Origin of the sequence: Streptomyces sp. NPDC018045, assembly GCF_044327445.1 — a bacterium.
Lineage (GTDB): Bacteria > Actinomycetota > Actinomycetes > Streptomycetales > Streptomycetaceae > Streptomyces.
Genome location: NZ_JBIRFL010000031.1, coordinates 1 through 54,769, shown reverse-complemented (window position 1 = coordinate 54,769; position 54,769 = coordinate 1). Strand labels below are relative to the sequence as shown.

The following is a 54,769-nucleotide window of genomic DNA, read 5'->3' as shown; positions in this document are numbered from 1 at the left end:
GTGACCGCGCGCAGGGCGGGGCTGTCGGTGCGTGTACCACCCATCACCAGGGCTCCTTCGGCGGTGAGCGCCTGGGCGACGGCCAGGCCGATGCCACGGCCGGCGCCCGTGACGACGGCCCGCTTGCCCTTCAGCTTCAGGTCCATGACGGCTCCTCATGGTGCTCGTGGGTTGGCTGTGCGGGCGGTCCCGCTGGGCGACGATGCCGGTCGATCGTTGTCACGGGCTCTCGACTGCGGCTTGAACGGGCGTGGGTCCCGGGGGTGTACGGGGCGAGCCGCGCGCGACCGGGTTTCGAGCCGCCGCGCCGAGGCTCGCCACCATGACGAACGCGGGTGCGGCGGCGCCGGGCGGCCGGGCGGCCGGTTCAGGCGATGGTGAGCCGGTTGGCGCCGGAGTCGAGCGTGATGTCGTAGCAGCCGGGTGTCGCCTCGAACGGTTCGGAGCTGCGCCAGTCGGCCTCGGTCCGGGTGCCGACCCATTCGCCGTCCAGCGAGAGGCCGGTGAAGCCGGTGTCGCCGCGCAGGGTGGCGCGTACGGAGGGCGGGCGCACGATCGTGGTCTTGCGGACGCCGCTGCCGAAGTGCACGGCCACGGTGCGGTCGGTGTGCGGGAGGACGAAGCGTGCCTGGCTGAGTCCACCGGTGACGCACAGCGAGAGCAGCGGCAGCCCCGTCAGGTCGGCCTCGATGTGCGCGGCCGGGCCGCGGACCTCGATGTGCCAGGCGACGAGCGGGCTGAGGGTGACGTGCGCCGTGCGCCGGGCCAGGTCGAAGGGGTGCACGGGGCCGCGCCGGCGGATGGTGATCGTGCCCTTGCCGTCGTCCTCGACCAGCGAGTCCCGGCCGCCGAACTCGGTGCTGCACGGCTCCGGGGTGGCACCGGCCGGGACATCGGCGACATCCAGCGTGAGGTGCTGGACCTGGGGGACGAAGACGAGACGGCCGGTGGGGGTGGTGCTGACCATCGAAAGCTCCTTTCACCGCACCAGACGTCCGTCTGGGCAAAAATCGTGTGAGTCGAACTTCTAGTCGCTAGATTCTCTAGCTACTTACGGGATCGACTGTACGGAGCGAATCGCTAGAATGTCAAGAGAAACCGGGGAGAGGATCCGACGTGACAACGGAGCAGGCGATCGGGCAGCAGCCCGAGCAAGCACCCGACACCGAGCGGCGCGAGCGGCTCATAGAGGAGTTCGGCCTGGTCATGCAGGAGTTCCAGCGCTCGGCCGACACCCTCGACCAGCAGGTCGCGGACCGGCTCGGGCTCAACCGCACCGACCTGCGCTGCCTCGACCTGCTCTTCGGCCCCGACCCCATGAGCCCCAGCGAACTCGCCACCGCCGCCGGCCTGACCACGGGCGGCGTCACCACGGCCATCGACCGCCTCGAACGCTCCGGCTACGCCACCCGCGCCCGCGACACGGCCGACCGGCGCCGGGTCATCGTGGAGCCCACCGAGAAGGGGTACGCGATGGTCGCCGAGATCTTCACGCCCATCGCGCGCGAAGGGGCGGAGTACCTGCGCGGGCTCGACGCGGACACCCTGGGCGAGATGGTCGCCTTCCTCCGCTTCGCCACACGCCAGCAGCGGGACCACGCGGCCCGCATGGCCAAGGGCGACTGAGAGCCGGGGCCCGGAGGGGCGGAGTCAGGTGGCCGGGGCTCCCCGCGCCACATGCGGACGCCCCGGCCCCGCGCCCCAGCCGGAGCCCCGGCCCACCCCGCGCGAAAGCCCCGGGCCCGTGAGCCCGGGGCCGGTCAGGGAGCCGGAGGTCAGTCCTCTTCCAGCCCTTCGACACGGATCGAGCGGGTCGGGCAGCTTCGCCGGGCGCGCAGGAGTTCGCGCCCGAGGTCGGCGGACGGGTGGGGATCGAGGACGACGACACAGCCGTCCTCGTCCTGGCCGAAGACCTGCGGAAGCCGGTTGACGCACAGGTTGCTGGTCACGCAGGTCTCGTTGTCCGCGACGACGGTCAGGCGCGCCTCGGGGTCCGGGGTGCCGGGCATGGCGGCCTCACCACTTCACGGGGATCTCGGCGTACCCGGCGAGGAAGCCGCCCTCGGGACGGACCAGTTGCTCGCCGGGGACGGCGAGGGTGAGGCCGGGGAAGCGGCGCAGCAGGCCGTCGGTGGCCTCCTGGAGTTCCATCCGGGCCAGGGCCGCGCCGGCGCAGAAGTGGATTCCGGCGCCGAACGTCAGATGGTGGTTGTCCTCGCGCCGGATGTCGAGGGTGGCCGGCTCGGTGAACACCTCCTCGTCCATGTTGCTCTCGACGGAGAGCAGGACGGTGCTGCCCCGGGGGACCACCGTGCCGTCGTCGAGGGCGATGTCCTCCAGGGCATAGCGCAGGGAGCCGAGCGAGGTGCCCATGATCTGGTAGCGGAGCAGTTCCTCGACGGCGGAGGGCACCAAGGACAGGTCCGCCTTCAGCTCGGCGGCGACCGCGGGCCGGTGCAGCAGGACGGCCGTACCGGTGCCGATCTGTGAGGCCGTGGTGACGTAACCGGCGATGAGCAGCGTCTTGACCCAGTGCTGGAGCTGGTAGTCGGTCAGCTTGCCGGGGTCCTCGGCGCTGACCTTGATCAGGTCGCTGATCAGGTCGTCGCCGGGCGCGGCCCGCTTGGCGGCGATCAGCTCGGACAGGTAGTCCCAGTACTGCACGCGGCAGCGCTCGACCTCCTCGGCCGGCAGCCGGCTCACGGACAGGTAACCGTCGATCAGCGAGCGGAACTTGGCGCGGTCCTGCGGCGGCACGCCCAGCATGTGGCAGATGACGAGGATGGGCAGCGGGAAGGCGAACTCCTCCATGAGTTCGGCCTCGTTCCTGCCGTCCGCCTCCATGGCGTCCAGCAGGTCGGCGGTGATCCGCCGGACCACGGGGCGCAGCGCCTCCAGCCTGCGGTGGCTGAAGGCGCGCATGACGATGCCGCGCTCGACGAGGTAGCGCGGCGGGTCGTTGTCGATCTCGGGGTCGGCGAAGAGGTCGTTGCCGGCGGAGATCCGGGACACCGGGTGCCGGGCCCAGTTGCGGCTGAGCCGCTCGTCGGCGTAGAGCCTGCGTACGTCCTTGTAGCGGGTGACCAGCACCGCCGGGTCTCCGCTGGGCAGGGCGATGTTCAGCAGCGGGCCCTCCCGCAGGGAATGCCAGTCCTGCGGGACATCAGGCGCGGGGGCCCACGGGAAGGGGTAGCTGACCGGGCACTTGGAGCTCACCTGACACCTCTCTCGGCTGCGGGGCTGTTGTCCGCAGTCTTGGAAAGGGCACTGGTGCCGGGCTCAACGCCCGGTGGAGCCGGGCCGCCCGGGGTACGGCGCGGGACGACCACGGATCGAGCGGTTCTCCATCCGCCGGTGCGAGATTCCGTTGCACACGGGGCCAGGGACAGGTCGGCGAAAGGGAGTACCGGTCATGACGGGCAGCGCTTCGGACCTCGGCACGGCGGCGGGCATCCTGCGTCTGGGCAACCGGTTCTGCGACGCCAAGGCGCTGCTCACCGCCGTACGCCTGGATCTCTTCACCGCCCTGGACGACGGACCGGCCACGGTGGAGGAGCTGCGCGTACGGCTCGGTCTGCACGGGCGGGGCCTCGGTGACTTCCTCGCCCTGCTCGCCGCCCTGGGCCTGCTGCGGCGGGAGGCGGACGGGCGCTACGGCAACACGGAGAGCGCCGCCCGTCACCTCGTCACCGGCCGCCCCAAAGCGGTCGGCGGCTTCCTGCACGGCGCCGACCTCAACCTCTACCCCGTCTACGGCAGGCTCACCGAGGCCCTGCGCACGGGGCGGCCCCAGGCGGCGGGCGACTACCTGGGGATGCTCCGGGACCCCGTCGCCACCGGCCACTTCGTCCGCATGATGGACGGGGTCACCGCGGGGCTGGGCGAGCCGGTCCTGGCGGCGCTGGACGGGGTGGAATTCGGCTCGGTGCTCGACGTGGGCGGCTGCCGCGGGCACCTGCTCGGCCAACTGCTGACCGCGCGGCCCGGCCTGCGGGGCCACCTCTTCGACCTGCCGCAACTGGAGCCGTTCTTCGACGCGTACATGGCCGAGACCGGCCACACGGAGCGGGCCGTCTTCCACGGCGGCGACTTCTTCCGGGACCCGCTGCCCCCGGCGGACGTCCTGATCTACGGTCACGTCCTGCACGACTGGGACCCGGACCGGCGGCAGCGGCTGCTGGACGCCGCGTACGAGGCGGTACGCCCGGGCGGCGCCCTGGTGATCTACGACCGGATGCTCGGCGAGCGGGCGGACGACACGGAGAACCTCGTCGCCTCCCTCAACATGCTGCTCCTGACCGAGGGCGGCGGGGAGTACACCCTCGCCGAGCTGACCGAGCAGGTGCGCGCCGCGGGCTTCGCCGCACCGGCCCACCGGCCGCTCGCCGACTTCGACACCCTCGCCGTCTGCCGCAGACCCTGACCCGGACCGCACCCGCGCGCCCCCTTCCGGCGCCGCGGACCACCGCACCGACACCTCAAGGAGACGTACGGATGAGCCGTTCCCTCACGGACCAGCCGACCTCGGCCGAGTACCTGCCCGTCATGTTCGGCTTCGCCCTCTTCCAGATCGGCGGGGCCGTCTCCCGGCTCGGCATCCCCGACGCGCTCGGCGACACGGCGAAGACCGCCGCCGAGCTGACCGGCCACACGGGCGCCGATCCCGACTTCCTGCACCGGCTGCTGCGGGCCGCCGTCCCGGTCGGGCTGCTGTCCCAGGACGGGCAGGGCCGCTTCGCGCTGACCCGGCTCGGCAGCATGTACCGGAGCGACTCGCCGCTGCACGGCGGCCCGCTGGACGCGATGCACGGCGCGCCCGAGGTCTGGCAGGCGTGGGGCGCGCTCGAACAGTGCGTACGGACCGGCCGGCCCGCCTTCGACCTGGTCCACGGGCGCGGGCTCTTCGAGCACCTGAGCCGGACGCCCGAGCACGCCGAGGTCTTCCACGCCGCGATGGCGGCCGGCAGCGCGGTGCAGGTGCCCGCCATCGTCGAGGGGGTGGACTTCACACGCTTCGGCCGGGTGACGGACGTCGGCGGCGGCAACGGCACGCACCTCGCCGGCATCCTGCGCGCCAACCCCGAGGTGCGCGGCACCGTCTTCGACACCCCCGACGGGGTCCTCGACGCGCCGCGCGTGCTCAAGGAAGCGGGTCTGGAGGACCGCTGCGACGTCGTCTCCGGGTCGTTCTTCGACGCGGTGCCCGCCGGGGCGGACGCGTATCTGCTCAAGAACATCCTGCACGACTGGGACAACGACTCCTGCCGCCGCATTCTCGGCGCCTGCCGGGAGGGGCTGGCGCCGGGCGGCCGGATCATCGTCTTCTCCTCGGTGCTCGCCGAGGGACGGCACGACGAGGATCCCGGGGACGCGCTGGGCGCCGCGCTGATGGACATCGAGATGATGGCGGTCACCACCGGGCGGGAGCGCACCCGCGGGGAGTTCGAGGAACTCTTCGCGGGCGCCGGGCTGAAGCTCGCCGGGCTCACCCCGCTGAAGTGCCCGTTCCTGTACCACGCGCTGGAGGCCGTACCGGTCTGACGTACGGCGGCGCGGAACACGGCGTGGTGGCCCGGGGGTTCGTCCCGCCGGGCCACCACGGAAACGGTTCTCGGCCGCGCCCGGCTCACAGCGGCACGTTGCCGTGCTTGCGCTCCGGAAGGTCGGCGTGCTTGCCGCGCAGCGCGGCCAGCGCGTCCACCAGCACCCGCCGTGTCTCGCCGGGGTCGATGACGTCGTCGACCAGGCCCCGCTCCGCGGCGTGGTAGGAGTGCATCAGTTCCGCCTGGTACTCCTTGACCAGGCGGGCCCGCGTCGCGTCCGGATCGGCGGCGGCCGCGATCTCGCGCCGGAAGATGACGTTGGCCGCGCCCTCCGCGCCCATGACCGCGATCTCGTTGGTCGGCCAGGCGAAGGACAGGTCGGCGCCGATCGAGCGGGAGTCCATCACGATGTACGCGCCGCCGTACGCCTTGCGCAGGACGACGGACACCCGGGGGACGGTGGCGTTGCAGTACGCGTACAGCAGCTTGGCGCCGTGCCGGATGACGCCGCCGTGCTCCTGGTCGAGGCCGGGCAGGAAGCCGGGTACGTCCACCAGGGTCACCAGGGGGATGTTGAACGCGTCGCAGGTGGAGACGTGGCGCGCGGCCTTCTCGGACGCGTTGATGTCCAGCACGCCGGCCAGCACGGCGGGCTGGTTGGCGACGAAGCCCACGGTCTGCCCCTCCAGGCGCGCCAGGCCGCAGACCACATTGCGCGCCCAGCCCTCGTGCACCTCGAAGAACTCGCCGTCGTCGACGATCTCCTCGATGACCGCCCGCATGTCGTAGGCCCGGGCGGGGTCGGCGGGGACGAGGTCGGTCAGCGCGTCGGTGCGGCGTCCGGGCGGGTCGGTGGCCGGTGCGGCGGGCGGCAGTTCGCGGTTGTTGGCGGGCAGCAGGGACAGCAGGAAGCGGACGTCTTCGAGGCAGTCGGCCTCGTCGTCGTAGGCGAAGCCGGCGACCCCGGAGACGCCCGCGTGCACTTCGGCGCCGCCCAGCCCGTCCTGGGTGATCTCTTCGCCGGTCACCGCCTTGACCACGTCCGGGCCGGTGAGGAACATCTGGGACGTGCCACGGACCATGAAGACGAAGTCGGTCAACGCGGGGCTGTAGGCCGCGCCGCCCGCGCACGGGCCGAGCATCACGCTGATCTGCGGGATGACGCCGGAGGCCCTGGTGTTGCGCCGGAAGATGCCGCCGTACCCGGCCAGGGCGGTGACGCCTTCCTGGATGCGGGCCCCCGCCCCGTCGTTGAGGCCGACGAGCGGGGCCCCGGCGGACAGCGCGAGGTCCATGATCTTGTGGATCTTCGCCGCGTGTGCCTCGCCCAGCGCGCCGCCGAAGACGCGGAAGTCGTGCGCGTAGGCGAAGACGGTCCGGCCGTGCACCCGGCCCCAGCCGGTCACCACCCCGTCCCCGTGCGGCCGGCGGCCCGCCATGTCGAACCCGGTGCTGCGGTGGCGGCGCAGTGGCTCGGTCTCCGTGAACGTCTCCGGGTCGAAGAGGAGGTCCAGCCGCTCCCGCACGGTGAGTTTGCCCTTGGCGTGCTGCCGCTCGGTGGCGCCGGGGTCCGGCCCCCGGCTCACCTCCGCCTTCAGACGGCGCAGTTCCGCGGTGGAGCGGCGCAGGTCGGGCGGGGGCGCGCCGGTGAGGAGTTCGTCGAAGGTCGTCATGGCGCGACCGTAGGAGCGGTGCCTCGAAGGAAGCTGAAGGCGGGCTGGACAACGTCTCGCGGGCCGGTCAGTCCGCGCCCACGGCGTGCAGGCCGGGTACCGCGTCGCCGCAGAGCACCGCCTGGTGGAGCTGCTGGAGGGACGGCGAGGGTTCCAGCCCCAGCTCGGCGACCAGGATGCCGCGCAGCCGCTGGTAGGCCTCCAGGGCGCGCCAGGATCCGCTCGAACGGTGCAGGGCGAGCATGAGCTGGGCACAGAACCGCTCGTGCATGGGATGACGTGCCGTCAGTACCCGTAGCTCCGGCACCAGTTCGGCGTGCCGTCCGAGGTGCAGGTCGGCGTCGATCCGGCACTCCAGGGCGGCCATGCGGCTCTCCTCCAGGCGCAGCGCCTCCAGTTCCAGGATGCTGCCGGCCCGTACGTCGACCAGCGCGGGCCCCTGCCAGAGGGCGAGGGCCCGGGAGAGCGACCGGGAGGCGGTGCGGTAGTCGGTGGCGTGGAAGGCCGCCCGGCCGTCGGCCACGAGCTGCTCGAACTCCTGGGCGTCGGTCCTTCCGGGCCGTACCCGCAGCAGATAGCCGCCGAAGCGGGTGACGAGCACGTCCTTGGCGTCGACGGCGGGGGTGCCGGCCAGCGCGGCGGTGATCTTCCGGCGGAGCTGGAGGATGTAGGTCTGAAGCGTGGTGGCGGCGCTGCGCGGTATCCGCTCCCCCCAGATCTCCGCCATCAGGGTCGGTACCGTGACGACGTGGTCGGCCTGCAGCGCCAGCATCGCCAGGATCTGCCGGGGCTTGGCCGCGCTGGGTACCACCGGGACGCCGTCCTCGTGTGCGGTCAGCGGGCCCAGTAACGTGATGTCCATTGCGCGCTCTCCCCTTCCGGTTCGCCTCGCACGGTCGCGGCCCGGGGAACGTCACCCGAAGCCTGCTGACGAGAGTGACAGCAGTGACGGCGGGCGCCCAGTGACCGGGGCACGAACCCGGACATGAAAATTTCACGGTCCCGCGATGGCGGCGCCGGCCCGCCGCGGACGCGCCGCGGCGGTCTCACCGGGCGGGGCCGGCCGTTCGGACCGGAGGCGGCCACGGGCGCGCGAACGGCCGGTGGCGGACCGGCGGGCCGGCGCTTCTCCGCCCTTTATCCGGCTGACCAAGTTTGCACAACCAAAGCACCATTACTCCTCATACTTTCAGTCATGTTCGCATCGCCCGAGTAACGTGTGCGCGGGACTCTGGTCCCGGCCATCTAACGAGGAGGCACCGCGTGGTTGACCCTTTTCGGCGTACGGCAATCGGAGTCGCCCCCCTCGATCTGGAAAGCGGCGACGGGAGACACCAGGCCCCTTCGGGCCAGGGGGTGGACGACCAGCCGATCCGTTCCGCCGCCGGGGGCGAAATTCCGGCCATCCACGTGGCAAGAATCATCACCATCATCGTGCTGTGCGGCTATACGGCCGTGCCCCTCCTCGAAGTTCTGCGGGACGACCCGCCGCTGGACCTTCTGCTAATGTGCCTCGGCTCGGCGTCGGCGCTCTTCTTCCTTCAACTGCTGCACAGTTCGCCGCGGGCCCGCCGCTGGACGGCGCCGTGGAAAACGCTGACGCTCACCGTCCAGTCCGTTCTGACGTTCCTTCCGTTTCTGTGGCTGGGCATCACCTGGGCGGGCATGGGCGGGATTCTCGGTTCCTCACTCCTGCTGATGCTGCCCGCGCCGCTGTCCTGGTTCCTCTTCGCGCTGGTGGCCGCGGTGATCGACGGTTATGCGTTCGCCCTCCGGCTCCCGGCCGTCACCGAGCTGTACACACCGCTCACCACCCTGCTCACCGGCCTCGTCCTGTACGGGCTGACCCGGCTGACCGACCTCGTGCACGAGGTCCATTCGGCGCGTACGGCGCTGGCCCGGATGGCGGTCGCCCAGGAACGGATGCGCTTCTCCCGGGACGTCCACGACCTGCTGGGCTACAGCCTGTCCGCGATCACGCTCAAGTGCGAACTGATCCACCGCCTGGTGGTGACCAACCCGGCCCGCGCCCAGGAAGAGGTGACCGCCGTGCTGGGGGTGTCGCGGCAGGCCCTCGCCGACGCCCGCCTGGTGGCCCGCAGTTACCGCGAGATGTCGCTGTCGGAGGAGGCCGAGTCGGCCGCGACGGTACTGGCCGCGGCGGACATCCGGGTCACCCTGGACATCTCCTGCGGCCGGCTGCACCCGGCCGTGGACACGGCGCTCGCGACCACCCTGCGCGAGGGGGTCACCAACGTCCTCCGGCACAGCAAGGCCCAGTCGTGCACGATCACGGCGGTCCGCAAGGACGACACCGTGTGGCTGACGCTCGTCAACGACGGCGTGGTGGACAAGGACCGGCCCCTCGGCCCCGGCGGCAGCGGCCTGAGCAACCTGGCCGCCCGGCTCGGCGCCATCGGGGGCCGCGTCACCTCGGGAACACGCCGGGACGGGCGGTTCCACCTGGAAGCACATAGTCCGGTCCGCCCCGGCGCGATATGCCCGGAGCACAGATAATCTTCACCGCACGACCGGAGGAGCCGCACGTTCGATCGGGGGAACATCCATGCTGTCGGTGAGGATTCTGCTTGCCGAGGACGTGCACATGATCCGGGGGGCGCTCGTCGCCCTGCTGGAGATGGAACCGGACCTCGAAGTGGTCGCCTCACTGGACCGCGGTGACACCATCGTGGAGACCGCGCTGCGCACCCGCCCCGACGTGGCCGTCATCGACATCGACCTGCCGGGCGCCGACGGCATCACCGCCGCCGCCGAACTGCACGAGCGGCTGCCCAGTTGCCGGGCGCTCATCCTCACCAGCCTCGGCCGTCCCGGCACGGTCCGCCGGGCGCTCACCGCGCATGTCGCCGGCTTCCTGCTGAAGGACGCCCCGCCCAGTCACCTCGCCCGGTCCGTCAGGTCGGTGGCCGCGGGAGAGCGGGTCGTCGACCCCCAACTGGCCCTGTCCGCCTGGGAGGCGACGGACTCGCCGCTGTCGCCACGGGAGACCGAGGTGCTCCGGCTGGCGGCCCGCGGCGCCGACGCGGCCGACATCGCCCGCTCCCTGTATCTGACCAGGGGGACCGTCAGCAACTACCTCACATCGATCGTCACGAAGCTCAACGCCCGCAACCGGATCGACGCCATCCGCGCGGCCGAGGAGGCCGGCTGGATCCCGTGACGGCCGCGGCGGCCGGGCCGTCACCACCTCCCCGCGCCCTCGGTGAGGGGCCGGACGTCCAGCGCGGAGAGCACCTCCGCCAGGTCCACCACGCCGGCCCCCGGCCCGTGGCACACCGGGAGGCAGCGCGGCCCGGCCGCCCCGCCGATCCGGCGCACGAACGGGGTGAGTACGGCCTGCGGCGCGATCTCGACCACGTGGGTCGGTGCCTCCAGGGAGAGCATCCACCGGACGGCCTCGGCGAACCGTACCGGTGACGTGACCAGCTCGGCCCAGTAGTCGGCGCTCAGCGGCGCCGCCCACCGGCGGCCGTACACCGTCGAGTAGTACCCCGTACGGGGCCGGTCGGAGAGGGATCCGGCCGCCCGCGCCCGCAGGTGGGGCACCGCCGGCGCCATGAGCGGCGAATGGTAGGCGTGCCCGGTGGCGAGGAGCCGGCCGGCCACGCCCTGCGCCGCCAAGGCGTCGCGTGCCCGGGCCAGGGCGTCGAACCGGCCGGAGAGCACGGTGGCCCGGGCCGCGTTGACCGCGCCGACGTACAGTCCGCGCTCCCCGGCGGCCCCCAGGGCCTCGCCGGGCTCCGCGCAGACGGCCAGCATGCCTCCGCCGGCCGGCAGCCTCCGGGTGCACGCGCCGCACAGCGCGGCGAGCCGCGCCGCCTCGGCCAGCGGGAGCGCCTCGGCGACCACGGCCGCCACCAGTTCCCCCACCCCGTGGCCGACCACCGCGACCGGCCGTACCCCGGCGTCCAGCAGGGTGCGGGCCAGGGCGTAGCCGACGGCGAACACCGCCGGCGGGGGCAGCGCCCCGCGGTGGCGGACCGGGCCGCCGTGGAGCAGGCCGACGACCGAGCGGCCGACGTGCGGCCGCAGCGCCTCGTCCGCCCGGGTCAGGGCCGTCCGGTACACGGCGGAGGCGTGGTGGAGGCCGGCCGCGGTGCCGGGGGGCCGGCCGCCCTGCCCGCCGATCACGAACGCCGGGCGGACGCGGCCCGCGTCCCGGCGGGCCCGGCGCGCGGTGAGCTGGTCCGCCAGGTCGCCGACGGAGGGGGACACCCAGATGTCCTCGGGGTCGATCAGCGGGCCGAAGCCCTCCTCGATCTCGCCGAACAGGCCCAGCAGCGCCACCGAGTCCAGTCCGCACTCCGTGAGCGGTGTCTGCGGGCCGATCTCCCGGGCCGCGTAGCCGGAGATGCGCCGGATGAGCCAGTGCAGCAGGTCCGGCTCGTACGGTTCGACGCGCGGTGGTGCCTCCACGTGTGCCCCCTTCGCTTCCCGTTCCCCGCCGGTCTCACCCGGCCAGGGCGGTGGGTCCGGTGGTGAGGTCGCCGTCGAGCCGCTGGTGCAGCGGGCGGATCCGGCCGCGCAGGAACAGTTCGCGCATCGCCGACCGCTCCACCTTGCCGCTGGTCGTGCGGCGCACCGTGCCCGGGCGGACCAGCAGCACTCCGCCGACCCGGACGTCGAACTCCTCGGTGAGACAGCGCTCGACCTGGGTGGCGAGGGATTCGAGGTTCACGTCGAAGCTGCTGCGGGTGCGCAGTTCCTGGACGACCACGACCCGCTCCCGCTCCCCCGGTACGCCGAACGCCGTGCCGGGCCCGAAGAGCGCGCTGACGCGCTGCACCGTGCGCTCGACGTCCTGCGGGTAGAGATTGCGTCCGGCCACGACGATGACGTCCTTGAGCCGTCCGGTGACGTAGAGCCGGCCGTCGCGCACCGCGCCGAGGTCCCCGGTGCGCAGGTAGCCGCCCTCGCCGTCCGCCGTGGCGGCCTGGAAGGTCCGGGCCGTCTGGCCCGGGTCGCGCCAGTAGCCGCGGGCCACTCCCCCGCCGCGCACCCAGATCTCGCCGATCCGCCCTTCCGGCAGTACGGCCCCGGTGTCCGGGGCGACGATCCGTACGTCGCAGCCGGCGGCGGCGCCGCAGGACGCCAGACGGCGGGTCGGCCGGCCCGGTGCCGGGTCGCGCCAGAGGTTGCGCTCCAGTGCCTCGGCGTCCACCGTGCACTCGGCGGCCGGCCCGGTGTCCCGGCCGCCGGAGACCAGCAGGGTGGCCTCGGCCAGCCCGTAGCACGCCGAGAAGGCCTCGGCGCGGAATCCGGCGGGGGCGAAGCGTTCGGTGAAGTCCCGCAGGGTTGCGGGGCGTACCGGTTCGCCGCCGGAGACGGCGGTCCGCCAGCCGCTCAGGTCGAGTTCCGCCGCCTGCTCGTCGGTGACCCGGCTGACGCACAGGTTGTAGGCGAAGTCGGGGGCGCCGCTGACGGTGATGCCGTACCGGTCGATGGCCTGCAGCCAGCGCACCGGATAGCGGACGAACGTTTCAGCGGGCAGCATCACCGAGGTGCTGCCCAGCCAGAGCGGGTGCAGCAACTGGCCGACCAGGCCCAGGTCGTGGTGGAGGGGCAGCCAGCCGCCCAGCCGGGTCCCCGGCTCGGTGCCCAGCGCCTCGCGCATCGCCCGCTGGTTGGCCAGCAGGTTGGCGTGGGTGACCACCACTCCGCGCGGACGGCCGGTGGAGCCCGAGGTGTACTGGAGGTAGGCGACCGTGTCGGGCGACAGCGAAGGCGGCCGCCAGGGGCCCGCCGCGGGCACCACGTCGGCGGGCAGACAGAGCGTTCCGCCGTGTCCGCACTCCGCCAGCATCCGCGACATCTCGGGGGCCAGCGCGGTGTCGGTGAGGGCCACACACGGCGCGGTGTCCCGGACGATCCCGGCGATGCGCTCCGTGTGGTGGGCCCGGCCGCCGCCCGGCGGGGCCGGCACGGCGACGGCCCCGGCGTACAGGCACGCCAGGAAGCTGACGGCGAACCGGTGGCGGGAGCCGTGCAGGAGCAGCACCCGCTCGCCCGCGGCGCCGTGGCTCTGCAGCCAGCCGGCGAGCCGGCGGGCGGAGCTGTCCAGGCTCCGGTAGGTGACCGTCTCCGGCCGCGGCTGCTGCGCGCCGTCCGGCAGCAGGAGCAGTGCCTCCCGGTCCGGTTCCGCCTCGGCCCGGGCCAGCATGACGTCGGTGAAGGTACGGTGTGCGGTCAATGCGTCCCCCTCGCGGGTGTTGCCTCGGTGCTGTCCTCGTACGCGGACCGGCCGTGCGGGAGCGTGTACGTTCCGCACGGGCCCGTGGCGCGGAGCGGGTCCCGCCGGCCGGTGGCACGACGGCAGCTCATGGCGCGGCCCAGGACACCGCGGACCGGCGCCGGGAGCCCGCCCGGCCCCAGGAGGCGCGGTGCGGGGCCCCGGCGGCGCGGGCGGCGCCCGGGTGGCCGGGCGGCACCCCGGCGGGCTGCCCCGGGGTGCCCAGCAACGCCAGCAACACGGCGGTCAGGGCGGCCAGTTCGGCGTCGTCCGGATGACCGCGGAGCACGGTGAAGAGCGCGCGTTCGGGCATGTCGCCAGTCTGTTCCCGGCAGCTCGAACACCGGTGGAACTCCGCCTGCGGAACGCTCGAACCGCCCCCCCGGCCGGCTGTGGCACGCGCCAGGCATGCCGTTCCCAGGTGCGTACGGGAGTCGCCCGCGGCGCTCTTCCATGATCGGTTCAGGTGTGCGTTGATGGTCACAGGGTGATGTTCCTGGCCAACGCCATCCACCAACTCTCCGGCCAAGTCACCCCTCACCCTGCCCGTCGATTGGTGACCGCATCCGAACAAGCCCACCCCGGCGTCCGCCGCGAGCCCTCGGGAGACGTCAAGAGCAACCGACACCGCACAGCCGCTCAGCAGGCGACTCCCGCAGTCCTCTCGCCACGGCTCCCGCGCCGAGGGACGAAGCCACACCCGTGTCAGGCCCCCGCACCGGCGATCCGCACCCGCTCGAAGGCGAGTCCGGAGGCCAGGGCGCGCAGTTGCCGGGTGCGGTCGAGGAAGCGGTCCCCCTGCGTCGCGGCGTCGCACGCCAGGGCGCTGTGCCACCAGATCAGGCCGAGGTAGGCGCGCGGTTCGAGGGTGCCCTGCAGCAGCAGGCAGCCCCCGCACCCGGGGTCGTACAGGAACCGGCCCGCCAGCGCGCCGAACCGCGTCTCGAAGGCGGCCGCCGGGCCGGAGAGCGTCACCCGCACCAGCAGCGCGTCCGCGGCCTCGGCTGCGCCGGGCACGTCCCCAAGGAGACCGGCCGCGACCGCCTGCCCGGCCTCGACGGCGGCCAGCCGGCCGAGCCGCGCGGAGACGGCATCCGTGGGGAACGCGCCGAACAGATGCTCCGGCGACCGCCAGAAAGCCAGGTGGAGGTAGCTGCCGGAGCGGTCCAGGGACCTCAGCACCACCTGGCTTTCGAGGCTCCGCAGCCGGCCCCAGGCCCGTACCTGCCGGGCGAGTTCGCTCTCGAACTCCGCCGCACCGCGCTCGTCCCCGAGCGTGAACCGCTGTACGGAAGCGATCTGCCGGCCCCGGTCTCCGCGTGAGCCGGCGAGGGGCGGCAGGCGTCCCTCGCCTGCTGGGACGTTCGGCGTCACTGCTCATCTTCCCTTCGCCATCTGGTGATCACCGCGGCCGGACGGCCCGGCGGCGGCTGCCCGGGCGGCCCCACCGCGAGAGTTCTTCGAGGTCAGGTCGAGCGCCGCTTGCCAGGCTGCCGCGCCCGAGCCGAGCCGAAGGGACCCGATGCCATGCCCCGTACCGACCGTTCCACCGGACCGCGACCGGCCGGCGTACTGCGCGGCCTGCTGCGTCCGGTGGTGCGCGCCCTCGTCGTGTTCGGCTGGATGTGGCTGCCGGGCGTACCGCCCCAGGAGCTGTCCGGCCCCACCTGGCCGTACGGGCCCGCCTGGCCGTACGGGCCCGAGGACCCGGTGCGGCCGGTGCGCGCCGGAAAGTCCAGCACGGCCGACTTGAGCGGCCCTTGACCGCCGCGGGAGGGCAGCGGGAGCGGCGGGAGCGGTGCGGCAGGGAGGGGAGGCGGAGACGATGACCGTGGTGACGAACGGTACCGGTCCGGGCCCGGCGGAGCAGGCCGACGGAGACCGGGCCGCCGAGGCCGCCGTGCGGGAGCGCGTCGCCCGGCTGGAGCGCGGTTTAGGGGAACCGGACGACCCGGGCAATCCGCTGGGTGCCGAGCAGTTCGTGCGGGCGGACGCCGAGCGGCGGCTGCTGCCGGCGGCCGAGGCGCTGCTCGACGGCTTCCGGCTCCACGCCGAGATCGTGCCGGAGGAGCTGGGCGGCAGGCTGCGGCGGCTGGACGTGCTGGCACGGGTGATGCGGGCGGTGTTCCGGCGGGACGCGGCGCTGGGCCTGTCCTGCGGGATGAGTTCGTACCTGGCGGCGGCGGTCGTGTGGTCCGGGGGCTCGGCACAGCAGCGGCGCCGCACGGCGGACCTGCTGCTCTCCGGCGGCCGTACGGTCTGCGCCTATCCGCAGCCGGCCGAGGGCAACGCCTTCCTGCACAACGGTTTCACCGTGACCCCGGACGGTGCCGGATACCTTCTCGGCGGCCGGAAGGAAGCGCTCAACAACGCCGCGCGGGCCGCGTCCCTGCTGCTCTTCGCGCGCGTGGACACGGCCGGGGAAAGCGGCCACCGCGCGTTCCTGATCGACGCCCCGCAGGCGGGCGCGGCCGGGTTCCGGCTGCTGGACCGGCGGTCCACCACGGGCGTCCGCGGCTGCCTCGTGCACGGCCTGGAGTTCGACCGGTACCGCGTGCCGGCGGACCGGTCGCTCGGCTCCGGGACGGAGCCGGCCGCGCGGGCCTTCCCCGTCATCCGCAGCACCGGCCCCTCGATGGCGCTGGGCTGCGCCGACACCGCGCTGCGCACGGCGGTCGCGTTCTCCCGCGCCCACCGTGCGCGCGGCCGGGCGGCACCGCGCGCGCCGCGCACCCGCCAGGCGCTGCTGGGCGCGTTCAGCGACCTGCTGCTGTGTGACGCGCTGGCGCTGGTGGCCACCCGGGCGGCGCATCTGCTGCCGCGGGAGAGCGCCACGCTGAGCGCGGTGGTGAAGTACCTCCTGCCCATGTTCCTCACCGAAACCGGCTACGACCTCTCCGCCGTCCTCGGCGCGGAGTCGTACGCGCGGCAGGGAGCGTTCGCCGTCTTCCAGAAGGCGCTGCGGGACCTGCCGATGATCGGCCTCGGCCCGGTGGGCAGCGAGGCGAGCCGGGCGGCCGTCGCGGCCCACCTGCTCCGGCTGCCCGCGCTGCGGCCCCCGGCCGGCGGGGCGGCCGGCGCCGCGCTCTTCCAGCCGTACGAACCGGGGCTGCCCGCACTGCGACCGTGCGAGCTGACCCTGCCCGCGAACGGGGACTCCCTGGTGGGCGGCCTGGAGGAGAGCGTCGAGCGGGCCCGCGCGGCAGGCGGCGGCGAACTGGAGCGGGCGCTCGCCGGCTACGCCACGGCGCTCGGCCGCGAGCTGGACCGGCTCCGGCACGACTGTTCCCCGCCGGGCCGCTCCGGCAACCGCCCGCAGCCGCGGGTGTACGCGCTGGTGGACCGGTACGCCCTGATCGCCGCGGGCGCCGCCTGCCTGGGCGTGTGGCGGCACCACACCGGTCCGGGCGGCGGTCCGCCGACCGGACCGGCCTGGGCGGTCATGGCACTGGCGCGGGTGCTGCGCAGACTCGACCCGGCGACGCCCCGGCCCCCGGCGTCCGGCGAGGAACTGCTGCTCACCGAGCTGCTGCACCGTTTCGACGACGCCCGCAGCTACGACCTGTACGCGACCGCGATCGGCCGATGACGAGGAGAAGGCGATGCCCCGCCCGGTCCGTACGCGCCCCCCGGTCTCCGTACGGCCCCGGGACGGGCTGCCCGGGGCCCCGGACGAGCCCGCGGGCCGCGCAGCACCCGCGGCCTGCGAAGCCTCCGACGCCGCCTGGCAGTCGGTGCGCCGCGAGATCCGCTCCACGGGCGCGTCGGTGGTCTACGCGACGGTCGCCGACTGGCTCCCCGCCGACCTCGGTGACAGGGGACTGGCGGCGGCTCTGGGGCGGGACCACGAGCGGCTCCAGCGGATGTCCAGACCCCGGGCCCGGAGCCGGTTCGTGGCGTCCCGGCTGCTGCTGAAGTCGGCGGCGGGCGCGGTCCTCGGCGCCGCGCCGGAGGAGCTGGACCTGGCGTACAAGCCCGGCGGACGCCCGTACCTGCGCGGCATCGAACAGCTCGACGTGAGCCTGAGCCACACCGGGGAACTCCTCGTGGTCGGGCTGACCCGGCACAGCCGGATCGGGGTGGACGTCGAACACTCCGACCGGCCGATGCTGGGCCTGGGCACCGAGCGCCGGGTGTGCACGCCGTACGAGCTGGCGGCGCTGCACCGGATGGCCGAGGACCGGCGCAACGGCGAGCTGGTGCGGCTGTGGACGCTGAAGGAGGCCTACAGCAAGGCGATCGGCCAGGGGCTGCGCCTGCGGTTCACCGAGTTCGGTTTCGGTGTCCGGGGCGGGCGGGTGCGGCTGCTGCGCCCGGACGGGTCGCCGGGGGTGGGCGCGGAGTGGGGTTTCCGTAGCTGGCGGGTGCCCGGCCGGTTCACGGTGAGCGCGGCCGTGCACGATCCGGGGTTCGGCGCCGGGCCGCTCTTCGACGGCGCGTCGACCGGTCCGCTGCCGCTTTCCGACCGCGGTTCCACCGCTTGTTGAGCGGCGTTCCAGGGGATGCGGTGACGCTCGTTCCGTCTCGCCTGCCGGCATCGCACGGAAAGGAGATACGGTGCGTCGTTTTCTCGCTGCGCGATGGCCCGACGACGGCTCGGCACACAAGCTGCTGTGCTTCCACCACGCCGGCGCGGGGGCCATGGCCTTCGCCGGGTGGCAGCAGCGGGTCGGGCCGGGCGTGACGGTACTGCCGGTCCGGTTGCCCGGCCGGGAGTCGCTGCGGCGCGAGGCTCCGGTCACCGACGCGACGGCGCTCGTCAGGGCCCTCGCGGAGGACCTGGGGCCGCTGCTGGACGGGCCGTACGCCTTCTACGGGCACAGCCTGGGGGCCCTGGTGGCCCACCGGTTCGCCCGGCACCTGCTCGACACCGGGCAGCGGGGGCCGGAGTTGCTGGCGGTCGGCGCCTGCCCGGCACCGCACCTGCCCCACCGGCTGCTGACGAGCGCGGCGGAGCCCGGTCCCACCGACGAGGAGCTGGTGGGCCTGCTCGTCGACGGCGCGAGCGTGCCCGAGGCGATGCTCGCCCGCCGCGGGTGGCTGCACGCGACGCTCGGCACGCTCCGGGCGGACCTGCGGCTGGCGGCCGCGCTGCGCGAGGCGGCGCCGGCCGCGCTGCCCTGTCCGGTGTGGGCGTTCGCAGGGGCGGACGACCCGCTGGTCGGCCGCGCGGAGGTCCGCGCGTGGCAACACTGCACGACCGCCCCGTTCCGCCTGAGGACCGTGCCCGGCGGACACTTCTTCGTCCGCGGCCGGGAGGCGCCGCGGGCGGTGGGAGAGGCGCTGCACACGGTCATGCCCGTGCCCCGCACCGGCTGAAGGGTTCGTTTACAGATAGGGGATCCGCGGATGGACATCAGCGTACTGGGGCCGTTCAGAGCGGTTCAGTCGGGAGTGTCGGTGACACCGACCGCCGTCAAGCCCCGCAAGGTGCTCGCCCTGCTCGCCCTGCAAGCCAACCAACTGGTCTCTACGTCCTCGCTGGTGGAGGAGGTCTGGGGGGAGTCGCCACCGCGCAGTGTGCAGACCACCCTGCAGACCTACATCCTCCAGTTGCGCACCCTCATCGCCGCTTCCCTGGGCGAGGACCGCGCGGGCCTGCCGAACGGCGCGAAGAGTGTCCTGGTCACCGAACCCGGCGGCTACCTCCTCGACACCCTGGGCGGACTGGTCGACGTCCAGGAGTACGAGGCGCTGGCCACGGCCGGCCACCGGGCGCTGGAACAGGGCGACTGGGGCGGTGCGGCCGGCTGCCTGGGCCGGGCGCTCGCGCTGTGGAACGGCCGCGCCCTGGTCGACGTGCAGTGCGGCCCGCTGCTGGAGGTGGAGGTGACGCGCCTGGAGGAGTCGCGGATGAGCGTCCTGCACGCGCGGATCGAGGCGGACCTGAGGCTGGGCCGCCACCATGAGGTCATCGGGGAGCTGTCCGGTCTCGCCGCCCGGCACCCGCTGCACGAGGGCGTCCACGGCCAGTTGATGGTGGCGCTGTACCGCGCGGGGCGCCGCGGCGACGCCCTCAACACCTACCGGCAGTTGCGCGCCGCGCTGGGCCAGCACCTCGGCCTCGACCCGTCGCCGGGCATCGAGGACCTCCAGCAGGCGGTGCTCGACTCCTCCCCACTGCTCGGCCTGGACGGCTCCCTGCCGCCCGGACGCCTGGTCCGGGCCGGCTGACCACGCCCCGGGCCCGGGCCGTCCTGGGCCCCTGTCCGGACTTCCCGTCACCATGCGCCCGGCCCTCGCCGGTACCTGCGAAAGGAATGTGGACGATGAACGAGATCACGCTGGCCGAACTCAACGAACTGCTGCTGGAGTGCGTCGGGGCGCCGGAGGAGGGCATGAGCCTCGACGGTGCCGACGCCCTCGACACGCCGTTCCTGGAGTTCGGTTACGACTCCCTGGCCCTGCTCCAGGTCACGGGGGTCATCGAGCGCCGCCACGGCATCGCGCTGAACGACGACGCGGTGGCCGAGGCCGAGACGCCCCGGCTGCTGCTGAACCTCATCAAGGAGGCACCGCGCGCCGGAGCGGCCCGATGACCGCCCCCGCCGCCCACTCCCCCGGCCCGCCCGCTCCCGGGGCCGGTTTCGGCGGCCGCCGTGTGGTGGTCACCGGCGGCACCCGTGGCATCGGCCGGGCGATCGCGCTGGCCTTCGCCCGGGCCGGTGCCCGCCTCGTCGTCGTGCACCGCGGTGCGGGCGAGGCGCCCCGGCGGCTGGCCGAGGAGCTGACCGCCCTCGCGGGCACGCCGCCCGTCCTGGTGCGGGCGGACGTCACGCAGGCGGCCGGTGCCCGGTCGGTGGCGGACGCGGTACGCGACCACCTCGGCGGCGTGGACGTGCTGGTCAACAACGTCGGGGTGGACGGCCACGCGAAGTTCGAGGACCTCGCCGAAGCGGAGTGGCACCGGGTGCTGGACCACAACACCACCTCCGTCTACCAGGTCACCCACGCGCTGGTGGGGCAGCTCTCGGAGGGCGCGTCGGTGGTCAACGTCGGCGCCTCCGTGGGGCTGCGCGGGCGGCCCCTGGGCGTGCACTACAGCGCCTCCAAGGCGGCGCTGGTCGGTTTCACCCGGGCGCTCGCCAAGGAGCTGGGCGGCCGGGGCGTGCGGGTCAACACCGTGGCCCCCGGCGTGACCGCGGCCGGGCCCGGGACGGGTCCGCCGCCCCCGGTCGCGGAGCGGATCGCCGCGCTGACGGCGCTCGGCCGGCTCGGCCGTCCCGAGGACGTGGCCGGCGCGGTCCTGTTTCTCGCCGGTGACGCGGCCGCGTACGTCACCGGTGTCACCCTCGACGTCGACGGAGGAATCTGATGCCCTACGCCGCCATCACTTATCGCGTCAAGCCGGGCCACGAGGAGGAGATCGCGGAGATCTTCGCGGGGTTCCAGCGGGTCGACCGGCCCGAGTTCGCCGGGGAGACCGGCGAGCAGGCCGGCCGGCTGCTGGGGACGGCCGTGTTCGTCAAGGACGACGTGCTGGTACGGGTCATCCACTACGAGGGTGACTTCGCGGCCGTCGGCCGGCACATGGCCGCGCAGAAGGGCGTGCACGTCCTGGAGGAGAAGCTGGCCCCGTTCCTGGCCGAGGACCGGGACACCCGCAGCGCGCAGGGCTTCGCCGCGTACTTCCGCGACGCGACGATGCGCTCGATCGCGCAACTGACCGTCGACACCCACCCCGCGACGACGCGGACGTCATGACCGGTGTGCTCGGCGTCGCGGCGCTGCTCGGCTGCGGCATCACGGCGGGGGTGCTGTTCGCCGTGGCGTTGAGTGTGCTGCCGGCGCTCTTCGCCATGGACACGGGCACCTACGTGTACGCGCACCGGCTGCTGGGCCGGAACTGGGATCCGACCATGCCGGCCATCGTGCTCGGCAGCGCGCTCGTCAACGGGGTGCTCGCCGCCCTGACGGACGGTGCGGCACGGGCCCTGTTCGTCCTCGCCGCCGTCCTGCTGGTGGGGGTGTCGGCCGTGTCCCACCTGTGCAACGTGCCCATCAACCGGCGGGTGAAGGCCGTCACCGACCCCGCCGCGCTGCCCGCCGACTGGCAGGATCCCCGGCCCCTGTGGCGCCGCTGGCACCTGCTGCGCACGGCGCTCGCCGTGCTCGCCCTGGCGGTGACGGCCGCCGCTGTCACGGCGGCCTGAACGGCGGCCCGGCCGGGCCCGCGACCCTCCCGCATCCGGTGCGCGGGAGGGCCGCGGGCGGCCGGGCGGCGGGCCGGTGGCCGCGCGTCTCACGGCGCCGGCGTGCCCTGCCCCCGGCCGGCCGGCTCCCGGTCCCGTGCGGAGATCTCGGCGACGGTCGTCAGCAGGCTGCGCCGGAAGGTGGCCACGAACCCTTCCACCGTGCCGGTGTCCCGGGGGCGGCTCAGGTATGGCTTGAGCTTGCGCTCCACCTCACGCACCCCGGGCTGGTCCGCCATGTGCCGGGCGACCGCGTCGAGGTCGCCGGTGTACTCGATGACGCGGACCAGGGTGTCGTCCCGCAGGAAGACCGCGGTGGCCAGGATGGTGCCGGCGGTGCGGCCCTGCGCGTCGGGGACGCTGCTGCCGCGTACCCGTCGGAAGTTGCCGAAGATCTCGGTGAGTTCCTTCTCGTACCCCGGCTTGACGTCGTACGTGATCGCTGCGAACGGCATGGGACGGCTCCTGACGGCTTCGGGCGGATGTCGTCCCAGTGCAGCCGGGCCGGCTCGCGGGCGCCTCAAGCAGCCGTCCAGCGGCGGCCGGAGCGCTGGAGGAGTCCTTGAGCGGCTCTCCAGACGCCGGTGCGACGGTCCCGTCCGACGCTGTCCGTGGCACATTCCGGGAGGTACGCCGTGCACCGCACCCTGATCGTCGCCCGCCTCAAGCCCGACAAGTCCGAGGACATCGCCCGGATCTTCGGCGAGTCCGACGCCACCGACCTGCCGCACCTGGTCGGTGTCTCGCGCCGCACCCTCTTCCGGTTCCACGGGCTCTACTTCCACCTCGTCGAGGCCGACCAGGACATCACGCCCAACCTCTACCGGGCCCGCAGCCACCCGCTCTACGAGGAGATCAACACGCGGCTGGCCACGTGCGTCGAGCCGTACGACCCGGACTGGAAGGAGCCCAAGGACGCGATGGCCGACCCCTTCTACGTCTGGACGAAGGACGAGGGGCGGATCCGGTGACCCCAGGGTGCCACCGGGACCGCAGCCCCCTTGCCGCCGGAAGGAAAGACTCATGACCACCGCCATCACCCGGACCGTCAAGGTCTCCACGGGCGAGGTCGCGCCCAACACCAAGCGCGGCGGCGACCTCCGCGTCACCCTCAGCCCCCGCACCGTCGGGTGCACCTCGGGCTTCGGGGGCGTGCTGACGCTGGAACCCGGTGACTTCGTCACCGAGCACTACCACCCGTATTCGGAGGAGTTCCTGCACGTCGTCGACGGCGAGCTGACGATGACGCTGGACGGCGAACCCATCGGGCTCGGCGCCGGGGACTCGCTGCTGGTGCCGATCGGCGTACGGCACCGGCTGGTCAACACCGGCCAGAGCAGCGCGCGGTGCGCCTTCCACCTGTCGCCGCTGGCGCCGCGGCCCGAGCTCGGGCACGTGGACACCGAGGAGGCCCAGCGTCCCGAGGAGGCCAACCCGGACGTGAGCGGGGCATCGTGAGACGACGGGCCGTCATCACCGGTATCGGCGCCGTGGTGCCGGGCGGGGTGGGCCGGGAGGCGTTCTGGAACCTGCTGTCCGAGGGGCGCACCGCCACCCGGCGCATCACCCTGTTCGACCCGGCCGCCTTCCGCTCCCAGGTCGCCGCCGAAGTCGACTTCGACCCGGCCGCCGCGGGCCTCGAACCGCGCCAGGTGCGCCGGATGGACCGCGCCGCCCAGTTCGCCGTGGTCTGCGCCCGTGAGGCGGTGCGGGACAGCGGCCTGGACCTCGCGGCGCTGCCGCCCGAGCGGCTCACGGTGAGCGTCGGCAGCGCGGTGGGGTGCACCATGGGGCTGGAGGAGGAGTACGTCGTCCTCAGCGACCGCGGCCGCAAGTGGCTGGTCGACCACGAGTACGGCGTACCGCATCTGTACGGCTACATGGTGCCGAGCACGCTGGCCGTCGAGGTCGCCCGGGAGGTCGGCGCCGAGGGGCCGGTCGCCCTGATCTCGACCGGCTGCACGTCCGGACTGGACTCCATCGCGCACGCCGTCCAACTGATCGAGGAGGGCAGCGCGGACGTGGCGCTGGCCGGCGCCACCGACGCCCCGCTGTCCCCGATCACCTCGGCCTGCTTCGACGCGATCAAGGCGACCTCACCGAACAACGCGGACCCCGCGCACGCCTCCCGGCCCTTCGACCGGGACCGGGACGGCTTCGTGCTCGCCGAGGGCTCGGCCGTGCTGGTGCTGGAGGAGCGGGCGGCCGCCGAGCGGCGCGGCGCCCGCGTCTACGGGGAGATCGCCGGCTTCGCGAGCCGCAGCAACGCCTACCACATGACCGGGCTGAAGCCCGACGGGCGGGAGATGGCGGAGGCGATCACGGTCGCCCTGGACCGGGCGCGCATCGACCCCGGCGCGGTGGACTACGTCAACGCGCACGGGTCGGGCACCAAACAGAACGACCGGCACGAGACGGCGGCGTTCAAGCGCAGCCTGGGGGCGCACGCCCACGACATCCCGGTGAGTTCCATCAAGTCCATGGTGGGCCACTCGCTCGGCGCGATCGGCTCGATCGAGGTGGCCGCCTGCGCGCTCGCCCTCGAACGGCAGGTCGTGCCGCCGACGGCCAACCTGCACCACGCGGACCCGCAGTGCGACCTGGACTACGTACCGCTCACCGCGCGTGAGCACGCGATGGACGTGGTGCTGAGCGTGGGCAGCGGCTTCGGCGGGTTCCAGACCGCGATGCTGCTGGCGCGCCCCGGCACCGCGGCCGCCGCGGCCGGAAGGACCGACACATGACCGGCAGCACACCCACCCGGGCCCCGGTGATCACCGGCATCGGTGTCGTCGCCCCGACGGGCATCGGCGTCAAGGACCACTGGGCGGCGACGCTGGCCGGCGCCTCGGCGATCGGCCGCACCACCCGCTTCGACGCGTCCGGCTACCCCGTTCGGCTCGCGGGTGAGATTCCCGGGTTCGACGCGCGGACCGCCGTACGGCCGAGCCGGCTGATCTCCCAGACCGACCACTGGACGCACCTGGCGCTCGCCGCCGCCGAGGAGGCGCTCGGGGACGCGGGCGTCGATCCGTCCGCACTGCCCGAGTACGAGATGGCCGTGGTGACCTCCTCGTCGTCGGGCGGCACGGAGTTCGGCCAGCGGGAGATGACGGCGCTGTACCGGCACGACCCGTCCTGGGTGGGTGCCTACCAGTCGATCGCCTGGTTCTACGCGGCCACCACCGGCCAGCTTTCCATCCGCCACGGTATGCGCGGCCCCTGCGGGGTGCTCGCGTGCGAGCAGGCCGGCGGCCTCGACGCCATCGCGCAGGCCCGGCGGCTGACCGGCCGGGGCGCGCGGCTGGTGCTCACCGGCGGCACCGACGCCTCGCTGTGCCCGTACGGCCTGACGGCGCAGTTGTCGACCGGGAAGCTGTCCACGGCCACCGATCCGGAGCGGGCCTACCTGCCGTTCGACGCCGGTGCGCGCGGATACGTGCCCGGTGAGGGCGGCGCCATCCTCGTCCTGGAGAGCGCCGGGGCCGCCGAGGACCGGGGCGCCCTGCCCGGGTACGGGCGGGTGCTCGGCCACGCCGCCGGGTTCGACCCGCCGGACGGGTCGGGGCGCCCCCGGGCGCTGCGCCGGGTCGTCGAACAGGCCCTGGGCGCCGCCCGGCTCACCCCGGGCGACATCGACGTGGTGTTCGCCGACGCGGCCGGGGTGCCCGCCGACGACCGCGCCGAGGCGGCGGCCGTCGCCGCCGTCTTCGGCCCGTGGGCGGTGCCGGTCACGGCGCCGAAGACGCTCACCGGCCGGCTCTACGGCGGTGGCGCCCCGCTCGACGTGGCGACGGCGCTGCTGTCGCTGCGCGACGGGGTCGTCCCGCCCACCGCCGGCACCCGGCGCCCCGCACCGGGACTGGAGATCGACCTGGTGACCGGCGCGCCACGGGAGCTGCCGCTGCGGCGGGCCCTGGTCCTGGCGCGCGGCCACGGGGGTTTCACCTCGGCCCTGGTACTGGGCCGTTGACCGGCACGACGACGTGAGGAGCACCCACCATGAGCGGACACACCGACAACCACATCGTCATCGACGCGCCGATGGGCCTGGTGTGGCGGATGACCAACGACGTGCCGGGCTGGCCCGGCCTGTTCAGCGAGTACGCCGCCGCCGAGGTGCTGGAGCGCGACGGCGACACCGTGCTGTTCCGTCTGACGATGCACCCGGACGAGAACGGCCGGGTCTGGAGCTGGGTGTCCCGGCGGACGGCCGACGCCGCCGCCCGGACCGTGCGCGCCGAGCGGGTGGAGACCGGCCCGTTCGCTTACATGAAGATCTTCTGGGAGTACACCCAGGAAACCGGCGGCGTCCGGATGCGCTGGGTGCAGGACTTCCGGATGAAGCCCGAAGCCCCGGTCACGGACGAGCAGATGACCGAGCGCCTCAACCGCAACACCCCGGTCCAGATGAACCTGATCAAGGAGAAGGTCGAGGCCGCCGCGCGCGCCCTCGTCCGCTGAGGGGCGTCGCGTGCTGGCCCTGCTCACCCCCCTGGTGCTGCTGCTCAACGGGCTGGCGGCCGGGGTGCTGTTCGGCACCCAGTTGGGCGGCTTCCCGTATCTGGCCTCCCTGCCCGTCGACCGGTACGTGCACGCCCACGCGTTCTTCGGCACCCGCTACGACCCGGCGATGCCGCTCTGCCTCGTCGGCACGGTCGGCTGCGACGCGGCGCTGGCCTTCCTGGCGCCGGAGCCCGCCGCGCGGGCGGCGTTCGCGGTGGCCGCCGTACTGGCCGTGGCCACGGCCGTCATCTCGGTCACGCGCAACGCCCCGGTCAACCGGTGGCTGCGCACCCTGGATCCGGACCGCCTGCCGGCGGACTTCGCGGACCCGCGCCGAAGCTGGGGGCGCTGGAACCGGCGGCGCAGCCTGCTGACCGTCGCCGCCCTGCTGGCGAACTGTGCCGGGCTGGGCGTGCTGCTCTGACCTCCGGCCGGACGCCGCTCCCCCCGTCCCCTCCCGTCCCGCCCCTGCTCGCATCCCACTCGGAGGAATCATGGAACTCGCACTGCGCGGCAAGAAGGCCCTGGTCACCGGCGGTACCCGGGGCATCGGCCGCGGGATCGTCCTGGCCCTGGCCCGGGCCGGTGTCGACGTCGTCACCTGCTACCGCACCGAGAGCGACTTCGTCGGCTCCCTGGAGGCCGAACTGAAGGCGATCGGCGGTGACCACCACGTGGTACGCGCCGACCTGACCCGCCCGTCCGACGTGGCCGAGCTGCTGGAGCGGGCCCGGGAGCGGTACGGGAAGCTCGACCTGCTCGTCAACAACGCCGGCGCGATCAGCCACGTCCCCTACGGTGAGCTGCCGCTGGAGGAGTGGGAGCGCATCCTCTCCACCAACATCACGGGCACCCACCTCGTCGTGCAGCACGCCCTGCCGCTGCTCGGCGCGGGCTCCTCGGTGGTCACCATCGGCTCCCGGGCCGTGGACGCGGGCGTGCCGCTGCGTGCCCACTACACGGCGACCAAGGCGGCCGTCGTGGGCCTGAACCGTTCCCTGGCGCGGGAGTTCGGGCCCCGGGGCATCCGGTTCAACGTGGTCGCCCTCGGGGTCATCGAGACCGAGAACTTCCACGCGCTGCCCGAGGAGCAGCGCACCCTCATGGCCGAACGGTACGGCGCGAAGACCGCCCTCGGCCGGCTCGGCAAGCCCGAGGAGGTCGCGGGCGCCGTGCTGTGGCTCGCCAGCGACCTGTCCCGTTATGTGACCGGCAACGTCATCGGCGTCGACGGGGGGATCTCCTGATGACCTTCCGGGTGATGCTGCGCATGGAGATCGAGCCGGGCCGCGAGGGCGACTTCGAGCGGGCGTGGCGCGCGGGCAGCGACGCGGTGACCGGGCATCCGGCCAGCCTCGGCCAGTCGCTGTCCCGGGCCACCACCGAGGACAGCACGTACTACATCGTCAGCGACTGGCTGGACGAGGCGCGGTTCCGGGAGTTCGAGGACAGCCCCGCGCATCTGGAGCACCGGGCGAAGCTCCATCCGTTCCGCCGCGGCGGCTCCTTCCACCCGATGGAGATGGTGGCGCACATCGAGGGCCGGGCGGTGGGCCGTGCCCGCTGAGGCCCGGGTCATCGTCTACCAGGCCGCGTACGACGAGCAGCAGCTCGCCGCGGTCCGGTCCGCCTATCACCAGGTCAGCGAGCGGATGGCGGGGGTGCCCGGGCTGCTCGGCAACGAGCTGCTGCGCAGCCCCGCGGACCCCACCGCGCTGGCGGTGATGAGCCGTTGGGAGTCCATGGCCGCCTTCCTGGCGTGGGAGGGGGGCGCGGACCACCGGCAGGACACCGCTCCGCTGCGCCCGTTCCGCGACACCCGGACCGCCGCCCCGTTCGCCGTGTACGAGGTCGACGCCGCGTACTGAGGCGCGCGCCGCCGTATCGAAGGAAAGGAGTGGTCATGGACCACCGACAACTGGCGTTCATCGGCCTCGGCGCCATGGGCGGCGGGATGGCGCACCGGCTGCTGGAGAGCGGATTCGAGCTGACGGTCTTCAACCGGACGGCCGGGAAGGCCGGGCCGCTGGTGCGGGCCGGGGCCCGGGCGGCGGACACCCCCGAGTCCGCCGCCGCGGGGCGCCGGGTCGTCCTGCTGAGCCTGAGCGACGAGACGGCCGTCGAGGAGGTGCTGTTCGGCCGGGTCGTGCCGGTCCTGGAGCCCGGGGCGCTCGTCGTCGACACCTCGACCGTCTCCCCCGGCTACGCCCGGGAGGCGGCCGGCCGGCTGGCCGGCCAGGGGCTGCGGCGCGTCGAGGCGTGCGTCGTGGGCAATCCGCTCCAGGCGCGCCAGGGGGAACTGCGGGTCTTCGGCGCCGGGGACGAGGCGGACCTGGCCGAGGTCCGGCCGGTGCTCGACGCGCTCGGGCGGGTGCTGCACCTCGGCGGCCCGGGCACCGCGACCAGCCTCAAGGTCGTTCTCAATCTGCTGCTCGGCGCCCAGGTCGCCTCGATGGCGGAGGCGGTCTCCTACGGGGTCGCCGCCGGCCTCGACCGGGACCGGGTCATCGCCACCATCGCGGAGTCCGGGTTCAGCTCCCTGGTGATGCGGTTCCGCGCGGACCTGATGCGGCGCGGCTCGTACGAACCGGCCTTCTTCCGCGCTGACCTGATGGCGAAGGACATCGGCATCGCCACCCGGTCCGCCCGCGAGAGCGGCCTCGCCCTGCCGGTGCTGGACACCGTGCGGGAGCGGTTCGCGTCCGTGGTCGCCGCGGGCGACGGCGCCAAGGACGCCTCCGTCATCGTCGACCACCCCGCGTAGGGCGGGCCTTCCGGATCACCCCGGCCCGCCGCGTACGGCCCGGCGCGTCTTCCCCGCGGAGACCGCCGGGCCGCGCGCGGCGGGCCGTTCCCGGCCCGCTCCCCGCCGGAGCGGGCGCACCCCGTCATGAAGGGAAACAGGCGAGTCATGCGCGTACTGTTCACGTCCTGGGCCTGGCCCTCACACCTGTATGCCCTCGTGCCGTTGGCCTCGGCCTTCCGGGCCGCCGGGCACGAGGTACTGGTCGCCGGCCCGCCCGCGCTGAAGCCGGAGACCGACCGCACCGGGCTGCCGGGCGCGGTGGTCGGTACGGACACCGACGCGGTCGGCCTGGTGCGGGGCTATGTGCTGCCGTCCGCGGCCGTCGGTCCGCCCGCGCGGCCCGCCGGGGAACCGCTGCCGGGCAACGGGCCGCGGGCCCTGCGGATGGTCGCGGCGCTCGCCGCGTCGATGACCGACGACCTGGTGGAGCTGGCCCGCGACTGGCGCGCGGACCTGGTGGTGTACGAGCCGACCGCCCTGGCCGGTCCGGTCGCCGCCGCGGCGGCCGGGGTGCCCGCGGTGCGGGTGCTGTACGGCACGGACCTGCTGGCACGCGCCCGTGCGCTGCTGCCGCAGGCCGTGGCGCCGTTCCTGGAGCGGTACGGCATCGAGGACTTCGACCCCCTGGGCACGCTGACCGTCGATCCGTGCCCGGACGCTCTGCAACTGCCCGTCGGGTACCGGCGGGCGCCGGTGCGCCACGTGCCGTACAACGGCTGCGGCGAGCCGCCCCGGCTGCCCCGGCCGGCCCCGGGCGTGCGCCGGGCCGTGGTGACCTGGGGGCACACCATGGCGCGCCTCGACGGCCGGCTCTTCCTCGGCGGCCGGGCGGCCGCGGCGCTGGCGGGCCCCGGCGTCGAGGTGGTGCTCGCGGTGTCGGCCCGGCAGCGGGGCCTGCTCGGCGCCGCCCTGCTCGACGGGTCGGCGGGCGTGCGCGTGGTGACGGACGTGCCGCTGCACGCGCTGGTGCCCTCGGCCGGCCTGGTGGTGGCCCACGGCGGGGCCGGCACGGTGCTGACCTCCTTGCGGGCGGGGGTGCCGCTGCTGCTCGTCCCGCAGTTGCCGGACCACGCGGGGCACGCGGAACGGGTGGCGGCGGTGGGCGCGGGCCGGGTGCTCACCCGGGACGAGGCGACCGCCGAGCGGCTCCGCGCCGAGGCGTACGCGCTGTTGGACGACGACGCCGCCCTGGCCGCCGCGCGCCGTATGAGCGCCGAGATGCTCGGCCGCCCGACGCCCGCGCGGGTCGCGGCGGAACTGGCCCGCACGCTGCCGGTCCGCGCGGCGGGGCGCCGCTGACCCGGCACCGCGCACGGCGAGGGCCGCCCACCGGTGTTCCGGCGGGCGGCCCTCGCGGGGTTCACAACACGGCTTCCGCCAGCGACTCCAGGTGGCGCGGGTCGGCGGAGCACGGCATCAGGACGAGTTCGTCGCAGCCGCTGTCCGCGTAGCTCTGGGCTAGGTCCACCAGCTCCTGCCGGTCGGTGACGGCCATGGAGGCGATGCGCTGGGCGAAGGGGCCCGCGAAGGCGTAGTAGTCACCGAGGTACGCCTGCGCCAGCTCCCGTGCGCCGGGCCCGAGCGCCGCGTAGGCCAGGGACACCAGCCGCGGCCGGCCGCTGCGCCCCTCCTCCCGCCACGCCTCGCGGGCCCGCGCGACCAGGTCACCGTACGCCGAGGCGGAACTGCCGCCGCAGAACCAGCCGTCGCCGAGGCGGGCGGCGCGCCGCATGGCCGCCGGTGAGTGGCCGCCGACCAGCAACTGGGGCTGCTCGGTGGTGAGTTCGGGGCCGATTCCGGGCACCTCGCCCTTGCCCTGCCAGATGTCGCGCAACTCGGCGAGCTGGGCGTCGAGCCGGCGCCCGCGGTCGTGGTAGGTGGCGTCGACGGCCTGGAAGTCGTCCTCCCGGCCGCCCGCGGCCACGCCCAGCACCAGCCGGCCGCCGGACAGCGCCGAGACGGTGGCCGCCTGCTTGGCGAGGAGCGCCGTCTGGGTCCGGTAGGGGGCGATGAGGATGCCGGTCGTCAGGCGTACGCGTTCGGTCACCGCGGCCGCGGCGGCCAGGGCTGTCAGCGGTTCGTAGTTGTCGTAGACGAGCCGGTCGATCACGCCGAGACTGGCGAATCCGGCTTCCTCGGCCCGGCGGGCCCAGTCCGCCAGCGCGGGGCCGTCCTTGTCCGGGACCGTGGTCGGCAGGCCCAACCCGAATTCCATACCTGATCAGCTCCTTGTGAGTGCGGTGGGGCACGGTGCGCCGGTCGGGGACGGGGGCCGGCACGGTCCGCCGTCCACGGACACCGCGCGCCCCGGGCCGTCGCCCGAGGGCCCGGCCGGGCCGGTCGGGGCCCGGGCGTGTGGCCACCTTGCAGGCGTTCTCTCAAAGGGCCGTCCAGTTCCGCTGGATCCCGACGGGCCCTCCAGGGATTCGCGAGCCGCCGTCCCCACAGTGGGCCGACACACCGTGCGAGAGGAGCGTGCCGATGGGCCGGAACGGAATGCGGGTCCTGGTGATCGGAGGGGGCGTCGGCGGTCTGTGCCTCGCACAGGGCCTGCGCGGGGCCGGGGTCGACGTCACGGTCCACGAACGGGACGGCGGCCCGGACGAACGGCGCCAGGGGTACCGGCTGAGGATCAGCCCGGAGGGCGAGGCGTCGCTGCGCGCCTGCCTGCCGCCGCCGTTGCAGGAACTGCTCGTGGCCACCGCGCACCGGCGCGGCGAGAACGGCCTCGACGCCTACGACGAGCGGCTCACCCCTCAGTGGACGCCGCGCTTCGACGATCCGCGGGGCGACCGCCCCGACAAGATCGACGCGGTCGACCGGGACGTGCTGCGGCGGGTCCTGCTGGCCGGGCTGGAGCCGTCGGTCCGGTACGGCAGGACCTTCACGCACTGCGAACGGCGGCCGGACGGCGGGGTGACGGCGTACTTCGCCGACGGCAGCACCGCCGAGGGGGACGTGCTGGTGGCGGCCGACGGGGCCAACTCGCAGGTGCGGGCGCAGCTCCTGCCCGACCGCCGGCCCGCCGACCTGGGCGTACGGACGGTGTTCTCGCGCATCACGCGCGCGGACGCGGTGCGCGCGGGGCTGCCGGAGCCGTTGCGGGACCGCTTCAGCTATGTGATCGGCACGGACGGCAGCCACCTCGGGCTGATGCCGATGTCGTTCCGGGACGGGGTGCGCGGGACGGCGGCCCGGCTGTGGCCGGGGCTGGAACTGCCGGATACCGAGGACTACTACATGGCGGTGCTGAACGTGCACCGCGAGGACCTGGGCATGGCGGACGAGGAGTTCTTCGCCCTGGACGGGCCCGGCCTGTGCGGCTTCGCGGCCCGCCGGACCGCCGCCTGGCACCCCGGGCTGCGCGGCGTCTTCCGGCACGCCCGCCCGGAACTCACCTTCGGTGTGGCCCTGCGGGCCCATCTGCCCGTGGTGCCCTGGGAGACCGGGCCGGTCGTCCCGCTGGGGGACGCGGTGCACACGATGCCGCCGTCCGGCGGGGTGGGCGCCAACAGCGCGGTACGGGACGCCGCGGCGCTGACCGAGGCGCTGGCCGCGGTGGACCGGGGCGAGCGGGGCCTCGCGGACGCCGTGGCGGCGTACCAGAAGGACATGGTGGAGTACGCGACCGAGGGCGTGGAGATGTCGCTGCGCATCGCACGCTGGTCCATCAAGAAGGTCGACGTGGGCGGGGACGGCACCGCAGGGTGAACGACCAGGGGCCCGGGGCCGGTTGTCCGGTCCCGGACCCTGCGCGTACGGGACCGGCCCGCACGGCCACGGGCCCGCGCGCCGCCGGCCCGCCCGGCTGCCCCGGCCGGGGGTGTCCGGGGCAGCCTGGAGAGCCGGCGGCGCGGGTGCCGCGGGATGCTCGGGTCAGCGACCGCCGGCGGTGTGGATGACCTCGCCGTTGATGTTGCCGTTGCCGTCCGAGCCGAGGAACACGATGAGGCGCGCGACCTCCGCCGCGGTGGTCAGCCGCCCGCTGGGGGTCTGCTCGGCGCTCTTCTCGATGACCGCCGGGTCCACACCGGCGAGCTGCTCGGTGATCGTGCCGCCCGGGGCCACGACGTTGACGAGTACGCCGTCGTGGTTCCACATCAGGCCCCGGGCGAAGCCGTGCAGCGCCGACTTGGCGGCACTGTAGATCTCGGAGCCGGGCATCCCGGCGGTCGCGGTGACCGAGGAGAGCAGCACGACCCGGCCCCAGCCGCGCTCGCGCATACCGCGCAGCGCCTGCCGGACGGTGCGGATGTGCCCCTCGACGTTGGCGCGCATCGTGCCGAACCACTCGTCGACCGGCAGGTCCTCCAACGGCGGCTGCCGGTCGGGGTCGACCCACTGCCAGGTCTGGGCGTTGGCGACGACCACGTCGATCCCGCCCCAGCGCTCCTCGGCGGCCCGGACGGCGGCGGTCACGGACTCCGGGTCGCCGAGGTCCAGGCGGACGGCGTGGGCGCGCTCCGCGCCGCCCAGCTCCTCCACCACGGCCTTCGCGGCGGACTCGCCGGTGTGGTACGTGACGACCACCCGGGCGCCCTCGTCGGCGAACGCCTTCGCGGCGGCCCTGCCGATGCCGCGGGTCGCCCCCGTCACCAGAACCCGCTTGTCCCGCAAGCCCAGATCCATCGTTCGCCTCTCTGCCTGTGTAGCTGACGTACCGTCAAGCGCCGTACGGACGGACGTGGTTCGCGGTCCGCCGAGCACCCCGACGGATTTAGCTTGACAGCCGAGTATCTAGATTGTCAAGGGATTAATTCCGCCGCTCCTCCGCGCAGCCCCTCCCCGCCTCTCACAACCAGGCCGTGCTCACATGCTCGTCACGGATCACGTACACGTCCCGTTCCAGCACGGAGTTGAGGATCGTGGCGGCCCGCACCGCCAGCAGGCTGAGGTTCGGATCGGCGATGCCGTGCCCGGTCCGGCTGCGGTTTTGCACGTAGAGCCGGTTGTGCTCGGCGTTCTTCCACCGCACCGAGTAGTCGGCCTCCAGCACCGGCCGGCCGGCCTCGTCCAGCTCCATCAGCGCGAGCAGTTCCGGGGCGAGCGGCAGGGCCGTCGCCTCGCGGCCGGTGGCGAGCACCACCAAGGGCGCGGCGTGCCGTTCCCGGCCGCCCCAGTCCCGCTCGCACCACAGCACGATCTGGTCGTCGCGTTCGCAGGCCCGCACCACGTCGCGGCCGGGCAGCAGCATGACCGGGTAGCGGCCCTCGCGCAGGTACATCTCGTGGTTGAGCTGGTAGACCTGCTGGATCGTGCTCAGCGAGATGCCGTCGCTGGTGAGCTGCTGCTCGGCCACGTACCGCTGCCGCACCTCCGCCGGCAGGCCGTGGAAGAACCTCAGGTACGCGGGGCGGAAGAAGTCGTTGGCCGAGGGCGAGTCGTCCATCGGCGCGAACCAGTTGCGCCGCCCGACCCACCGGATGTCCCGGAAGCCGTGCTGGATCAGCTCCAGCACGGACTCGGCGCCGGTCTGCCCGCCGCCGACGACCACCGCCGGCTGGTACGGCAGCACGGCGGCGCCGCGCAGCCGGGCGTGCAGCCGCTCGGCCAGTACGAGCCCTTCGGCGTCCAGCCCCGCGAAGCAGGCCGGCACGCGCGGCCGGGTGCCCAGGCCGAGGACGACGTGCTCCGCGGTGGCCATCGGGCCGTCGGGCCCCTCCAGCACGAACCGCCCGGCGGGGCCCGTACCGTCGAAGCCGACGCGCTCGACGGGGCTGCCGTACCGGACCGTCCCCAGCTCTGCGGCCGCCCAGGCGAGGTAGCGCGCGAACTCCAGTCGCGGGATCTCCTCGTACTGGGCGTTGATGAAGGAGTACATGCGGCCGCCGGCCACCAGGTAGTTCAGGAACGACAGCCGGTTGGTCGGGTCGACCAGGGTCACCAGGTCCTTGATCCAGGAGGTCTGCAGGCGGGTGCCCTCGCTGAGCTGGCCGGGGTGCCAGGCCGCCGAGGAACGCCGCTCGTAGAGCCGGACCCCGCCGGGGACCACCGGTTCGCCGAGCGCGGCGAGACTCAGGTTGGCCGGACCGGCTCCGACGCCCGCCACCGTGTGATGGGGCAGCCGGTTGCCGGACCGCTTCTCGGGCACCTCGACGGGGTGCTGGCGCTGCTCGCTCATCATTCTCCTCCCGGCCACGGGTGCGCAGGCTTGCGACGGGCCGTCGTCGGTACGGTTCAGGGTCGGCAGCGCGGATCGGGCGGCGGTCGAGAGCGGGCGGAGCCGGTCCGGAGCCGCGCGGGGCGGGCCGGGCGCCCGACGGCACCGGAGCCGCCGGCCGGACGCCTCGCTGCCCGCCCGGCACCGGGGCGGGGGCGGGGGGCCGGGCGGCGGCTCCGGCGCGCTCAGGCGCCCTTGCGGCAGATCACCAGCGTGTCGTAGTCGCTCAGCGGGGTGACCTCGGTGCTCACGAAGCCGGCCCGCTCGGCGACCGCCGTGATCTCGGAGGCCTGGTACTCCTCGCCGCCGTCGGTGACCAGCAGCATGTCCAGGCTGATGACGAGGTTCTCGATGTGCGCCGGCTCGTCCTCCAGCATCCGGTCGTAGACCAGCAGGGCACCGCCCGGGTTGACCGCCTCGTACGCCTTGCCGACCAGGTAGGCGCGCTGCTCCCGGTCCCAGTCGTGCAGGACGTGGCCCAGCAGGACGACGTCCGCGGACGGCAGCGGGTCCTCGAAGAAACTGCCGCCGGTGAAGGCGACCCTGCCGGTGAGACCGTGCTCGGCCACCTTCTCGTCGAACAGCGGCGCCATCGCCGGGAGGTCGAAGACGTGCCCGGTCAGGTGCGGGTGGGCCTTGACGATGAGGGAGCACAGGTTGCCGCGGGCGCCGCCCACGTCGAGCACCGAGCCGTGGCCCGACCAGTCGTACTTCTGCGCCAGTTCCGGCCCCACCACGTTGGTGAGCCCGTCCATCATGCCGACGAACTGCCGCAGGACGGCGGGGTTGCGGGTGACCTGCTCGAAGTCGCTGCCGGACTGCTGCCGGCCGGTGCGCAGGCCCTCGGCGAGCCGGCCCCAGGCCGGATAGAGGTTGCGGTTGGAGCGCTCCAGGAAGCCGCCGACGTACCCCGGCGCGCCCTGGACGAGGCAGGCGTCGGAGCCCGGCGCGTTGCGGTAGCGGCCGTCGGCGCGCTCCAGCACGCCCAGCGCGGTCAGCAGGTCGAGGAAGTCGGACAGGCCCCGGCCGTGCAGGTCGAGCGCGGTGCGGATCTCCTCCGGCGTCGAGGGGCCCTTCTCGTGGAGCGTGGTGAACAGGCGCAGTTCGACGGCGGTCAGCAACGCCTTGGCGTCGCAGAACATGTTGCCCAACCGGATGATTCCGGCCGGGGTGGTGACATCGGGCAGGGTGTGCGACATGCGCGGGGCTCCTTCCGGCACCGACCGTGGCCTGGTGCCACACGGTTGGCGGGACCTTCGCAGCCGCGGGTCGAGCACCCCTAGAGAAACCGCCGGGCGTACGGAAGGCGGTCCTCCAGCACCGCTTGAGGCGCCGCCAGTACTCCTCGAAGGGCGCCCCGCGGCCGGACGGCCGACGGGTTCCCGGTTGTCGGCAGGGCCTGGAAGTGGTCCGGGTTCGGCCCAGTCCACACTGAGGGGACATGCATGTATGACCTGAGAATCCCGGTACTCGTCGTCGGCGGAGGCCCGGTCGGGCTCGCCACCGCGCTGTTCTGCGGACGGCACGGGCTGCGGACGATGGTGCTGGAGAAGCGCGACGACACCTCCACGCTGCCCCGCGCCCCGGGCCTGCAGGCACGCACCATGGAGCTGTTCCGGGCGGCCGGTCTGGGGCCGGACATCCGCGCCCTGGAGATGGGCGACTCACACCCGTACTTCGAGGGCGGCATCATCAAGGTGCGCACCTTCGCCGAGATCGACGACGCGGAGGTGCTGGAGGTGCCGTCGCTGGACGGCCCCACGGTGAGCCCCGAGCGGGTGATGGGGTGCGGCCAGGACCGCTACGAGAAGGTGCTGGTGGCCAAGGCCCGGGAGCACGGCGCCGAGGTGCGCTTCGGCTGCCGCCTGGTCTCCTTCGAGCAGGACGCCGAGGGGGTGACCGCCGTCGTCGGCGACAACGCGACCGGCAGGCGGTTCACCGTACGGGCGGACTACCTGGTGGGCGCGGACGGCGCGAGCAGCCGCACCCGGGAGGCCCTGGGCGTGCGGCGCGACGGGCGCGGCACCGTGTTCAACGCGCTCAGTGTCTACTTCCGGGCGCCGGAACTCGAACGGCTGCTGAAGGACCGCAAGTTCATCCTGTGCTATGCCTCCGCGGGCGGCGGGCTGATGGGCCTGTCCCGGCTGCACGGCCGCGACCCGTGGCTGGCCGCGCCGCTGTACTTCCCCGAGAAGGGCGAGACCCCGGCCGACTTCACCGACGAGCGGTGCGTGGACATCGTGCGGCAGGCCGCGGGCCGGGACATCGACGTGGAGATCGTGGACAAGGTGCCCTGGCGCGGGGCGCAGCTCGTCTCCGAGACGTTCCGGGCGGGCCGGGTGTTCCTGGCCGGTGACGCCGCGCACGTCCACCCGCCGGCCGGCGGGTTCGGCGCCAACACCGGTATCCACGACGCCCACAACCTGGCCTGGAAACTGGCCGCCGTCCTCAAGGGCTGGGGCACGGACGCGCTGCTGGACACCTACGACGCCGAGCGGCGCCCGCTGGGCATCGCGATGTCCGAGCAGGCGCTGGTGCGCAACCGGATCCGGCACGGGTACGCCACCGAGGCGGACCGGGCCGGCTTCGTGGACGACGTGGTCATCACCCTGGGCTACCGCTACCGCTCCGGCTCCGTCCTGGCGGACCCCGGCGCCCGGGTCCTGAGCCCCGAACTCCGGCTCACCGGTGAGCCCGGCACCCGGGCCCCGCACGTGTGGCTGCGGCACGGAACGGCGGAGATCTCCACCATCGACCTGTTCTGGGACTCCTATGTGCTGCTCACCGGCCCCGGGGGCGGCGCCTGGGCGCAGGCCGCCGAACCGGTCGCACGCAAGCTCGGCGTCCCGTTGCGCACCTGGACCGTCGGCGACCGGGCGGACCTGCGGCCGGTCGACCGCGACTGGGCCGAGGCGTACGGGGTGGGGCCGGACGGCGCCGTCCTGGTCCGCCCGGACGCCTTCGTCTCCTGGCGCGCCGAACGCCTGGAGGGCGACCCGCAGGAGGTGCTGACCGACGTCCTGTCCCGGGCGGCCTGCCAGGACTGACGGCGGGGCCGGGACCGACCGTGGGGCCAGGACCGGCCACCGGGTCCGGACCGACCGCAGCGTCCGGACCGCCGGCAGGTCTCGGCCGTACGCGGAGCAGGCGTACGGAGCAGCCGCGGCGCCGCCTCCGGTCCACCGGGGGCGGCGCCGCTCTGCGCGCAGCGGCACGGCGGGATGCGGAGTCCGGGCACCTGCGAGCCGTCTCCGATCGTTCCTTGAGCCCGCACCGCCACGCTCTTCCGCATGGAGCGTGACACCACCGACCGGCATCCGCCGGTACGGACCGAACTCACCCGGACCATGCGGGACACCGCCCGTCGGCTGGTCGGCCACCCCTTCTACCGGGGGCTGGCCGACGGAAGCCTGCCGGACGCCGCACTGGCGCACTTCCTCCAGCAGGACCACTGGCACGTCCTGCCCGCCTACGCCGCCGCCCACGCCCGCTGCGCCGCGGTGGCCGCCGACCGGCGCCACGCACTGCTGTTCAGCCGGCTGGGCACCGGCACCGCCGAGGACGCCGAACGGCGTCAGGAACGGGTGCGGCGGTGGGGCAAGGACCTCGGGCTGCCGCTCGCGGACGGCGTCCCCGGGGTGCTGCCCACCACGCTCGGCTACACCGCCTTCCTGGGCGCCGCCCCGGCCCGTTCGCTGCCCGCGGGAACCGGCGCCGTCCTGCCCGCCGCCTGGCTCTTCCTGCTCGTCACCGACGCACTGCTGACCCGCTGCGTGCCGGGCTCCCGGTATGCCGCGGTGATCGAGGAGTGGCATCCCGGCGACACCTACCGCGGTCTGGTGGACGTGTTCCTCGGCGCCGTGGAGGAGATCGCCGTGGACTGCTCGCCGGCCGGCCGCCGGGAACTCGTCACGTACGCACGGCACGCCGCCTACTTCGAGTGGGCCCACGTGGACGCAGCCTGGCGGCAGGAGGCCTGGCCGTTCTGACCCGTCGCACCGGCACCGCACCGGCGGCCGGCGACACCCGAGATCCGACCGACGACAGTCGACAGTGAGGAGAGCTGCGCATGTGCGGCATTACCGGTTGGGTGGACTACGCCCGAGATCTCCGTCGCGAGAAGGCGACGGTCGAGGCCATGAACAACACGCTCGGCCTCCGGGGCCCCGACGCCCGCGGCGTGTGGGTCGGCCCGCACGCGGGGCTGGGCCACACCCGCAACTCGATCATCGACCTGGCCGGCGGCATCCAGCCGATGACCGCCGAGGAGGACGGCCGGACCCTCGCCGTCCTCACCTACAGCGGCGAGGTCTACAACTTCAAGCAGCTCCGCTCGGAGCTGGAGTCCCGTGGCCACCGGTTCCGCACCCGCTCCGACACCGAGGTGGTGCTGCGCTCGTACCTGGAGTGGGGGGCCGGCTGCGCGGAGCGCCTGGAGGGCATGTTCGCCTTCGCGGTGTGGGACCCGCGTACCGAGGAACTGCTGCTGGTCCGCGACCGGCTGGGCATCAAGCCGCTGTTCTACAGCGTCCGGCCGGACGGGGTGCTCTTCGGTTCCGAGCCCAAGGCCCTGCTGGCGCACCCCGACATCCGGCCGGTGGTGGGCGTACCGGAGCTCCAGGAGCTGTTCTCCACCGCCAAGACCCCGGGGCAGGCCGTCTTCCGCGACATGCGGGAGCTGCTGCCGGGCCACACGATGACCGTGGGCCGCTCCGGTGTCCGCGAGCACCGCTACTGGACCCTGGAGGCCCGGCCGCACACGGACGACCTCGACGCGACGGTGGCGCACATCCGCTCCCTGCTGGCGGAGATCGTCACCCGTGAGCTGGTGGCCGACGTGCCGCTGTGCACCACCCTGTCCGGAGGCATCGACTCCAGTGTGGTCACCGCCCTGGCCGCCAAGGCCCGCGCGGAAGCGGGCGACGAGGCGGTGCGCACCATCACCGCCACCTTCGTCGGCTACAGCGAGAACTTCCGCCCGGACGACCAGCGCGACACCCCGGACGCACCGTACGCGGCCGAACTGGCCCGGCACGTCGGCGCCGACCACACCGACATCGTCCTCGGCACCGCCGACCTCATCAGCACCCAGGCCCGCGAGGCCGCGGTCGTCGCGCAGGACATGCCGACGATGCTCGGTGACATGGACACCTCGCTCTACCTGATGCTGCGCGCTACCCGCGAGCACTCGACGGTGGCCCTGACCGGCGAGACCGCGGACGAGATCTTCGGCGGCTTCAAGTGGCTGCACGACAGCGAGCTGGTGGCCGCCGGCAACTTCCCGTGGATCGAGGCCGAGAAACGCCGGCAGGGCAGCCGCGGCGGCCAGGGGCGCGGTCTGTTCGGGCGCGGTCTGATGGACAAGCTCGACATGCCCGGCTACTACGCGGACGCCTTCGCGCAGACACGTGCGCTGACCCCGCACCAGGAGAACGAGGAACCGCACGAGCACCGGATGCGGGAGCTGTGCTTCGCCCATCTGAACCGCTGGCTGCCGATGCTCCTGGACCGGGGTGACCGGCTCGCCATGGCGTCCAGCCTGGAGACCCGGGTGCCGTTCTGCGACCACCGGCTCGTGGAGTACGTCTACAACACCCCCTGGTCGTTCAAGACGTTCGACGGGCGGGAGAAGAGCCTGCTGCGCGCCGCCGGGCGGGACCTGGTGCCCAAGTCGGTGCTGGAGCGCCCGAAGAGCCCCTACCCGGTGACGCAGGACCCCGCGTACACCCGCGCGCTGCACGACGCGATGGCCGCGGTGCTGGCCGACCCGAACGCGCCGGTGCTCCCGCTGCTGGACGTCGACGCGGCACGCAAGGCGGTGGCGGACGGGTCCCCCACCGCGCACGAGTGGCACAGCCGGTCCAACCTGGAGATGGCTCTCGGGTTCGACTTCTGGCTGCGGCACTACGGCATCACGCTCGACCTGTAGCCGCCACGGCGGCACGCCGGTGGGCCGGCCGGGGTTCCCCGGCCGGCCCACCGGCCGTTCGCGCGGATTCAGACCTGCAAGTAGGTGCGCAGCTCCCACTCGGTCACCTGGCGGTGGTACCCGTCGAACTCGGCGCGTTTCACGTCGGCGTAGTAGTCGGCGTAGAAGCCGTCCGGCGTCTTGCCCAGGCCGTCGCGCAGCACCTCGTCCTCGGCCAGGGCCTCGGCCGCGTGCAGCAGGGTGGGCGGCAGCGGACGCAGCCGCCCGGGGCGCGCGTCCCCGCCCGCCGCCTCCAGGTCCGCGTCGACGGGCCCGCCGGGGTCGGCGCCGCGCGCCATGCCGTCCGCGCCGGCGGCCGCGAGCCCGGCGAGCGCCAGGTAGGGGTTGGCGGCGGAGTCCACACAGCGCACCTCGATCCGGCCCGCGTCCGGCACCCGGATCAGGTGGGTGCGGTTGTTGCCCCCGTAACTGGCGTACCCCGGCGCCCAGCTCGACCCGGACAGCGTCGCCGCCCCGGCCCCGAGCCGCTTGTAGGAGTTGACCGTGGGGCAGGTCAGCGCCATCAGGCCGGGCGCGTGGTCGAGCACGCCGGCGATGAAGCCGTACGCGCGCTGCGACAGGCCCAGGCCGCGCGGGTCGTCCGGCGCCTCGAAGACGGGGCGGCCGTCCTGCCACAACGACAGGTGCAGGTGCAGCCCGCTGCCGGTGAGGTCGCCGAACGGCTTGGGCATGAAGGTGGCGAGCGCTCCGGCCCGGTGCGCGGCCAGCCGGACCAGGTGGCGGAAGACGACGACGCGGTCGGCGGTGCGCAGGGCCTCCGTATAGCCGAAGTTGTGCTCGAACTGGCCGTTGGCGTCCTCGTGGTCGTTGGAGTAGTTGTCCCAGCCCATGGCGTCGACGGCGCGGCTGATCGTGGTCAGGTGGTCCAGCGACCGGGTGGCGGCGTGCGCGTCGTAGCAGGGCGAGGCGGTGTCGTCCAGCTCGTCCGCGACGCGGATACCGCCGTCCTCGGTGCGGCGTACCAGGAAGTACTCCGGTTCGGCGCCCGCCTTGAGTTCGAGCCGCTGCTCGGCGAGCAGGCCGAGCTGCCGCCGCAGGATGCCTCTGGGGGCGTATGGCCACGGCTCGCCCCGTACGTACAGGTCGCACTGGACGATGCCGAGGTTCTCCTGGATCGGCACCCGGACGTAGGAGCCGGGGTCGGGTATCGCCACGACGTCCGGGTCGGCCGAGGTCTGCCCCAGGCCGTCGGCGGCGTTGCCGGCGAACCCCAGGCCGTCGGCGAGCAGCCGGTCGAGGGTGTGCACCGGCGCCAGCTTGGCGCAGGTCTTGCCCCGCAGATTGACGAACATGACCAACAGGAATTCCACCCCGTCCCGGGCGACCGCCCGGGTCAGCTCCTCGGCGTCCGCCGGTGGTGTGTGCGCCGTCATCGTGTCCTCACCTTCGCGCGGGTACGTCTCGGTCTGCCCGACAGGGTGAAGAGGGCTGCTAGAGAGCCGCTAGGACGCGGCACATCGCCCTCCAGAGCCGCTCTGGCGCGATCAAGCAGCGTGGCCCCGGCAGGTACGTCCCGAATCCGGTGGACCGAGGAGAGGTACGGATGGATCACAAGGTGCTGAACAGTGGGCCGGCGGCGCGTCCGGGGGACGCGTTGGACCAGGTGCTGGGCACCCTTCCGCCCGAAGAGGCGGAGGCCGTGCGGGGCCGGCTGCCGGGCGCCGGGAGCGGTGCGGAGCCCCTGGCCGTGCTGCGGTCGCCGGCGGGCTCGGGCGGTGACGCGGTCCGCCCCGACGACACCACGCGCCGCGCGATCCGCCGGGTGGGCGTCATCGGCGGCGGCACCGCGGGCTATCTGACGGCGCTCGCGCTGAGGGCCGAGCGGCCCTGGCTGGACGTGACCCTGCTGGAGTCCCGCAACGCGTACGGCTTCGTGGAACCGCTGGAGTCGACCGGCCTGATGATGATCGGCGTCGAGGTGCAGACCCTGGTCTCCTGCCTGCCGGCGTCGTGGGAGGGCCCGCAGGCGCGCGAGGCCGTCAACGCCGCGCTGGGGCAGCAGTGGGACGCGATCCGGTGGCTGCTGGGCTGCACTACCGGTTCAACACCCGGCTGGACACGGAGTTCTGGCAGGAGTGCCGCGCCTGCGCCGACGTGTCCGGTTTCCGGCCCCTGCTCGACGTGTTCGCCGGGGGAGCGCCGCTGTCCCGCCGTAACGCCTTCGTGCGGGACACGCTGAATCGGGTGGCGCCGACCTTCTTCGGGCTGTTCGGCATCGACTGCCTGCTGCTGGGCCAGCAGGTGCCGGCCCGGATGCTGCCCATGGACGAGCCGCTGTCGGCGTGGCGGGCGCGCAAGCGGGCCGCCGACGCGCTGGTGCGCCCGGCGCTGCCCGCGCGCGAGGCGCTGGAGGCGTTCGGCGCCTGTCCCGAGCACAACCGCCAGTTGCCGGCGGACGACGAAGTTGGGCCGGTACGGAGATCGCCCGGCGCATGGGGATGCTCTGACGCCCCGGCTCCGACCGGCCCGGCGGGCATGCGGACAGCGGCCGTCGGCGCAGCCCGTCACCGAACGTAAGTACCCCTTTACCACATCAATTCGATAAGCCACAAGAGGAATCCAGGCCTTCTCTAGTCCGGCTCATGCGGACCCGGCCACGATGCGGCGCACACCGGCGCTGGCGACGGCCGTCCGCGTGGGTGGAATGGAGGAGATGTGCGTAGAAGGTTCGCCACCGGACCGGCCCGGGCCGCGCTGGTCGCGGCGATGGCCCTGGCCCTCGCCCCGGCCCCGGCCGCCGCGGCGCCGTCCCACGCGACGGCCCCGGCCCCGGCCCGCGCCACGACCGGCACCACCTATTTCGTCGACTGCGCCACCGGCAACGACGCCGCGGCGGGCACCGGCGAGAACACCGCCTGGCGGTCCCTGACCCGGGCCAACAGCGTGGTGTTCAAGCCCGGCGACAAGCTCCGGCTGCGCGGCGGGGCCACCTGCCGGGGCACCCTGGCCCCCAAGGGCTCGGGCACCGCGCAGGCACCGGTGACCGTGGAGCCGTACGGCTCGGGTGTGCCGGTCGTGGACGGCGCCGGCGCGTCCGCCGCCGTGCTGCTGCAGAACGTCGAGTACTACCAGCTACGGAAGATCACCGTCACCAACACCGGGGCGACGGCGGCCCGGCGCGCGGGCATCCGGGTCCTGCTGCGCGACTACGGCATCGGGCACCACTACGTGATCGACGGGGTCACCGTCCGCGATGTCAACGGCAGCGACGACCGCTACCCGAACCCCAGCGGCGGCATCCTCTTCGAGGCGGCGGGCAGCTCGGTGCCGACCGGCTTCTCCGGCATCGCGGTGACCGACAGCAAGGTCAGCCACGTCGACCGGATCGGCATCGGGATCACCTCCGACTGGCAGAAGCGCACGGAGAACCCCAAGGGTCCCGGCAGCACCTTCGTCCCCAACGAAGGCGTCGTGATCAGCCGCAACACCGTGACGGACGCCGGCGGTGACGGCATCGTCCTGTTCAACGGAAACCGGGCCCGGGTGACCCAGAACACCGTCGACGGATTCAACATCCGGTCCACCGACTACAACATCGGCGCGTACGCCTGGAATTCTGACCGCACCACCTTCGAATACAACGACGTGCGGCACGGGAAATACCCCGGCATGGCCTTCGCCGTGGAAGGAGGCAACGTCGGGACCACCTATCAGTACAACTACTCACAGGACAACGCCGGCGGATTCCTCTACTTCTGCCAGAGCGACGGGGAAATCGCCAAGGACGGCGTCGTCCGGTACAACATCAGCCAGAACGACGCCGCCGGCGCGCAGGGCTTCGGCCTGATCAGTTCCTTCTGTACGGGCGTCGCCAACCTGCGGGTCTACCAGAACACCTTCTACGCCCCGAACGCGCCCAGCCTGGTGGAGGTCGCCCGGCAGAACGACCTCGCCCTCCAGGGCAACGTGTTCGTGGGCCGGCCGGAGGGCTCCGCCGTCGACGACCCCTACGGGACGTACCGGTACAACCTCTTCCACCACGCCTCGGCGCTCCCCGTGCGGGGGGACCACAACATCACCGGCGACCCCCTGCTCACCGCGCCCGGCCCGGCGGTCCGCGCGTCCGACGCCGACGGCTACCGGCTCAAGACCGGCTCGCCGGCCCTGAACGCGGGCAGCCGCGTCACCGGTGACGGCGGCCGGGACTTCTACGGCAATCCCGTACCGAGCGTCCCGCACATCGGCGCCTACCAGGGGGCTCCCCAGTAGGGTCGGCCGGTCCGCGAACAGCCCGTCCCGCGGGGCGGCGGGCAGTTCCCCGGGGTGTCCCGCGGCGTCGGCAGGCGTCGCGGGACACCCCGTCGCACGCCGGCCCCGGAGCCGCCCGCTGCCGCCCCCGACGTCTCAGAACTCCCCGTGGACCCGCGCGGCCAGATAGCGGTCGAAGTCCGGCGGGTCGGCGCGCACGACGTGCTCGACCCACGCGTCGCGCTCACCGCCGATCGCCGCCAGCTCCCAGACGCAGGCGGTCGCGTGCCCCGGCGCCTCGGTCGGCCGTTCCAGATCCGTCCAGTCGCCGAGCCAGGTACGGGTGTGCAGGATCAGCCGGTTGGCGCTCCACCAGCCGACGACGGCGTACACACCGTCCTCGTCCTCGTGCACCACGCTGAACGCGTGCGAGGAGCCCTCGGCGTGGGGCGCCGGCAGGCTCCGGCGCACCGCGTCCCGGGCGAAGGCGTGCACCTGCGGCGGCGGCAGTTCCCGCAGAGCCGACACGGCATACCGTTTCACCGTCCAGCCGCCCGCCCTCACGTGTTCCAGAGTGCGCACGGAACGCGGCGCATACCGGGTGGGGCGCTGCCCCACCTGTAATTCGGTGGTCATGGCTTCATGGTGGCATGTGCGGACCGGCCGCCCAACCCCGTTCAACCACTTCTTGAGCGGTGTCCTGGATGTTTTCCCCGTCGGCCGCGCGCCGCGCGGAAGGACTACCGGCTGGGAGCTGGCCGTGCAGACGTTCACCCTGGATGAATCGCAGCTTAGTCAGGAATACGGAATCGGCATCGGACGCTGGGAGGACCACCCGAAGAAACAGCCGCTGCCGTTCGATGCCATGTGGTGCCGCATTCCGGCGCACGGGAAAAGCACACAGGACGAGCACCCCGAGGCCGAACTCGCCGTCGTGGTCGGCGGCACCGCCGTCTTCACGGTGGACGGTACGCAGGTCACGGCCGGGCCGGGCACGGCCGTTCTGCTGTCCCCCGGGGAGCGGCACGTCATCGAGGCGGCCGAGGAGCCGGTACGCATCCTCAGCGTCTACTGGCTGCCGTCGGCGGCGGGTCCCGGGGAGGCCGGATGACCGCGGCGACGGCGCCCGGCGGCCGGGGCACCACCGTACTGCTCTCCCCGCCGCCCACCCCCAACGGCCCGCTGCACGTGGGGCACCTGGCCGGGCCGTACGTCGCCGCGGACGTCGCGGCCCGCGCGGCCCGGCTGCGCGGCGAGCGGGTGCTGACGGTGTGCGGCCTGGACGACCACCAGAACTACGTACTCGCCAAGGCACGGCAGCAGGGCACCAAGGTGCGCGAGGAACGCGACGGGCACGCCGCGCGCATCCGTGCGGTGTTCCGGAAGGCGGGCGTGCACCACGACGTGTTCACCGACCCGCTCAGCGACGTCGGTTACCGGACCGCGGTGGCCGGTTTCCTCGACGAACTGGTGGCCTCCGGCACGCTGCCCGTACGGGAGTGGGAGACCCCCGCCTGCCCGTCCTGCCCCGGCGTCGCCCACCACGCGTACGTGTCCGGGGACTGCCCCCGGTGCGGGACGGGGTCGTGCGGCGGTACGTGCGAGGGCTGCGGCTGGTACACCACGGCCGGGAACCTGGTGGACGCGCGGTGCACCCGCTGCGGCTCACCGCTCACCGCACGGCGTACCGTGCGCGGCCCCGTCCTCCCGCTGGAGCGGTACCGGGAGGGCCTCGGCCGCGTCTGGGCCACGGCCGGCGCGCCGCCCGGCGCCCGGCTGCTGCTGCGCCGGTTGTTCAGCCTGCCGGAGCTCCCCGAGGTGCCGCTCAGCTACCCGACCGACTGGGGCATCGAGTCCGTCAGCACCCCGGACCACCGCATCGACGTGTGGTCCGAGATGGCGCTCGGCTATCTGTACACCATCGGGCAGCGGCTGGAGCCGGGCGCGGCGGGGCTCGCCGGGCACCTGCGCGCCTGGCGCGGCGTCGACGCGCTGTGGGCCTTCCTGGGCCGGGACAACACGTTCTACTATCTGGTGCAGTTCCCCGCGCTGTTCCTGGCCTGCGGGCTGCCGCCGGACGTCCTGGGCGGCCTGGTCGTCAACGAGTTCTACCGGCTGTCGGGCGCCAAGTTCTCCACCAGCCGGGGCCACGCCGTATGGGCCCACGAACTGCTGGAGCACGAGGAACCGCAGGTGCTGCGCGCCTTCCTGTGCTGGGACCGGCCCGCCCCGTACCCCACCAACTTCACCCCGGAGCGCTACCGCGCCCTGACCGCCGGATGGGACCTCGACGCCCCGGCGGCCCCCGGTCCCGAGTACGCCACCGAGCGGGACCGGGCCGCGCGGGCCCTGACGCCCGAGCACTTCGACGCCGCGTTCGCCGCCCGGTGCCTGCTGCGTCCCGGAGGCGACCCGGAGCTGCGCGGCGCGCTCACCGGCACGGCCGGGGCCCCGGCCCCGGAAGGGGCGCCGACCGGATGAGGGTCTGCGTCGTGGGCGCGGGGGTGGCGGGTGCGCTGCTGGCCTGGCGGCTCGTCGTGGAGCACGGGGCCCGGGTGACGCTGCTGGCCGGGGCCGCCCGGCCGGACGCGACCGCGGCGTCGGGCGGCCTCGTGCGCGCCTTCGAGCGCGATCCCGAGGTGGCCCGGCTGGCCGCCCTCAGCCTCGCGGAACTGCGCACCAGCCGCACCCTGCGGGAGTGGTCCGGCTACCGCTCCGGCACCTCCCTGTACGTCCTGGCTCCCCCTGACGGGTACGCCGGGTGCGCCGGGCCCGACGGGCGCGTCGCCCCGCCGGACGCGCTGCCGCCGTCGGCCGAGAGGTGCGACGCGCGGCGGCTGGCCGACGAGTTCGGCGTACGGGGTCTGCCGGAGGGGGCGGTGGGGGTGCTGGAGCCCCACGCGGGTCACATCTCCCCCGACGGGCTGCGCCGGGCGGTGATCGCCGACCTCGTGGCCCGCGGGGCGGATCTGCCGTCCGGCCGCCTGCGCGCGGTGTCCTGCGACGAGCAGGGGGGCGGCGTCAGGTACCGGACCGGCGCCGGCCACGGCACGGCCGACGTGCTCGTGGCGGCCACCGGCGCCTGGACGCCCCGGCTGCTGCGCTCCCTCGGCGTCACCGCCGCCGACGAGGCCGTACGGACGAAGGTCATCCAGTGCGCCGTCTACCGGGCCGGAGGGCTGCTGCCACCGGCCTTCGTCGACGAGACCAGCGGCCTGTACGGCCGGCCGGCGGGCCCCGGCCGGATGCTGCTGGGTCTGCCCACCGAGCGGTGGGGCGCCGAACCCGGCGCCGCGCGCTTCCTCGACCACGAGGAACGCGCCGTCCGCCGGGCGGCCGGACGGCGGCTGCCCGGCCTGTCCCTGGGAGGGCTGACGCGCCCCGTGGCCGCCGTGGACGCGTACGGCCCGGCCGGGCGGCTCGCCCTGACGCCCGTACCCGGCACCTCGGGGCGGCTGTTCACCTTCACCGGCGGCAGCGGCGGCTCGGCGAAGCTGGCGCTCGCCGCGTCCCGGGAGGCGGCGAGCGGCCTGCCGGCCCGGCTCCCGCCGCACACGTCCCGGCCCGGTCACGTCCCGATCACCACCACACGGAGGGAGACGTCATGAGCGCCGACGTGCGCAGCACACTGGAGGCAGCCTGTCCCGGGAGGGTGGTCACTCCCGAGCACCCCGCGTACGACCGGGTGCGGCTGCTGTTCAACGGAGCACACGACCACCGTCCTGCCGCCGTCTGCCTGCCCCGGGACACCGCCGAGGTACGGGCCGCGGTGCTGGCCGCGCGGGAGACGGGCCTGCCGACGGTGGTGCGGGGCGGCGGGCACAACGTCGCGGGCGCCGGGTCCGTCGACGCCGGCGTGGTGATCGACCTGCGGCTGCTGAGCGGGGTACGCGTCGACCCCGGTACCCGGACGGCACGCGTCGGCGGCGGGGCCACCTGGGCCGACGTCGACCTGGCGGCGGGAACGTACCAACTGGCCACGACGGGCGGCACGTTCGACGACACCGGCGTCGGCGGGCTCACCCTCGGCGGCGGCATCGGCCACCTGATGGGCCGGGCCGGCCTGAGCTGCGACAACGTGCTGAGCTACGAACTGGTCACCGCGTCCGGCGAGACGCTCACGGTCTCCCCGGAGTCGCACCCCGAGATCGACTGGGCGCTGCGCGGCGCGGGCCACCACTTCGGCGCGGTCACCGAGTTCACCTTCCGGCTGCACGACGTCCCGCGCGTGTACGGCGGTTACGTCGCCTACCCGGCCGACGACCCGGCCGCCGCCGTCCGGTTCTTCCGCGACCTGATGCGGGACGCGCCGGACGAGCTGATCTGCACCCTGCTGCTCGAACGGTACGGCCCGATGCAGGAGCCCGCGGCCGTGGTCAGCGTCTGCTACTCGGGAGACGACCCCGAGTACCCGGCCGTGCTCGACAAGGCGCTGCGCGCCACGCTCACCCCGCTCGCCTGGAACGTGGGTGAGCGCTCGTACGTGTCGATGCAACAGTGCCTGGGGCGGCTGCCGTTCGGGCTGCGGCACTACTGGAGCGCGCGCTGCGTCGACGGCCTGCCCGACGAACTCACCGAGGCCCTGGCGGAACGGTTCCGCGCGGCCCGGATCACCGACCCGTACAACGACACCATCCTGATCGAGCCGATACACGGCGCCGTGCGCGACCGGGCCCGGGTGCCGGGCGTGGTGCCCTTCCGCACGGCCCGGTTCAACATCACCGGCATGGCCATCTGGGACGCCGGGCTGTCCGCCGCCGACGCCCGGCAACGCGCGTGGGCCAGATCGGTGTCCCGGCTCGCCGAGCCGTACAGCGCGTGGGGCGAGGGCTACCTCAACTACGCGGACCGGGACAGCCTCACGGCCGACCGGGGGGAACAGACCTACGGCACGGAGAACTTCGCCCGGCTGCGCCGCCTCAAACAGCGACTGGACCCGGACGGGTTCTTCCGGTCCGGCTACACCCTGACAGGAGCCTCCCGATGACGCACGCCACCCGCCCGGACACCGCCCCCTACGACGGTCTGACCTTCCGCTCCACGGCCGCGGAGACCGCTGCGGGCCCCGGTGCCGCGCAGGTCCCCGCCGGCGCCTACCACCAGCACGGCGACCTGGTCTGGGCGGAGTTCTCCGGCGGCCGGGTCCGGCAGGGCCGGCTGGTCGGCCGGTGCGGCGCCGACGGGGTCATCACCGCCGCGTACTGCCAGGTGCTCGCCGACGGCGAGGTGGTGTCCGGGCAGTGCGTGAGCCACCCGGAGCGGCTGCCGGACGGCCGGCTGCGGCTGCGGGAGGAATGGAGCCGGGGGGACGGCTCGCGCGGCACCTCGTACATCGAGGAGGTACGGACGTGACCGGTACGGACGTGACCGGTACGGCACGTACCGCCCTGGTGACCGGGGCCAACCGCGGCCTCGGTCTGGCGGTGGCCACGGAGCTGGCGGCCCGCGGGCACCGGGTCCTGTGCGCGGCGCGGGACGAGCCGGCGGCCGCGCGGGCGGCCGCCCGGGCGAGCGGCGACACGGCGGCGCTCGCGCTGGACGTCACCGATCCCGGCGCGGTGCGGGCGGCCGCCGCGGAACACGCGGTCGACATCCTGGTCAACAACGCGGGCGTTCTGCTGGACCAGGGCTCCGCCCCGTCCGTCGCCGACCTGGAGCTGGTACGCCGCAGCCTGGACGTCAACCTGCTGGGCACCTGGCGGGTGACCCAGGCGTTCCTGCCGGGCATGGTGGACCGCGGCTGGGGGCGGGTGGTCAACGTCTCCAGCGGGGCCGCGTCGTTCGCGTACGGCCCGGCTCCCGGGTGCCCCGGCTACACGGCGTCCAAGGTGGCCCTCAACGCGCTCACCACGATGCTGGCGCAGGAGGTCAAGGGGACAGGCGTCCTGGTGAACGCCATCAACCCCGGTCTGGTCCGCACCCGGATGCAACCACTGGCGGAGCAGACCGCCGAGGAGGCGGCCCGCCACATCGCGGACGCGGCGACGCTTCCGGACGACGGGCCCTGCGGGGTGTTCCTGCGCCGGGACACGGTCATCGAGTGGTGAACGCGCGGGAACACCGCGCGGGCCCGGCCCCTGGGTGGGGCCGGGCCCGTGCGGTGCCGTGCCACGTACGGTGCCTTGCTCGCGGGCGGCCGAACGCCGGTCAGCCGAACACCGGTCAGCCGGCCGCCGGTCAGCCGGCCGGCGGCCCCGCCTGTGGTCCGGCCTCGGCCCAGGCGGCCTTCGTGACGGACGCGGTGTAACGCAGCCCCAGCGTGAAGTACTCGACGAGTTCCGCCCGCCCGGGCCTGGCCATCAGCTCGCCGAGTTCGTCGTACGCGGCCTCCAGGTCGCGGACGGTCCGCGCGTACTCGGGGCCAGGGTGGAAGACGTCGATCCAGGCACTGTGCCGCGAGCCGGGCACCCGGCGCAGCCGCAGGTCGTCGCCGATGCGCCGGCGGAACCAGGCCAGCGGCAGCAGCGCGCCCATGCCCGCGGCCACCGTGGTGGCCGTCGCCGCGTGCAGGAACGTGGTGTGCGCGTGGGTGATGGCCCCGGCGGGCGCCTCGGGGTCGGCGCGGGGGACGGCCGCCGCGGCGTCCAGCCCGTTGTGGGCTTCCAGCAGCCGGTCCCGTGCCCGTACCGTGCCCGCCGCGGCCTGCGCCAGCAGGACCACGTGGTGATCCCAGCGGGTGGCGGCGGCGGTACGGGCCAGGGCCCTGGCGTAGGCGGGCAGGACATGGCCCGCGCACTGCTCGACGAAGTGCGTCAGGGCGCGGGCGGGCAGGGTCCCGTCCCGCACTCCCGCCCAGAACGGGTGCTCGATGATCTCCTTCCACTCGGGTTCCGCCAGTTCCTTCAGCTCCTGGTGCAGCACGACGGTGTTCCTCTCCGTTTCGCGGGGTGACCGAAGGGTGTGTGTGCCGGGGCGGCGGGGCGCTCGGCCGCCTACGGCCGGGCCGCCTCCCCCGGCAGCAGGCACAGCGTCTGGCTGAGCCGCATCTCGCCACCACGCCGGAAGGGGGCGAGCCGGCGGCGGTTGTCCACGTGCTCCTCGCTGTGCTCGAAGCGGTGGAAGCTCGGGGCGTCGACCCAGTCGGTGACGACGTAGTAGACGTCGTCCTCGTCGGCCGACCGGGCCAGGGACTGGCACAGGTTGCCCGGCCGGGCGGCGATGCGCTGCCCGATCTCCTGCCACACCCGCTCGAACTCGTCCCCCCGGCCGGGGTGGATCTCCATGCGCAGCATCACTCGGAAAGGGAGGGACTGCGGCATCTGGGCAGCCTCCGTTCTCAGTCGGCGTTCGCGGAAGTCCGCAGAAGTCCGCGGAGGACACCCAGGGTCGACGACCGCCCTCGACACCGGCTCGAACCGGCGGCAACGGCGCGCACCGGACGGGTCCGGCGGCGCCCCATCCACCCACTGCCCACGCGGATCGCGAAGGCGCCGGTCTCCACCCGTCCTCGACCGGCCTCCGACGCGCCGCAGTGAACCTCTCCTTCTCCCCGAGCGCCCTGATGGAGGAGCCATGACCGCGCCGATCCGCCCGCGGGCCGCCGAACCGGCCCGTCCGCCCCGTACCGGTGGCAGAGGTCTGCTGGGCCGTCCCCGTTGGTTCATGACCCTGTTCGCCACCGACGTCTGGGAACGCTTCAGCTTCTACGGGATGTCGGCGATCCTCGTTCTGTACGCCACGGCCCCGGCGTCCGACGGCGGGCTCGGCATGAGCAACGGCGACGCCGCCGCGCTCTACGGCCTGTACCTGGCCGCGGTCTTCGTCGCGTCGGTGCCGGGCGGCTGGATCGGCGACCGGCTGCTGGGCTCCTGCCGCGCCGTTCTGTACGGCGGTGTGCTGATCGGGCTGGGACATGTGTCGCTGGCCGTGCCGGAGCACGCGTTCTTCCACCCCGGGCTGCTGCTGATCGCGGCCGGGACCGGGCTGCTCAAACCGAACATGGCGGGCCTGCTGAGCGCGTTCTACGCGCCCCGGGACCGGGCGGGCCGGGACGCCGGGTTCGCCGTCTTCTACATGAGCGTGCAGATCAGCGCGCTGGTCGCGCCCCTCGTGGTGGGCGCCATGGGCGAGACCGTCAACTGGCACCTCGGGTTCGGTCTCGCCGCGTTCGGCATGGCCCTGGGCCTGCTGCAATACGTACGCGGGTCCCGCCATTTCGGCACCGTCGGCCGGGCCCCCGAACACGCCGCCACCCCGGCGCAGCGCACCCGGGTGCTGTGGGGCACCGTGGCGGCGGTCGCCGCGCTCGCGATCGGGTACGGCACCGACGCGGCGCTGGGCACATTCCGGATCGCCCACGTCATGGCCCTGACCGGCCTGCTGACCGTACTCGTGCCGGTGCTGTTCTTCTGGCGACTGCTCCGCAATCCGCGCCTGACACGGCCGGAGCGGGTCCGGGTGAAGACGTACGTCTGGCTGTTCCTGGCCTCGGCCCTGTTCTGGGCGATGTCGCTCCAGGGCGGCTCGGTCTTCTCGGTCTTCGCCAGGGACTCGACGGACCGCGCGGTGCTCGGCCACACCGTGCCGGCGAGCTGGTTCCAGTCGGCGGTGCCGCTGTTCGTGCTGCTCACCGCGCCGCTGTTCGCCACGCTGTGGAAGCGCGCGGGCGACCGGATCAGCACCGCCGCCAAGTTCGCCATCGGCATGGTGTGCATGGGCGCGGCCTTCACGGTGATGGCGCTCGCCGCATGGCAGGCGACGTCGGCGGCGGGCGGCCGGGTGTCACCGCTGTGGCTGCTGCTGGCCTTCCTGCTGCTGGCGGCCGGCGAAGTGGCCTTCGCCCCGGTCGGCATGAGCGCCGCCACCGCCGTGGCACCGGCCACCTTCGTCAGCCAGATGGTGGGCCTGTTCTGGCTGGCCGGAGCGCTCGGCGGCGGTATCGGCGGCAACGCCCTGAAGACGGCCGGGGACGGCTCACCGTCCCCGGCGTACTTCCTCGTGCTGGCCCTGGCCGCCCTGGCCACGGGCACCGCCCTGTTCCTCGCCCGCCGACCACTGGCGCGCCGCTTGGGGGTGTGACGGCCTTCCGGACCACGACCTTACGGGCCGGGGGCAGCCCGCCTTGCCGTACATCGCCCTGGGAAACCGGCTCGCCGGCTGCACCCCGGCAGCCCTACGGTCCGACGAGCGAGCGGCCGACGCCGGCGGACCCCGGTGCCGCCGCCTTCCCTTCCCGAACGTGGTCCGGGACGAACCGACCGCAGAGACCCGGTCGTTGACGACCTCTCTGGCCAACCGGGCCCCTACGGCCTGCCATCGCCACGCCCACTGGTGGGCGAAGCACCTCCTGCCGCCGCACCACGCCTTCTGCCCGGCGACCGAGCGACCGGGCACTCTGCCGCGGAAGCTCCATCGCCGGTGCGGTGACTCACCGTTGGAGGAAGGTGAAGAGGTTTTCCCAGCGGTGGACGATGGTGTCGGTGGCGTAGCGCTGGATGTTGGTGCGGGCGGCGTCGCCCATGC

The 54,769-nt window shown here is 73.9% G+C and carries 58 protein-coding genes (1 of these 58 cut by a window edge); 39 read left to right on the top strand and 19 right to left on the bottom strand.

Going from position 1 to position 54,769, the window contains the following annotated elements:
* Nucleotides 1-146: the start of an SDR family NAD(P)-dependent oxidoreductase gene (locus tag ACH4EB_RS34585; RefSeq protein ID WP_398352271.1), read on the bottom strand. 619 nt of this gene lie to the left of the window's left edge; 146 of the gene's 765 nt are visible here — the first part of the coding sequence; it begins with the start codon at nt 144-146; the stop codon falls past the left edge of the window.
* Nucleotides 147-367: 221 nt separating this feature from the next.
* A complete protein-coding gene (locus tag ACH4EB_RS34580) occupies nt 368-967 on the bottom strand; it encodes a hypothetical protein (protein WP_398352270.1) in 600 nt (199 codons plus the stop codon).
* Between the two features lie 149 nt (nt 968-1,116).
* On the opposite strand from ACH4EB_RS34580, the gene ACH4EB_RS34575 reads away from it, so the two are divergent.
* Nucleotides 1,117-1,626, top strand: a complete 510-nt coding sequence (locus ACH4EB_RS34575) for a MarR family winged helix-turn-helix transcriptional regulator (protein WP_398352269.1) — start codon at nt 1,117-1,119, stop codon at nt 1,624-1,626.
* Between the two features lie 149 nt (nt 1,627-1,775).
* Here ACH4EB_RS34575 and ACH4EB_RS34570 read toward each other — a convergent pair whose 3' ends face one another.
* Nucleotides 1,776-2,009, bottom strand: coding sequence for a ferredoxin (locus tag ACH4EB_RS34570; protein ID WP_398352268.1), 234 nt, complete (start codon nt 2,007-2,009; stop codon nt 1,776-1,778).
* A 7-nt stretch (nt 2,010-2,016) separates the two neighbouring features.
* The gene (locus tag ACH4EB_RS34565; protein ID WP_398352267.1) at nt 2,017-3,216 is read right to left on the bottom strand and encodes a cytochrome P450; all 1,200 of its coding nucleotides are present in this window, start codon (nt 3,214-3,216) and stop codon (nt 2,017-2,019) included.
* A gap of 196 nt (nt 3,217-3,412) precedes the next feature.
* Between ACH4EB_RS34565 and ACH4EB_RS34560 the strand changes: the two genes are divergently transcribed.
* Complete coding sequence (locus ACH4EB_RS34560; RefSeq protein WP_398352266.1) at nt 3,413-4,423, top strand: methyltransferase; 1,011 nt, start codon at nt 3,413-3,415, stop codon at nt 4,421-4,423.
* A gap of 71 nt (nt 4,424-4,494) precedes the next feature.
* On the top strand, nt 4,495-5,541 hold the full coding sequence (locus tag ACH4EB_RS34555) for a methyltransferase (RefSeq protein ID WP_398352265.1): 1,047 nt from the start codon (nt 4,495-4,497) through the stop codon (nt 5,539-5,541).
* A gap of 85 nt (nt 5,542-5,626) precedes the next feature.
* Here the strand turns inward: ACH4EB_RS34555 and ACH4EB_RS34550 are convergent, their stop codons facing one another.
* Nucleotides 5,627-7,216, bottom strand: coding sequence for an acyl-CoA carboxylase subunit beta (locus ACH4EB_RS34550; protein WP_398352264.1), 1,590 nt, complete (start codon nt 7,214-7,216; stop codon nt 5,627-5,629).
* A gap of 67 nt (nt 7,217-7,283) precedes the next feature.
* Nucleotides 7,284-8,078, bottom strand: a complete 795-nt coding sequence (locus ACH4EB_RS34545) for a BTAD domain-containing putative transcriptional regulator (RefSeq protein ID WP_398352263.1) — start codon at nt 8,076-8,078, stop codon at nt 7,284-7,286.
* 548 nt (nt 8,079-8,626) lie between these two features.
* Here ACH4EB_RS34545 and ACH4EB_RS34540 point away from each other — a divergent pair.
* Together ACH4EB_RS34540 and ACH4EB_RS34535 are read left to right on the top strand one after the other, a co-directional pair.
* A complete protein-coding gene (locus tag ACH4EB_RS34540) occupies nt 8,627-9,733 on the top strand; it encodes a sensor histidine kinase (RefSeq protein WP_398352262.1) in 1,107 nt (368 codons plus the stop codon).
* A gap of 49 nt (nt 9,734-9,782) precedes the next feature.
* A complete protein-coding gene (locus tag ACH4EB_RS34535; RefSeq protein WP_398352261.1) occupies nt 9,783-10,397 on the top strand; it encodes a DNA-binding response regulator in 615 nt (204 codons plus the stop codon).
* A 20-nt stretch (nt 10,398-10,417) separates the two neighbouring features.
* Here the strand turns inward: ACH4EB_RS34535 and ACH4EB_RS34530 are convergent, their stop codons facing one another.
* From ACH4EB_RS34530 to ACH4EB_RS34515, 4 genes are all read right to left on the bottom strand, one after another.
* A complete protein-coding gene (locus ACH4EB_RS34530) occupies nt 10,418-11,653 on the bottom strand; it encodes an acyltransferase domain-containing protein (RefSeq protein WP_398352260.1) in 1,236 nt (411 codons plus the stop codon).
* Nucleotides 11,654-11,687: 34 nt separating this feature from the next.
* A complete protein-coding gene (locus tag ACH4EB_RS34525) occupies nt 11,688-13,427 on the bottom strand; it encodes a fatty acyl-AMP ligase (RefSeq protein WP_398352259.1) in 1,740 nt (579 codons plus the stop codon).
* A gap of 127 nt (nt 13,428-13,554) precedes the next feature.
* Nucleotides 13,555-13,779, bottom strand: a complete 225-nt coding sequence (locus ACH4EB_RS34520) for an acyl-CoA carboxylase epsilon subunit (RefSeq protein ID WP_398352258.1) — start codon at nt 13,777-13,779, stop codon at nt 13,555-13,557.
* Nucleotides 13,780-14,171: 392 nt separating this feature from the next.
* A complete protein-coding gene (locus ACH4EB_RS34515; RefSeq protein ID WP_398352257.1) occupies nt 14,172-14,840 on the bottom strand; it encodes a hypothetical protein in 669 nt (222 codons plus the stop codon).
* A gap of 153 nt (nt 14,841-14,993) precedes the next feature.
* Between ACH4EB_RS34515 and ACH4EB_RS34510 the strand changes: the two genes are divergently transcribed.
* From ACH4EB_RS34510 to ACH4EB_RS34470, 9 genes are all read left to right on the top strand, one after another.
* Entirely contained in the window at nt 14,994-15,230 is a 237-nt protein-coding gene (locus ACH4EB_RS34510; RefSeq protein WP_398352256.1) for a hypothetical protein, read from the top strand.
* A 70-nt stretch (nt 15,231-15,300) separates the two neighbouring features.
* Complete coding sequence (locus ACH4EB_RS34505) at nt 15,301-17,055, top strand: acyl-CoA dehydrogenase (protein ID WP_398352254.1); 1,755 nt, start codon at nt 15,301-15,303, stop codon at nt 17,053-17,055.
* A 13-nt stretch (nt 17,056-17,068) separates the two neighbouring features.
* On the top strand, nt 17,069-17,953 hold the full coding sequence (locus ACH4EB_RS34500) for a 4'-phosphopantetheinyl transferase family protein (protein ID WP_398352253.1): 885 nt from the start codon (nt 17,069-17,071) through the stop codon (nt 17,951-17,953).
* Nucleotides 17,954-18,023: 70 nt separating this feature from the next.
* Nucleotides 18,024-18,785 carry a thioesterase II family protein gene (locus ACH4EB_RS34495; protein ID WP_398352252.1) on the top strand — a complete coding sequence of 254 codons (762 nt, stop codon included), beginning with the start codon at nt 18,024-18,026 and terminating at the stop codon, nt 18,783-18,785.
* A 30-nt stretch (nt 18,786-18,815) separates the two neighbouring features.
* A complete protein-coding gene (locus ACH4EB_RS34490) occupies nt 18,816-19,640 on the top strand; it encodes a BTAD domain-containing putative transcriptional regulator (protein ID WP_398352251.1) in 825 nt (274 codons plus the stop codon).
* Between the two features lie 95 nt (nt 19,641-19,735).
* Nucleotides 19,736-20,005: an acyl carrier protein gene (locus ACH4EB_RS34485; RefSeq protein ID WP_398352249.1), complete on the top strand. Its 270-nt coding sequence runs from the start codon at nt 19,736-19,738 to the stop codon at nt 20,003-20,005.
* Complete coding sequence (locus ACH4EB_RS34480) at nt 20,002-20,781, top strand: SDR family NAD(P)-dependent oxidoreductase (RefSeq protein ID WP_398352248.1); 780 nt, start codon at nt 20,002-20,004, stop codon at nt 20,779-20,781. Before ACH4EB_RS34485 ends, ACH4EB_RS34480 begins: the two co-directional genes overlap by 4 nt.
* Entirely contained in the window at nt 20,781-21,170 is a 390-nt protein-coding gene (locus tag ACH4EB_RS34475) for a SchA/CurD-like domain-containing protein (protein ID WP_398352247.1), read from the top strand. Before ACH4EB_RS34480 ends, ACH4EB_RS34475 begins: the two co-directional genes overlap by 1 nt.
* Nucleotides 21,167-21,619 carry a DUF1772 domain-containing protein gene (locus ACH4EB_RS34470; protein WP_398352246.1) on the top strand — a complete coding sequence of 151 codons (453 nt, stop codon included), beginning with the start codon at nt 21,167-21,169 and terminating at the stop codon, nt 21,617-21,619. Before ACH4EB_RS34475 ends, ACH4EB_RS34470 begins: the two co-directional genes overlap by 4 nt.
* Before the next feature lie 89 nt (nt 21,620-21,708).
* On the opposite strand, the gene ACH4EB_RS34465 is transcribed toward ACH4EB_RS34470, so the two are convergent.
* Nucleotides 21,709-22,113: a SchA/CurD-like domain-containing protein gene (locus tag ACH4EB_RS34465; RefSeq protein ID WP_398352245.1), complete on the bottom strand. Its 405-nt coding sequence runs from the start codon at nt 22,111-22,113 to the stop codon at nt 21,709-21,711.
* 180 nt (nt 22,114-22,293) lie between these two features.
* On the opposite strand from ACH4EB_RS34465, the gene ACH4EB_RS34460 reads away from it, so the two are divergent.
* From ACH4EB_RS34460 to ACH4EB_RS34410, 11 genes are all read left to right on the top strand, one after another.
* Nucleotides 22,294-22,629: a TcmI family type II polyketide cyclase gene (locus tag ACH4EB_RS34460; protein ID WP_398352244.1), complete on the top strand. Its 336-nt coding sequence runs from the start codon at nt 22,294-22,296 to the stop codon at nt 22,627-22,629.
* 52 nt (nt 22,630-22,681) lie between these two features.
* Nucleotides 22,682-23,116, top strand: a complete 435-nt coding sequence (locus ACH4EB_RS34455) for a cupin domain-containing protein (protein WP_398352243.1) — start codon at nt 22,682-22,684, stop codon at nt 23,114-23,116.
* Nucleotides 23,110-24,402, top strand: a complete 1,293-nt coding sequence (locus ACH4EB_RS34450; protein WP_398352276.1) for a beta-ketoacyl-[acyl-carrier-protein] synthase family protein — start codon at nt 23,110-23,112, stop codon at nt 24,400-24,402. The genes ACH4EB_RS34455 and ACH4EB_RS34450 overlap by 7 nt, the downstream gene beginning before the upstream one ends.
* On the top strand, nt 24,399-25,631 hold the full coding sequence (locus tag ACH4EB_RS34445) for a ketosynthase chain-length factor (protein WP_398352242.1): 1,233 nt from the start codon (nt 24,399-24,401) through the stop codon (nt 25,629-25,631). Before ACH4EB_RS34450 ends, ACH4EB_RS34445 begins: the two co-directional genes overlap by 4 nt.
* Before the next feature lie 29 nt (nt 25,632-25,660).
* On the top strand, nt 25,661-26,122 hold the full coding sequence (locus ACH4EB_RS34440; protein ID WP_398352240.1) for an SRPBCC family protein: 462 nt from the start codon (nt 25,661-25,663) through the stop codon (nt 26,120-26,122).
* Between the two features lie 10 nt (nt 26,123-26,132).
* Nucleotides 26,133-26,588 (top strand): anthrone oxygenase family protein, encoded by a 456-nt coding sequence (locus tag ACH4EB_RS34435; RefSeq protein ID WP_398352239.1) that lies wholly within the window; start codon nt 26,133-26,135, stop codon nt 26,586-26,588.
* 70 nt (nt 26,589-26,658) lie between these two features.
* A complete protein-coding gene (locus tag ACH4EB_RS34430) occupies nt 26,659-27,411 on the top strand; it encodes an SDR family NAD(P)-dependent oxidoreductase (RefSeq protein WP_398352237.1) in 753 nt (250 codons plus the stop codon).
* Entirely contained in the window at nt 27,411-27,731 is a 321-nt protein-coding gene (locus ACH4EB_RS34425) for an antibiotic biosynthesis monooxygenase family protein (protein ID WP_398352235.1), read from the top strand. The genes ACH4EB_RS34430 and ACH4EB_RS34425 overlap by 1 nt, the downstream gene beginning before the upstream one ends.
* Entirely contained in the window at nt 27,721-28,032 is a 312-nt protein-coding gene (locus ACH4EB_RS34420) for an antibiotic biosynthesis monooxygenase family protein (RefSeq protein WP_398352234.1), read from the top strand. Before ACH4EB_RS34425 ends, ACH4EB_RS34420 begins: the two co-directional genes overlap by 11 nt.
* Before the next feature lie 35 nt (nt 28,033-28,067).
* Complete coding sequence (locus ACH4EB_RS34415) at nt 28,068-28,928, top strand: NAD(P)-dependent oxidoreductase (RefSeq protein WP_398352233.1); 861 nt, start codon at nt 28,068-28,070, stop codon at nt 28,926-28,928.
* A 147-nt stretch (nt 28,929-29,075) separates the two neighbouring features.
* Nucleotides 29,076-30,269, top strand: a complete 1,194-nt coding sequence (locus ACH4EB_RS34410; protein ID WP_398352232.1) for a nucleotide disphospho-sugar-binding domain-containing protein — start codon at nt 29,076-29,078, stop codon at nt 30,267-30,269.
* Nucleotides 30,270-30,330: 61 nt separating this feature from the next.
* On the opposite strand, the gene ACH4EB_RS34405 is transcribed toward ACH4EB_RS34410, so the two are convergent.
* A complete protein-coding gene (locus ACH4EB_RS34405; RefSeq protein WP_398352231.1) occupies nt 30,331-31,185 on the bottom strand; it encodes an LLM class flavin-dependent oxidoreductase in 855 nt (284 codons plus the stop codon).
* 266 nt (nt 31,186-31,451) lie between these two features.
* Here ACH4EB_RS34405 and ACH4EB_RS34400 point away from each other — a divergent pair, with 266 nt between their 5' ends.
* The gene (locus tag ACH4EB_RS34400; protein ID WP_398352230.1) at nt 31,452-32,681 is read left to right on the top strand and encodes an FAD-dependent monooxygenase; all 1,230 of its coding nucleotides are present in this window, start codon (nt 31,452-31,454) and stop codon (nt 32,679-32,681) included.
* 165 nt (nt 32,682-32,846) lie between these two features.
* Here the strand turns inward: ACH4EB_RS34400 and ACH4EB_RS34395 are convergent, their stop codons facing one another.
* The 3 genes from ACH4EB_RS34395 to ACH4EB_RS34385 form a co-directional block, all read right to left on the bottom strand.
* Nucleotides 32,847-33,599: an SDR family NAD(P)-dependent oxidoreductase gene (locus tag ACH4EB_RS34395; protein WP_398352228.1), complete on the bottom strand. Its 753-nt coding sequence runs from the start codon at nt 33,597-33,599 to the stop codon at nt 32,847-32,849.
* A gap of 163 nt (nt 33,600-33,762) precedes the next feature.
* A complete protein-coding gene (locus tag ACH4EB_RS34390) occupies nt 33,763-35,091 on the bottom strand; it encodes a lysine N(6)-hydroxylase/L-ornithine N(5)-oxygenase family protein (RefSeq protein WP_398352227.1) in 1,329 nt (442 codons plus the stop codon).
* Nucleotides 35,092-35,315: 224 nt separating this feature from the next.
* Nucleotides 35,316-36,329, bottom strand: a complete 1,014-nt coding sequence (locus ACH4EB_RS34385; RefSeq protein WP_398352225.1) for a methyltransferase — start codon at nt 36,327-36,329, stop codon at nt 35,316-35,318.
* A 246-nt stretch (nt 36,330-36,575) separates the two neighbouring features.
* On the opposite strand from ACH4EB_RS34385, the gene ACH4EB_RS34380 reads away from it, so the two are divergent.
* The 3 genes from ACH4EB_RS34380 (at nt 36,576) to asnB (ending at nt 41,059) form a co-directional block, all read left to right on the top strand.
* The gene (locus ACH4EB_RS34380) at nt 36,576-38,177 is read left to right on the top strand and encodes an FAD-dependent monooxygenase (RefSeq protein WP_398352224.1); all 1,602 of its coding nucleotides are present in this window, start codon (nt 36,576-36,578) and stop codon (nt 38,175-38,177) included.
* A gap of 243 nt (nt 38,178-38,420) precedes the next feature.
* Entirely contained in the window at nt 38,421-39,119 is a 699-nt protein-coding gene (locus ACH4EB_RS34375) for a TenA family protein (RefSeq protein ID WP_398352223.1), read from the top strand.
* A gap of 80 nt (nt 39,120-39,199) precedes the next feature.
* Complete coding sequence (asnB, locus tag ACH4EB_RS34370; protein WP_398352222.1) at nt 39,200-41,059, top strand: asparagine synthase (glutamine-hydrolyzing); 1,860 nt, start codon at nt 39,200-39,202, stop codon at nt 41,057-41,059.
* Between the two features lie 68 nt (nt 41,060-41,127).
* Here the strand turns inward: asnB and glnT are convergent, their stop codons facing one another.
* Nucleotides 41,128-42,492, bottom strand: coding sequence for a type III glutamate--ammonia ligase (glnT, locus tag ACH4EB_RS34365; protein WP_398352221.1), 1,365 nt, complete (start codon nt 42,490-42,492; stop codon nt 41,128-41,130).
* Nucleotides 42,493-42,662: 170 nt separating this feature from the next.
* Here glnT and ACH4EB_RS34360 point away from each other — a divergent pair, with 170 nt between their 5' ends.
* From ACH4EB_RS34360 to ACH4EB_RS34350, 3 genes are all read left to right on the top strand, one after another.
* Nucleotides 42,663-43,298, top strand: a complete 636-nt coding sequence (locus tag ACH4EB_RS34360; protein WP_398352219.1) for a tryptophan 7-halogenase — start codon at nt 42,663-42,665, stop codon at nt 43,296-43,298.
* A 5-nt stretch (nt 43,299-43,303) separates the two neighbouring features.
* Nucleotides 43,304-43,636 (top strand): hypothetical protein, encoded by a 333-nt coding sequence (locus ACH4EB_RS34355; RefSeq protein ID WP_398352218.1) that lies wholly within the window; start codon nt 43,304-43,306, stop codon nt 43,634-43,636.
* A gap of 138 nt (nt 43,637-43,774) precedes the next feature.
* Nucleotides 43,775-45,328, top strand: a complete 1,554-nt coding sequence (locus ACH4EB_RS34350) for a right-handed parallel beta-helix repeat-containing protein (protein WP_398352217.1) — start codon at nt 43,775-43,777, stop codon at nt 45,326-45,328.
* A gap of 135 nt (nt 45,329-45,463) precedes the next feature.
* On the opposite strand, the gene ACH4EB_RS34345 is transcribed toward ACH4EB_RS34350, so the two are convergent.
* Nucleotides 45,464-45,943: a hypothetical protein gene (locus ACH4EB_RS34345; RefSeq protein ID WP_398352216.1), complete on the bottom strand. Its 480-nt coding sequence runs from the start codon at nt 45,941-45,943 to the stop codon at nt 45,464-45,466.
* 124 nt (nt 45,944-46,067) lie between these two features.
* On the opposite strand from ACH4EB_RS34345, the gene ACH4EB_RS34340 reads away from it, so the two are divergent.
* Genes ACH4EB_RS34340 through ACH4EB_RS34315 form a run of 6 tightly spaced genes read left to right on the top strand, consistent with a single transcriptional unit; the run spans nt 46,068 to nt 51,354 of the window.
* On the top strand, nt 46,068-46,418 hold the full coding sequence (locus tag ACH4EB_RS34340; RefSeq protein ID WP_398352214.1) for a cupin domain-containing protein: 351 nt from the start codon (nt 46,068-46,070) through the stop codon (nt 46,416-46,418).
* The gene (locus ACH4EB_RS34335; RefSeq protein WP_398352212.1) at nt 46,415-47,788 is read left to right on the top strand and encodes a class I tRNA ligase family protein; all 1,374 of its coding nucleotides are present in this window, start codon (nt 46,415-46,417) and stop codon (nt 47,786-47,788) included. The genes ACH4EB_RS34340 and ACH4EB_RS34335 overlap by 4 nt, the downstream gene beginning before the upstream one ends.
* Nucleotides 47,785-48,915 carry an NAD(P)/FAD-dependent oxidoreductase gene (locus ACH4EB_RS34330; RefSeq protein WP_398352211.1) on the top strand — a complete coding sequence of 377 codons (1,131 nt, stop codon included), beginning with the start codon at nt 47,785-47,787 and terminating at the stop codon, nt 48,913-48,915. Before ACH4EB_RS34335 ends, ACH4EB_RS34330 begins: the two co-directional genes overlap by 4 nt.
* Complete coding sequence (locus ACH4EB_RS34325) at nt 48,912-50,294, top strand: FAD-binding oxidoreductase (protein WP_398352210.1); 1,383 nt, start codon at nt 48,912-48,914, stop codon at nt 50,292-50,294. The genes ACH4EB_RS34330 and ACH4EB_RS34325 overlap by 4 nt, the downstream gene beginning before the upstream one ends.
* Complete coding sequence (locus ACH4EB_RS34320) at nt 50,291-50,659, top strand: hypothetical protein (RefSeq protein ID WP_398352209.1); 369 nt, start codon at nt 50,291-50,293, stop codon at nt 50,657-50,659. The genes ACH4EB_RS34325 and ACH4EB_RS34320 overlap by 4 nt, the downstream gene beginning before the upstream one ends.
* Nucleotides 50,656-51,354, top strand: coding sequence for an SDR family NAD(P)-dependent oxidoreductase (locus tag ACH4EB_RS34315; protein ID WP_398352208.1), 699 nt, complete (start codon nt 50,656-50,658; stop codon nt 51,352-51,354). The genes ACH4EB_RS34320 and ACH4EB_RS34315 overlap by 4 nt, the downstream gene beginning before the upstream one ends.
* 130 nt (nt 51,355-51,484) lie before the next feature.
* Here the strand turns inward: ACH4EB_RS34315 and ACH4EB_RS34310 are convergent, their stop codons facing one another.
* A complete protein-coding gene (locus ACH4EB_RS34310; protein WP_398352207.1) occupies nt 51,485-52,168 on the bottom strand; it encodes a TenA family transcriptional regulator in 684 nt (227 codons plus the stop codon).
* Between the two features lie 71 nt (nt 52,169-52,239).
* Nucleotides 52,240-52,566: an antibiotic biosynthesis monooxygenase family protein gene (locus ACH4EB_RS34305; RefSeq protein WP_398352206.1), complete on the bottom strand. Its 327-nt coding sequence runs from the start codon at nt 52,564-52,566 to the stop codon at nt 52,240-52,242.
* A gap of 253 nt (nt 52,567-52,819) precedes the next feature.
* Here ACH4EB_RS34305 and ACH4EB_RS34300 point away from each other — a divergent pair, with 253 nt between their 5' ends.
* On the top strand, nt 52,820-54,325 hold the full coding sequence (locus tag ACH4EB_RS34300; RefSeq protein ID WP_398352205.1) for a peptide MFS transporter: 1,506 nt from the start codon (nt 52,820-52,822) through the stop codon (nt 54,323-54,325).
* Nucleotides 54,326-54,769: the final 444 nt, after the last annotated feature.

Coding starts and splice junctions, on each gene's coding strand:
- ACH4EB_RS34580 (WP_398352270.1), bottom strand. CDS start 967: ATGGTCAGCACCACCCCCACCGGCCGTCTCGTCTTCGTCCCCCAGGTC.
- ACH4EB_RS34570 (WP_398352268.1), bottom strand. CDS start 2,009: ATGCCCGGCACCCCGGACCCCGAGGCGCGCCTGACCGTCGTCGCGGAC.
- ACH4EB_RS34560 (WP_398352266.1), top strand. CDS start 3,413: ATGACGGGCAGCGCTTCGGACCTCGGCACGGCGGCGGGCATCCTGCGT.
- ACH4EB_RS34555 (WP_398352265.1), top strand. CDS start 4,495: ATGAGCCGTTCCCTCACGGACCAGCCGACCTCGGCCGAGTACCTGCCC.
- ACH4EB_RS34550 (WP_398352264.1), bottom strand. CDS start 7,216: ATGACGACCTTCGACGAACTCCTCACCGGCGCGCCCCCGCCCGACCTG.
- ACH4EB_RS34545 (WP_398352263.1), bottom strand. CDS start 8,078: ATGGACATCACGTTACTGGGCCCGCTGACCGCACACGAGGACGGCGTC.
- ACH4EB_RS34535 (WP_398352261.1), top strand. CDS start 9,783: ATGCTGTCGGTGAGGATTCTGCTTGCCGAGGACGTGCACATGATCCGG.
- ACH4EB_RS34520 (WP_398352258.1), bottom strand. CDS start 13,779: ATGCCCGAACGCGCGCTCTTCACCGTGCTCCGCGGTCATCCGGACGAC.
- ACH4EB_RS34510 (WP_398352256.1), top strand. CDS start 14,994: ATGCCCCGTACCGACCGTTCCACCGGACCGCGACCGGCCGGCGTACTG.
- ACH4EB_RS34500 (WP_398352253.1), top strand. CDS start 17,069: ATGCCCCGCCCGGTCCGTACGCGCCCCCCGGTCTCCGTACGGCCCCGG.
- ACH4EB_RS34490 (WP_398352251.1), top strand. CDS start 18,816: ATGGACATCAGCGTACTGGGGCCGTTCAGAGCGGTTCAGTCGGGAGTG.
- ACH4EB_RS34485 (WP_398352249.1), top strand. CDS start 19,736: ATGAACGAGATCACGCTGGCCGAACTCAACGAACTGCTGCTGGAGTGC.
- ACH4EB_RS34480 (WP_398352248.1), top strand. CDS start 20,002: ATGACCGCCCCCGCCGCCCACTCCCCCGGCCCGCCCGCTCCCGGGGCC.
- ACH4EB_RS34475 (WP_398352247.1), top strand. CDS start 20,781: ATGCCCTACGCCGCCATCACTTATCGCGTCAAGCCGGGCCACGAGGAG.
- ACH4EB_RS34470 (WP_398352246.1), top strand. CDS start 21,167: ATGACCGGTGTGCTCGGCGTCGCGGCGCTGCTCGGCTGCGGCATCACG.
- ACH4EB_RS34465 (WP_398352245.1), bottom strand. CDS start 22,113: ATGCCGTTCGCAGCGATCACGTACGACGTCAAGCCGGGGTACGAGAAG.
- ACH4EB_RS34455 (WP_398352243.1), top strand. CDS start 22,682: ATGACCACCGCCATCACCCGGACCGTCAAGGTCTCCACGGGCGAGGTC.
- ACH4EB_RS34445 (WP_398352242.1), top strand. CDS start 24,399: ATGACCGGCAGCACACCCACCCGGGCCCCGGTGATCACCGGCATCGGT.
- ACH4EB_RS34440 (WP_398352240.1), top strand. CDS start 25,661: ATGAGCGGACACACCGACAACCACATCGTCATCGACGCGCCGATGGGC.
- ACH4EB_RS34430 (WP_398352237.1), top strand. CDS start 26,659: ATGGAACTCGCACTGCGCGGCAAGAAGGCCCTGGTCACCGGCGGTACC.
- ACH4EB_RS34425 (WP_398352235.1), top strand. CDS start 27,411: ATGACCTTCCGGGTGATGCTGCGCATGGAGATCGAGCCGGGCCGCGAG.
- ACH4EB_RS34415 (WP_398352233.1), top strand. CDS start 28,068: ATGGACCACCGACAACTGGCGTTCATCGGCCTCGGCGCCATGGGCGGC.
- ACH4EB_RS34410 (WP_398352232.1), top strand. CDS start 29,076: ATGCGCGTACTGTTCACGTCCTGGGCCTGGCCCTCACACCTGTATGCC.
- ACH4EB_RS34405 (WP_398352231.1), bottom strand. CDS start 31,185: ATGGAATTCGGGTTGGGCCTGCCGACCACGGTCCCGGACAAGGACGGC.
- ACH4EB_RS34400 (WP_398352230.1), top strand. CDS start 31,452: ATGGGCCGGAACGGAATGCGGGTCCTGGTGATCGGAGGGGGCGTCGGC.
- ACH4EB_RS34395 (WP_398352228.1), bottom strand. CDS start 33,599: ATGGATCTGGGCTTGCGGGACAAGCGGGTTCTGGTGACGGGGGCGACC.
- ACH4EB_RS34390 (WP_398352227.1), bottom strand. CDS start 35,091: ATGAGCGAGCAGCGCCAGCACCCCGTCGAGGTGCCCGAGAAGCGGTCC.
- ACH4EB_RS34385 (WP_398352225.1), bottom strand. CDS start 36,329: ATGTCGCACACCCTGCCCGATGTCACCACCCCGGCCGGAATCATCCGG.
- ACH4EB_RS34380 (WP_398352224.1), top strand. CDS start 36,576: ATGTATGACCTGAGAATCCCGGTACTCGTCGTCGGCGGAGGCCCGGTC.
- ACH4EB_RS34375 (WP_398352223.1), top strand. CDS start 38,421: ATGGAGCGTGACACCACCGACCGGCATCCGCCGGTACGGACCGAACTC.
- asnB (WP_398352222.1), top strand. CDS start 39,200: ATGTGCGGCATTACCGGTTGGGTGGACTACGCCCGAGATCTCCGTCGC.
- glnT (WP_398352221.1), bottom strand. CDS start 42,492: ATGACGGCGCACACACCACCGGCGGACGCCGAGGAGCTGACCCGGGCG.
- ACH4EB_RS34360 (WP_398352219.1), top strand. CDS start 42,663: ATGGATCACAAGGTGCTGAACAGTGGGCCGGCGGCGCGTCCGGGGGAC.
- ACH4EB_RS34345 (WP_398352216.1), bottom strand. CDS start 45,943: ATGACCACCGAATTACAGGTGGGGCAGCGCCCCACCCGGTATGCGCCG.
- ACH4EB_RS34335 (WP_398352212.1), top strand. CDS start 46,415: ATGACCGCGGCGACGGCGCCCGGCGGCCGGGGCACCACCGTACTGCTC.
- ACH4EB_RS34330 (WP_398352211.1), top strand. CDS start 47,785: ATGAGGGTCTGCGTCGTGGGCGCGGGGGTGGCGGGTGCGCTGCTGGCC.
- ACH4EB_RS34325 (WP_398352210.1), top strand. CDS start 48,912: ATGAGCGCCGACGTGCGCAGCACACTGGAGGCAGCCTGTCCCGGGAGG.
- ACH4EB_RS34320 (WP_398352209.1), top strand. CDS start 50,291: ATGACGCACGCCACCCGCCCGGACACCGCCCCCTACGACGGTCTGACC.
- ACH4EB_RS34305 (WP_398352206.1), bottom strand. CDS start 52,566: ATGCCGCAGTCCCTCCCTTTCCGAGTGATGCTGCGCATGGAGATCCAC.
- ACH4EB_RS34300 (WP_398352205.1), top strand. CDS start 52,820: ATGACCGCGCCGATCCGCCCGCGGGCCGCCGAACCGGCCCGTCCGCCC.